General features: G+C 70.8%; 49 protein-coding genes (1 of these 49 running past the window's edge). 13 read left to right on the top strand and 36 right to left on the bottom strand.

Annotated features, from left to right (window positions below; translation table 11 throughout):
- From AB0395_RS28730 to AB0395_RS28685, 10 genes are all read right to left on the bottom strand, one after another.
- A protein-coding gene (locus tag AB0395_RS28730) for a PQQ-binding-like beta-propeller repeat protein (RefSeq protein WP_366286212.1) crosses the window boundary here: on the bottom strand, nt 1–1277 show its 5' portion. 754 nt of this gene lie to the left of the window's left edge; only the first 1277 of its 2031 coding nucleotides appear in the window; it begins with the start codon at nt 1275–1277; its stop codon lies off the left edge, out of view.
- A 285-nt stretch (nt 1278–1562) separates the two neighbouring features.
- Nucleotides 1563–2099, bottom strand: a complete 537-nt coding sequence (locus AB0395_RS28725; RefSeq protein ID WP_366286210.1) for a hypothetical protein — start codon at nt 2097–2099, stop codon at nt 1563–1565.
- Nucleotides 2100–2591: 492 nt separating this feature from the next.
- Entirely contained in the window at nt 2592–2816 is a 225-nt protein-coding gene (locus tag AB0395_RS28720; RefSeq protein WP_366286207.1) for a hypothetical protein, read from the bottom strand.
- A 632-nt stretch (nt 2817–3448) separates the two neighbouring features.
- Nucleotides 3449–4876 carry a rhamnulokinase family protein gene (locus AB0395_RS28715; protein WP_366286204.1) on the bottom strand — a complete coding sequence of 476 codons (1428 nt, stop codon included), beginning with the start codon at nt 4874–4876 and terminating at the stop codon, nt 3449–3451.
- Complete coding sequence (locus AB0395_RS28710) at nt 4873–6927, bottom strand: bifunctional aldolase/short-chain dehydrogenase (RefSeq protein ID WP_366286201.1); 2055 nt, start codon at nt 6925–6927, stop codon at nt 4873–4875. The genes AB0395_RS28715 and AB0395_RS28710 overlap by 4 nt, the downstream gene beginning before the upstream one ends.
- 186 nt (nt 6928–7113) lie before the next feature.
- The gene (gene rhaI / locus AB0395_RS28705) at nt 7114–8280 is read right to left on the bottom strand and encodes an L-rhamnose isomerase (RefSeq protein ID WP_366286198.1); all 1167 of its coding nucleotides are present in this window, start codon (nt 8278–8280) and stop codon (nt 7114–7116) included.
- Between the two features lie 204 nt (nt 8281–8484).
- Nucleotides 8485–10077, bottom strand: a complete 1593-nt coding sequence (locus AB0395_RS28700) for an AMP-binding protein (RefSeq protein WP_366286195.1) — start codon at nt 10075–10077, stop codon at nt 8485–8487.
- Between the two features lie 130 nt (nt 10078–10207).
- Complete coding sequence (locus AB0395_RS28695) at nt 10208–11065, bottom strand: alpha/beta hydrolase (protein WP_366286255.1); 858 nt, start codon at nt 11063–11065, stop codon at nt 10208–10210.
- Between the two features lie 165 nt (nt 11066–11230).
- The gene (locus AB0395_RS28690; protein WP_366286192.1) at nt 11231–12811 is read right to left on the bottom strand and encodes a hypothetical protein; all 1581 of its coding nucleotides are present in this window, start codon (nt 12809–12811) and stop codon (nt 11231–11233) included.
- Between the two features lie 69 nt (nt 12812–12880).
- Nucleotides 12881–13891: a LacI family DNA-binding transcriptional regulator gene (locus tag AB0395_RS28685; protein ID WP_366286189.1), complete on the bottom strand. Its 1011-nt coding sequence runs from the start codon at nt 13889–13891 to the stop codon at nt 12881–12883.
- A 167-nt stretch (nt 13892–14058) separates the two neighbouring features.
- Between AB0395_RS28685 and AB0395_RS28680 the strand changes: the two genes are divergently transcribed.
- Genes AB0395_RS28680 through AB0395_RS28660 form a run of 5 tightly spaced genes read left to right on the top strand, consistent with a single transcriptional unit; the run spans nt 14059 to nt 20618 of the window.
- Nucleotides 14059–15351, top strand: coding sequence for an ABC transporter substrate-binding protein (locus AB0395_RS28680; protein WP_366286186.1), 1293 nt, complete (start codon nt 14059–14061; stop codon nt 15349–15351).
- Nucleotides 15345–16199 carry a sugar ABC transporter permease gene (locus AB0395_RS28675; RefSeq protein ID WP_366286184.1) on the top strand — a complete coding sequence of 285 codons (855 nt, stop codon included), beginning with the start codon at nt 15345–15347 and terminating at the stop codon, nt 16197–16199. Before AB0395_RS28680 ends, AB0395_RS28675 begins: the two co-directional genes overlap by 7 nt.
- The gene (locus AB0395_RS28670) at nt 16196–17014 is read left to right on the top strand and encodes a carbohydrate ABC transporter permease (RefSeq protein ID WP_366286182.1); all 819 of its coding nucleotides are present in this window, start codon (nt 16196–16198) and stop codon (nt 17012–17014) included. The genes AB0395_RS28675 and AB0395_RS28670 overlap by 4 nt, the downstream gene beginning before the upstream one ends.
- Entirely contained in the window at nt 17011–18000 is a 990-nt protein-coding gene (locus tag AB0395_RS28665) for a serine hydrolase domain-containing protein (RefSeq protein ID WP_366286180.1), read from the top strand. Before AB0395_RS28670 ends, AB0395_RS28665 begins: the two co-directional genes overlap by 4 nt.
- Complete coding sequence (locus tag AB0395_RS28660) at nt 17997–20618, top strand: family 78 glycoside hydrolase catalytic domain (RefSeq protein WP_366286177.1); 2622 nt, start codon at nt 17997–17999, stop codon at nt 20616–20618. The genes AB0395_RS28665 and AB0395_RS28660 overlap by 4 nt, the downstream gene beginning before the upstream one ends.
- Nucleotides 20619–20858: 240 nt before the next feature.
- Here AB0395_RS28660 and AB0395_RS28655 read toward each other — a convergent pair whose 3' ends face one another.
- Complete coding sequence (locus AB0395_RS28655; RefSeq protein ID WP_366286174.1) at nt 20859–21179, bottom strand: GYD domain-containing protein; 321 nt, start codon at nt 21177–21179, stop codon at nt 20859–20861.
- Nucleotides 21180–21620: 441 nt separating this feature from the next.
- Here AB0395_RS28655 and AB0395_RS28650 point away from each other — a divergent pair, with 441 nt between their 5' ends.
- Nucleotides 21621–22283: a hypothetical protein gene (locus AB0395_RS28650; protein WP_366286172.1), complete on the top strand. Its 663-nt coding sequence runs from the start codon at nt 21621–21623 to the stop codon at nt 22281–22283.
- A 66-nt stretch (nt 22284–22349) separates the two neighbouring features.
- Here the strand turns inward: AB0395_RS28650 and AB0395_RS28645 are convergent, their stop codons facing one another.
- From AB0395_RS28645 to AB0395_RS28550, 20 genes are all read right to left on the bottom strand, one after another.
- Nucleotides 22350–23567, bottom strand: a complete 1218-nt coding sequence (locus AB0395_RS28645) for an MFS transporter (protein ID WP_366286170.1) — start codon at nt 23565–23567, stop codon at nt 22350–22352.
- On the bottom strand, nt 23567–24529 hold the full coding sequence (locus AB0395_RS28640; RefSeq protein ID WP_366286168.1) for an electron transfer flavoprotein subunit alpha/FixB family protein: 963 nt from the start codon (nt 24527–24529) through the stop codon (nt 23567–23569). The genes AB0395_RS28645 and AB0395_RS28640 overlap by 1 nt, the downstream gene beginning before the upstream one ends.
- A gap of 13 nt (nt 24530–24542) precedes the next feature.
- Entirely contained in the window at nt 24543–25328 is a 786-nt protein-coding gene (locus AB0395_RS28635; protein ID WP_366286166.1) for an electron transfer flavoprotein subunit beta/FixA family protein, read from the bottom strand.
- Between the two features lie 3 nt (nt 25329–25331).
- Nucleotides 25332–26135: an enoyl-CoA hydratase/isomerase family protein gene (locus tag AB0395_RS28630; RefSeq protein ID WP_366286164.1), complete on the bottom strand. Its 804-nt coding sequence runs from the start codon at nt 26133–26135 to the stop codon at nt 25332–25334.
- A complete protein-coding gene (locus AB0395_RS28625) occupies nt 26132–26911 on the bottom strand; it encodes an enoyl-CoA hydratase-related protein (protein ID WP_366286161.1) in 780 nt (259 codons plus the stop codon). Before AB0395_RS28625 ends, AB0395_RS28630 begins: the two co-directional genes overlap by 4 nt.
- A 256-nt stretch (nt 26912–27167) precedes the next feature.
- A complete protein-coding gene (locus tag AB0395_RS28620) occupies nt 27168–28334 on the bottom strand; it encodes an acetyl-CoA acetyltransferase (protein ID WP_366286158.1) in 1167 nt (388 codons plus the stop codon).
- Nucleotides 28334–28765, bottom strand: a complete 432-nt coding sequence (locus tag AB0395_RS28615; protein ID WP_366286156.1) for an OB-fold domain-containing protein — start codon at nt 28763–28765, stop codon at nt 28334–28336. The genes AB0395_RS28620 and AB0395_RS28615 overlap by 1 nt, the downstream gene beginning before the upstream one ends.
- Nucleotides 28762–29322, bottom strand: coding sequence for a MaoC/PaaZ C-terminal domain-containing protein (locus tag AB0395_RS28610; protein WP_366286153.1), 561 nt, complete (start codon nt 29320–29322; stop codon nt 28762–28764). Before AB0395_RS28610 ends, AB0395_RS28615 begins: the two co-directional genes overlap by 4 nt.
- Complete coding sequence (locus AB0395_RS28605) at nt 29319–29768, bottom strand: MaoC family dehydratase N-terminal domain-containing protein (protein ID WP_366286151.1); 450 nt, start codon at nt 29766–29768, stop codon at nt 29319–29321. Before AB0395_RS28605 ends, AB0395_RS28610 begins: the two co-directional genes overlap by 4 nt.
- On the bottom strand, nt 29761–31866 hold the full coding sequence (locus tag AB0395_RS28600) for an acetate--CoA ligase family protein (protein ID WP_366286149.1): 2106 nt from the start codon (nt 31864–31866) through the stop codon (nt 29761–29763). Before AB0395_RS28600 ends, AB0395_RS28605 begins: the two co-directional genes overlap by 8 nt.
- 162 nt (nt 31867–32028) lie before the next feature.
- On the bottom strand, nt 32029–33294 hold the full coding sequence (locus tag AB0395_RS28595) for a CaiB/BaiF CoA-transferase family protein (RefSeq protein ID WP_366286252.1): 1266 nt from the start codon (nt 33292–33294) through the stop codon (nt 32029–32031).
- A gap of 2 nt (nt 33295–33296) precedes the next feature.
- Nucleotides 33297–34043: a 3-oxoacyl-ACP reductase FabG gene (gene fabG / locus AB0395_RS28590; RefSeq protein WP_366286146.1), complete on the bottom strand. Its 747-nt coding sequence runs from the start codon at nt 34041–34043 to the stop codon at nt 33297–33299.
- Nucleotides 34044–34060: 17 nt separating this feature from the next.
- Entirely contained in the window at nt 34061–34810 is a 750-nt protein-coding gene (locus tag AB0395_RS28585; RefSeq protein ID WP_366286144.1) for an ABC transporter ATP-binding protein, read from the bottom strand.
- Nucleotides 34810–36693 (bottom strand): ATP-binding cassette domain-containing protein, encoded by a 1884-nt coding sequence (locus AB0395_RS28580; protein ID WP_366286141.1) that lies wholly within the window; start codon nt 36691–36693, stop codon nt 34810–34812. The genes AB0395_RS28585 and AB0395_RS28580 overlap by 1 nt, the downstream gene beginning before the upstream one ends.
- A 2-nt stretch (nt 36694–36695) precedes the next feature.
- Nucleotides 36696–37562, bottom strand: a complete 867-nt coding sequence (locus tag AB0395_RS28575; protein WP_366286139.1) for a branched-chain amino acid ABC transporter permease — start codon at nt 37560–37562, stop codon at nt 36696–36698.
- Between the two features lie 7 nt (nt 37563–37569).
- Nucleotides 37570–38805, bottom strand: a complete 1236-nt coding sequence (locus AB0395_RS28570) for an ABC transporter substrate-binding protein (protein WP_366286138.1) — start codon at nt 38803–38805, stop codon at nt 37570–37572.
- A gap of 184 nt (nt 38806–38989) precedes the next feature.
- A complete protein-coding gene (locus AB0395_RS28565) occupies nt 38990–40117 on the bottom strand; it encodes an acyl-CoA dehydrogenase family protein (protein ID WP_366286136.1) in 1128 nt (375 codons plus the stop codon).
- 2 nt (nt 40118–40119) lie between these two features.
- The gene (locus tag AB0395_RS28560; protein WP_366286134.1) at nt 40120–41169 is read right to left on the bottom strand and encodes an acyl-CoA dehydrogenase family protein; all 1050 of its coding nucleotides are present in this window, start codon (nt 41167–41169) and stop codon (nt 40120–40122) included.
- A 276-nt stretch (nt 41170–41445) separates the two neighbouring features.
- A complete protein-coding gene (locus AB0395_RS28555; protein WP_366286131.1) occupies nt 41446–42126 on the bottom strand; it encodes a helix-turn-helix domain-containing protein in 681 nt (226 codons plus the stop codon).
- Nucleotides 42127–42462: 336 nt separating this feature from the next.
- Nucleotides 42463–42885 carry a ribonuclease domain-containing protein gene (locus tag AB0395_RS28550; protein WP_366286129.1) on the bottom strand — a complete coding sequence of 141 codons (423 nt, stop codon included), beginning with the start codon at nt 42883–42885 and terminating at the stop codon, nt 42463–42465.
- Nucleotides 42886–43353: 468 nt separating this feature from the next.
- Here AB0395_RS28550 and AB0395_RS28545 point away from each other — a divergent pair, with 468 nt between their 5' ends.
- Nucleotides 43354–44439: a protein-glutamine glutaminase family protein gene (locus AB0395_RS28545; protein ID WP_366286128.1), complete on the top strand. Its 1086-nt coding sequence runs from the start codon at nt 43354–43356 to the stop codon at nt 44437–44439.
- 75 nt (nt 44440–44514) lie between these two features.
- Here the strand turns inward: AB0395_RS28545 and AB0395_RS28540 are convergent, their stop codons facing one another.
- From AB0395_RS28540 to AB0395_RS28525, 4 genes are all read right to left on the bottom strand, one after another.
- Complete coding sequence (locus AB0395_RS28540) at nt 44515–45558, bottom strand: polysaccharide deacetylase family protein (protein ID WP_366286127.1); 1044 nt, start codon at nt 45556–45558, stop codon at nt 44515–44517.
- A 49-nt stretch (nt 45559–45607) separates the two neighbouring features.
- Complete coding sequence (locus AB0395_RS28535; protein WP_366286124.1) at nt 45608–46318, bottom strand: hypothetical protein; 711 nt, start codon at nt 46316–46318, stop codon at nt 45608–45610.
- A complete protein-coding gene (locus AB0395_RS28530) occupies nt 46315–47415 on the bottom strand; it encodes a hypothetical protein (RefSeq protein WP_366286123.1) in 1101 nt (366 codons plus the stop codon). Before AB0395_RS28530 ends, AB0395_RS28535 begins: the two co-directional genes overlap by 4 nt.
- A gap of 157 nt (nt 47416–47572) precedes the next feature.
- The gene (locus tag AB0395_RS28525; RefSeq protein ID WP_366286121.1) at nt 47573–48664 is read right to left on the bottom strand and encodes a MupA/Atu3671 family FMN-dependent luciferase-like monooxygenase; all 1092 of its coding nucleotides are present in this window, start codon (nt 48662–48664) and stop codon (nt 47573–47575) included.
- A 246-nt stretch (nt 48665–48910) separates the two neighbouring features.
- Here AB0395_RS28525 and AB0395_RS28520 point away from each other — a divergent pair, with 246 nt between their 5' ends.
- Both AB0395_RS28520 and AB0395_RS28515 read left to right on the top strand, forming a co-directional pair.
- On the top strand, nt 48911–49219 hold the full coding sequence (locus tag AB0395_RS28520; RefSeq protein WP_366286119.1) for an acyl carrier protein: 309 nt from the start codon (nt 48911–48913) through the stop codon (nt 49217–49219).
- Nucleotides 49220–49259: 40 nt separating this feature from the next.
- Entirely contained in the window at nt 49260–50723 is a 1464-nt protein-coding gene (locus AB0395_RS28515; protein WP_366286118.1) for a class I adenylate-forming enzyme family protein, read from the top strand.
- A gap of 73 nt (nt 50724–50796) precedes the next feature.
- Here the strand turns inward: AB0395_RS28515 and AB0395_RS28510 are convergent, their stop codons facing one another.
- A complete protein-coding gene (locus AB0395_RS28510; RefSeq protein ID WP_366286116.1) occupies nt 50797–53166 on the bottom strand; it encodes a chorismate-binding protein in 2370 nt (789 codons plus the stop codon).
- Nucleotides 53167–53544: 378 nt separating this feature from the next.
- Here AB0395_RS28510 and AB0395_RS28505 point away from each other — a divergent pair, with 378 nt between their 5' ends.
- Genes AB0395_RS28505 through AB0395_RS28490 form a run of 4 tightly spaced genes read left to right on the top strand, consistent with a single transcriptional unit; the run spans nt 53545 to nt 57588 of the window.
- Nucleotides 53545–54906, top strand: a complete 1362-nt coding sequence (locus AB0395_RS28505; RefSeq protein WP_366286114.1) for an aspartate aminotransferase family protein — start codon at nt 53545–53547, stop codon at nt 54904–54906.
- On the top strand, nt 54903–55919 hold the full coding sequence (locus AB0395_RS28500; RefSeq protein ID WP_366286111.1) for a Gfo/Idh/MocA family oxidoreductase: 1017 nt from the start codon (nt 54903–54905) through the stop codon (nt 55917–55919). The genes AB0395_RS28505 and AB0395_RS28500 overlap by 4 nt, the downstream gene beginning before the upstream one ends.
- Nucleotides 55916–57055, top strand: a complete 1140-nt coding sequence (locus tag AB0395_RS28495; RefSeq protein WP_366286108.1) for a hypothetical protein — start codon at nt 55916–55918, stop codon at nt 57053–57055. Before AB0395_RS28500 ends, AB0395_RS28495 begins: the two co-directional genes overlap by 4 nt.
- On the top strand, nt 57052–57588 hold the full coding sequence (locus AB0395_RS28490) for a hypothetical protein (protein ID WP_366286106.1): 537 nt from the start codon (nt 57052–57054) through the stop codon (nt 57586–57588). Before AB0395_RS28495 ends, AB0395_RS28490 begins: the two co-directional genes overlap by 4 nt.
- Nucleotides 57589–57671: the final 83 nt, after the last annotated feature.

Here is a 57671-nt window from a genome sequence, read left to right as displayed (position 1 = left end):
TCGTAGCTTCCGATGTATACGACACCATCCGCCACCGCCAGACTCGAACCAACCCAGCCACCGGTTTTGTGGGTCCAGCGTTCAGCTCCGGTCTTCGCGTCTAGGGCGTACACCTTGCGGTCGTTGCTTCCGATGTATACGACACCATCCGCCACCGCCGGACTCGAACCAACCACACCGCCAACTTCGTGGGTCCAGGAGATTTTCCGAGACGGCTTCGGAGTAGAAGATGGAGATTGATAGGTGGTAATAGCCTGTGGAGGGGAATGCCTCTCAGAAGAAGTAAGAGGAGGCCTAGCCAGATAGACCGCTACGAGAGTAAAACCGGCGGCCAGCGAGCCTATACCGGCAAAAACCTTCCAGTTTCGCCGCTTCGGTAAACGGAGCGTCGAGTGCCGGTCGTTCGAGGCGTCAGCCCTGCCCGCTCCGTCAGGGTCGGTGAGTCGATGTGTGACGGTAGCGGTTACAGCGAGATCGTCTTGAACCTGGTCAAGAGTGGCGGCCTCCCGGTGGAAGACGTCGTCGACATAGCGGAAGATCTCTTCGACCACTCGTTGATCGTTGTCCCCCATCAGTTGTGTGTCGGCGATGACCGGTAGCGCCCGACTCACAGGGGAGGCGCTCTCCAACACGGGGCGGGCGTCGATGTCAGTGAGGTGACGCCGCGCCTCAGTTGCCTGGGCGTGAGCCTCACGCAGGAGTCGTTCACCTTGGGCACGTTGCCGTTCGGATTCCTCCAACCGCCGTTGAACCTCTCCGCGCAGTCGTTCCGCCACCGCCAACCGCTGCTGCGTGTCCTGAAGGTCCCGGCGAAGGCGGGCAACCTCGGCTTTCAGCCGTTCACGCTCCGCCTTGCCGACCTCGGCGGTGGCGCTTATGCCGGATTGGCTGGCCACGAGTCGGTCATGAAGTTTCTGCCGCTCGATCGTCAGTTGGGTCGCGGCCTGGGTCAGCCGATCCCGTGTCTTCAGCAGCCCTTCGCCGATGTTGTTCTGCTGGGCTATCGACTGTTCGATTCGATCGGTCTTTTCCTCGATCGTCCGTACCAGATCATCCAGGGCCTCCAGCGCGTCCGATGAGGTGCCGACCGCCTCGCCTCTGGTGCGTGCCCAGCCGATCATTCCGATCGCTATCGGAAGCAGCGACAGTAATTGCGCGATGTTGGCCGCTGCCCCCAGATCCCAGGCGCGCAGCGCGAATCCCAGGAGAACGACCGAGGCGCCGATCGCCAGTCCGGCGACCGCCCACCGCCATCCGCGCCAGCCCATGGCTTTCATTCTGGTATCGAACGTTCCGAATGTGATGCGCTGTGATCAGATCGCTACGAAACCGGAGCAGTGCATCCCATATAACGCCATAAGCTCTACAGTCATCCACTACTTCACGAACCTGCCCGTTGCATGTCCAGTATCCGATTGTCCCAGCAGCTACACCAAAGGGTTCCGAAACTGATCCGTCAAGCATCAAGTGAGATCGGACAGCTAGACACGTACGTAATCCGTACGACTGGATCCGTATAGTCGGTGATGTTGAGCGGGACTGTCATCCGCCGACAGCGCCGATCACGCACTATGGCCGTTGACCGAGGCGCAATGCACGTCCCCCAACGCATGGCCGCCGGGCGCCTTGCGGCGCACCTCCAAGCCGTCCGGGGAAAACCTGATGGATCCCTCGCCATCGCCCTGCCCGCGTACCCATCCAGTGGTCACACCACCGAATATGTGCACGCCGATGGATGGTTCGAACCTGATGTAGTTTCTGCCGCCAGCCGGTTCGTGCACTTCTTTGGTGATCACACTGTTCACGTCGGCCTTGTCGGCGTGCACGGTTCCCCATGCACCGGTTCCCTGGCTGACGTTCAGTCCATCCTTGGGGAAAGTGATCTTCCCGTCGCCAGCACCTCTCCCCTGCACCCATTCGGTGTTCACGCCAGTGACGTCGGCCCTGTCAGCCGTCAAGGTCCCCTTCGCGCCGGAGTCGTTGGAGATCTCCGCTCCTGTGCCAGTGAAGGTGACGCCCCAGTTGGTCGTGGTCCCCTGGACGCGGGGGGTGTTGATGCCGACGGTGGCGGTAAGCCTTTCCAGTTCGGGATAGCGCACGTGAACGGTCGTGGTGAGGAAGTGCCGGTTCTGAGGGTTGGCGGGGCCGGTGACGACAAGGGTGTAGGTGGTGGCCCGCTTCGGAGCGTCGGCGGCGGCCGGTGACCAGGTGCCCCAGACACGGGGGAAGGTGACGGCGCGCCCGGGTACAGGATCTCGTAGGTGAACTCGCCGGATCCATCCCAGAGCAGCTTGAGCTCCTCTCCGGCGTCCAGCATGGCCTTTTCCGGACGGAAGTTGCGCGGCGCCGGAAGATCCTTCGGGGTGGTCTTCACCAGCGGTACCGCCGTGAGGCTAATGCGACCCCCACTGCTGTCCTGGGTGATCTCGGTAACCGTCAGCACGGCCACCCCGGCGATGGCTGCGACAGTGAAGTCCTCCAGGGTCAGCACCATGTGTCCGGCGAGGTCGAACCGGGCCGTGAAACCGGCCTGGGGGTGATTCGGAAACTACCGCTGCCCTGCTGCTGGATATTCACCCCTTCGCGACCCGTCACCGGATCGATGTACTCGCCCCTGACATTGATCGTGCTGTCCGGGTGAGGTCGCCGACGTCGTTGCCCAAGGGCACATTCACCTCGATCTGGGACCAGTCCACCACCCTTCCAGGGTTGGTGACGACCAGATACACCGTCCCTTTGGACGTGGCACTCCGCCAGGCCGCTGACGCCTCCAGGGACACCGGATCAGTGAGGATGGTGTAGGTCAGCGCGGTCAAGGTCACGACTCCTTTTCTTGGACAACGATTTTCTTGGACAACGACGCAGGCCGAAGACCTGCCCGCTACGAGAGAACCAGGCCGGGCACGACAGGCGGCGGCACGGATGACACGCCCGAAAACCGCCACTTGTGAGGCACCAAAGAGGAGCACCTCTAGATCCAAACGCCAGGATGAGAGCGCAACAAGAGCATTAAAAAGGGCCATAACGGGGGCGCTTCGGCAATATCCTCGGCATCTTGACAAGCACCAGGAGCATGAGTCACTGGTCGGCTCCACGCATAAGGGCCTCAAGCAGCGCATCATGACGGCCCTGGCTACCCTGACGACTCAGGGTCGTACGGACGACAAGTCCGTCACTTCTCCGGCTGACGCTGGTGAGGTGGAGCGTTCATGTCCCCCCTACGACTCAGGCACTGTTCCGGATAGAGGGAACAGTGTCCAGCCGGAAGGCGATCTCGTGGCTGCCCCCATCGGGATGCGGCAGAGGATCTCGTCGAGGATCACCTCGCTGCGCGATTCGACCCCGAGGGCGCGGTGATGTCGAGTGCGAAATCCGTCACCCCCTCGTAGCGGATGACGAGGTCCTCTTCGTGCTTCCAGCAGTTGTGCCGGAACGCGAGTTCCATCGTTCAGCTGGCCGGATCATGGCGCATCGGGCTGAAGGCCCGGGCGACGAGCGAGCGGAGTGCCTCGAGGCCGCCCTCGGCGAAGCCCGCGGAGCGGGCCTGCACAAGCACGTTGCCGATGGCCGTCGCCTCCACGGGTCCCGCGAGCACCGGGAGGCCCGAGCGGTCGGCCGTGCGCCGGCAGAGCAGCGCGTTGAGCGCGCCGCCGCCCACGATGTGGATCGTCTCGACGCCGACGCCCGAGAGGGCCGACGCCGTACGAACGGCGCTCGCGAACGCCTCGGCCAGGCTCTCGACGATCGAGCGGGCGAACTCCGCGCGGCTCCGCGGCGCGGAGACCCCGTGCTCGGCGCACCACTCCGCGATGCGCCCCGGCAGGTCGCCCGGAGCGAGGAACCGCGGGTCGTTCGCGTCGAACACGGGCACCGCGGTCGTGACCGCGGCCGCCTGTGCGAGAAGCCCGGGCAGGTCGATCGACGACCCGTCGCGCTCCCACCAGCGCACCGACTCCGACAGCAGCCAGAGCCCCATGACGTTGTGCAGGAAGCGCACCCGACCGTCGACGCCGCCCTCATTCGTGAAGTTCGCCTCGCGCGCGGCGTCCGTGATCACCGGCCGCTCGAGCTCGACGCCGACGAGGCCCCAGGTGCCGCAAGAGATGTAGGCCGCGGACTCGGGGCGCATCGGCACGGCGACGACCGCCGAGGCCGTGTCGTGTGAGCCGACGGCCACGACCCGCGTCCCGGCGGGAGCGCCGAGTTCGGCGGCGACTCCGGGCCGCAGGCCGCCGAGCGAGGCGCCCGGCGAGACGAGGCGGGGCAGCAAGGACGCCTCGAGCCCGAGCCGTTCGACGAGCTCGCGGTCCCAACCGCCCGTCTCGACGTCCAGCAGCCCGGTCGTCGAGGCGTTGGTGCGCTCGGCGACCTTCGCGCCCGTGAGCTGGAAGCCGACGAGGTCGGGGATGAGCAGGAGCGAATCGGCGAGCCCGAGGCATCCGCCCGCCCGCTCGGCCGTGAGCTGGTACACGGTGTTGAACGGCAGGAACTGCAGGCCGTTGCGGCGGTAGAGCTCCTCGAACGGCACCCGCGCGTGCACTGCCTCGACCGCGGCCTCGTTGCGTTCGTCGCGGTAGTGGAACGGCTCGCCGAGGACGCGGTCGCCGCGCAGCAGCGCGTAGTCGACGGCCCAGGAGTCCACGCCGATCGACGCGACGCCGGGCTCGCGGCGGAACGCGTCCGCGAGCCCGCGCGTGAGGTCGCGGTACAGGCCCGTGAGATCCCAGTGCAGGCCCGACGCCAGGCGCACGGGCCTGTTCGGGAACCGCGCGACGTGGTCGAGCCCGAGCGTGCCGGCCGCCTGGTCGACGTGCCCGACGACGACCCGGCCGCTCGTGGCCCCGAGGTCGACCGCGGCGACCGCCCCGGCGGTCATCGCAGGAACGCGGTGGCGACCCCCGCGTCGACCGGGACGTGCAGGCCGGTGGTGTGGCTGAGCTCGGGGCCGGTGAGCACGAACACCGCGTTCGCGACGTGCTCGGGCAGCACCTCGCGCTTCAGGATCGTGCGCTGGGCGTAGAACCTGCCGAGGTCCTCCTCAGGGATGCCGTAGGTCTTCGCCCGGTTGGCGCCCCACCCCGAGGCGAAGATGCCCGAGCCGCGCACGACGCCGTCGGGGTTGACGCCGTTGACCCTGACGCCGTGCTCACCGAGCTCGACCGCGAGCAGGCGCACCTGGTGGGCCTGGTCGGCCTTCGCCGCCGAGTAGGCGATGTTGTTCGGGCCGGCGAACACCGAGTTCTTCGAGGAGATGTAGACGATGTCGCCGCCGAGGCCCTGCTCGATGAGCACCCGCGCGGCGGCCTTCGACACGAGGAACGAGCCCTTGGCCATGACGTCGTGCTGCAGGTCCCAGTCGGCCTCGGTGGTCTCGAGGAGCGGCTTCGAGAGCGAGAGGCCGGCGTTGTTCACCACGAGGTCGAGGCCGCCGAAGGCGAGCACCGCCTCGTCGATCGCGGCCTGCACCTGCGCGGCGTCCGTCACGTTCGCCTGCACGCCGATCGCGACATCCGTACCGCCGAGCTCGGACGCCACCGTCTGTGCCTTCTCGAGGTCGAGGTCGGCGACGACGACGCAGGCGCCCTCGGCCGCGAGCCGGGTGGCGACGGCCTTGCCGATGCCGGAGGCCGCGCCGGTGACGAGCGCGATGCGCGTCGCGTGCGTCTTGGGCTTGGGCATACGCCGCAGCTTGGCCTCCTCGAGCGCCCAGTACTCGATGCGGAACTTCTCCTCGTCGGAGATGGGGGCATAGGTCGACAGCGCCTCGGCGCCGCGCATCACGTTGATCGCGTTCACGTAGAACTCTCCGGCCACGCGCGCGGTCTGCTTGTCCTTGCCGAACGAGAACATGCCGACACCGGGCACGAGCACGATCGCCGGGTCGGCGCCGCGGATCGCGGGCGAGTCCTCGGTCGCGTAGGCGTCGTAGTACGCCCGATAGTCGGCGCGGTACCGCTCGTGCAGCTCCTTGAGGCGCGCGATGCTCTCCTCGACACTCGCCGACGTCGGCAGGTCGAGCACGAGCGGCTTCACCTTCGTGCGCAGGAAGTGGTCGGGGCAGCTCGTGCCGAGCGCCGCGAGCGGCTGCAGCTTCTCGCGGGAGAGGAACTCGAGCACCACCTCGCCGTCGGTGAAGTGGCCGAGCTGCGGCCTGTCGTACGACGCGAGCCCGCGGATCGTCGGCGCGAGCGCGGCGGCCCTCGCGCGCCGCTCGGCCTCGGGCAGCGGCTCGTAGCCCGGCACGACAGCGCCGAACGGCTCCGGCTTGCCGTGCTCGGCGAGGTACGCCGCGGCGGTTTCGATGATCCAGAGCGAGTTCCTCTCGCTCTCCTCGGAGGTGTCGCCCCATGCGGTGATGCCGTGGCCGCCGAGGACGCAGCCGACCGCCTGCGGGTTCTTCACCTTGATCTCCGCGATGTCGAGGCCGAGCTGGAAGCCCGGGCGGCGCCATGGCACCCACACGACACGGTCCCCGAAGATCCTTTTCGTGAACTCCTCCCCGGCGGCGGCGGTCGCGATGGCGATGCCCGAATCCGGGTGCAGGTGGTCGACGTGCGCGGCGTCGACGAGGCCGTGCATGGCCGTGTCGATCGACGGCGCGGCACCGCCTCTACCGTGCGGCCCACCCAGCCCGAACAGGCAATGGTCGAACGCGGCGACCATCTCGTCCTCGCGCTCGACGCCCGGGTACACCTTCACGAGGTCGCGGAGCCGGTCGAGGCGCAGCACCGCGAGCCCGGCCTCGGTGAGCGTGCCGAGGTCGCCGCCCGAGCCCTTCACCCAGAGCAGTTCGACGGGCTCGCCGGTAACCGGGTCGGTCTCGGTGCCCTTCGCCGACGTGTTGCCGCCGGCGTAGTTCGTGTTCCTCGGGTCGGCGCCGAGGCGGTTCGACCGCGCGATGAGGTCGGCGGCTGCCTGGTTCGTCATGAGCGGGATTCCTTCGGTGTGGCGGATGGTGGTCTGTTCCCCCGTCGGCTGGACAGGCCGCTTCGAGACCGTCGTGGTACCGGGGGTCTGAGAGTCCCTTGATCTCCCACGAGTCACCGGAGCACGAGTCACCGGAGATCGACGCTCTCCGTGCGGGAGCGGTCGATTCCCGGCGAGTCGATGGGCTCACGCGCCCCAGCCGGCCTGCGTGCCGCCGACGCGCTGCTCGGCGGTCCGGGCGAGGTAGCCCGACTCGGCGAAGGCCGTCATCGGATCGGCGGGCAGGCCCCGCGACTCGCGCCACTCCGCGAGGGCCGGGCGCACGTCGGTGTGGAACGCGTCCATGAAGACGCGGTTCGCCTCGAGCACGTCGCCGCCGCGCTGGGCGGCGGCGAGGGCCTGACGGTCGACGAGCAGGGCGCGCGCGGTCATCTCCTGCACGTTGAGCACCGAGCGGATCTGGCCGGGGATCTTGTCCTCGACGTTGTGGCACTGGTCGAGCATGAACGCGACGTCGGGATGGTTGAGGCCGCCGCCGCGGATGACCTCGAAGAGGATCCGGAACAGCTGGAACGGGTCGGCCGCGCCGACGATGAGGTCGTCGTCGGCGTAGAAGCGCGAGTTGAAGTCGAAGGAGCCGAGCTTGCCGAGGCGCAGCAGCTGCATGACGATGAACTCGATGTTGGTGCCGGGCGCGTGGTGGCCGGTGTCGAGGCAGACCATGGCCCTGTCGCCGAGCGCGGCGACCTGGACGTAGCTCGTGCCCCAGTCCGGCACGTCGGTGTGGTAGAACGCCGGCTCGAAGAACTTGTACTCGAGCACGAGGCGCTGCCCGTCGCCGAGCCGGTCGTAGATCGTCTTCAGCGACTCGTGCAGGCGATCTTGACGGCCGCGCAGGTCGGCCTGGCCCGGGTAGTTCGAGCCCTCGGCGAGCCAGATCTTCAGGTCGCGGCTGCCGGTGGCGTGCATGACGTCGATGCACTCGAAGTGGTGGTCGATCGCCTTCCGCCGAACCCTCGGATCCTCGTGGGTGAGGGCGCCGAACCTGTAGTCGTCGTCCTGGAAAGTGTTCGAGTTGATCGTGCCGAGGACGACGCCGAGGTCCTCGGCGTGCTCGCGCAGGTCGTCGTAGGAGTCGACCCTGTCCCACGGGATGTGCAGGGCCACGGTCGGTGCGAGGGCCGTGTAGGCGTGCACCTGCGCGGCATCCGCGATCTTCTCGTACGGGTCGCGCGGCGTGCCCGGCGTCGAGAAGACCCTGAAGCGGGTGCCCGAGTTGCCGAACGCCCAGCTCGGCAACTCGATGGCCTGCAGCTCGAGCTCGGCCAGGATGTCGGGGGAGAGCGTGGTCACGATCGCTTCTTTCTGTCGGTCGGACGCCGCGGTCGGGTTCGTCGTCGAGCGCGGCGAACTGGGCTTCGAGGTGGAAGATCTCGGTCAGCACCAACGGAGGCAGCCTGCTGTCATCCATCCCGCCGGCACACACCTGCCACACCCGAGGTCACCGCTCGGTGACGAAAAGCACCACGAGTGGTGACCGCAATCCTCACAACCAGCTCACTGGTCAAGCCCGAGCAGGCGCACGCCCTCCTCGCGCATCTCGACCTTGCGGATCTTGCCGGTGACCGTCATCGGGAACCCGTCGACGACGTGGACGTAGCGCGGGATCTTGTAGTGGGCGAGCTTGCCGGCGCAGAACTCCCTGACGGCCTCGGCGGTCAGGGGTGTGCCGCCCTGGCGGATGACGATCCAGGCCATGAGCTCCTCGCCGTACTTCTCGTCGGGCACGCCGATCACCTGCACGTCGGCGATGTCGGGGTGACGGTAGAGGAACTCCTCGATCTCGCGCGGGTAGACGTTCTCGCCGCCCCTGATGACCATGTCCTTGATCCGGCCGACCACGTTGACGTAACCGTCGGCGTCCATGGTGGCCAGGTCGCCGGTGTGCATCCAGCGGGCGGCGTCGACGGCCTCGGCCGTGCGCTCCGGCTCGTTCCAGTAGCCGAGCATCACCGAGTAGCCGCGCGTGCACAGTTCGCCGGGCTCGCCACGCGGCACGGTCAGCCCGGTCTCCGGGTGCGTGATCTTGACTTCGACGTGCGGCATCACCTGTCCGACGGTCTCGGTGCGGCGCTCCAAGCTGTCGTCGGACCTGGTCATGGTGGAGACGGGCGAGGTTTCGGTCATGCCATAGCAGATGGCGACCTCGGCCATGTTCATCTCGGTGACGACGCGCTTCATCACCTCGACAGGGCAGGGCGAGCCCGCCATGATGCCGGTGCGCAGGCTGGACAGGTCGTACCGCCCTGCGAGGGTGAGCTCGGCGATGAACATGGTCGGCACGCCGTACAGGGAGGTGCATCGTTCCTGCTGTACGGCCCGCAGCGTCGCCTCAGGGTCGAAGCCGGGCGCGGGGATGACCACGCACGCGCCGTGGGAGGTGGCGCCGAGGTTGCCCATCACCATGCCGAAGCAGTGGTAGAAGGGCACCGGCAGGCACACCCTGTCGTGCTCGTCGTAGTGGAGGAGCTCGCCGACGAAGAACCCGTTGTTGAGGATGTTGTGGTGCGAGAGCGTGGCGCCCTTGGGGAAGCCGGTCGTGCCGGAGGTGTACTGGATGTTGATCGCGTCGTCGGCGCTCAGCGACGCCATGCGCTCGCGCAGCCGCTCCTCGGGGGCGCTCAGCGCCAGCAGCCGGTCCCAGCCGGGGTCACCGAGGTAGACGACGTCGGCGAACCCGATCTCCTCGACCATCGCGCGGTAGTCGCTGCCCTTGTGCGAGAGCGCGCTGATGAGCAGACGCAGGCCCGACTGCCTGACGACGTAGTCGAGCTCGTGGCCGCGGTAGGCGGGGTTGACGTTGACCAGGATCGCGCCGACCTTCGCGGTGGCGTACTGGACGATCACCCATTCGGGGCAGTTAGGCGCCCAGATGCCGATCCGGTCGCCCTTGGCGATGCCGGAGGCGAGGAGCGCGAGGGCCAGCCGGTTCACGTCGGCGTCGAGCCCGGCGTAGGTCCAGCGACGACCGGAGGGCACGTCGACGAGTGCCTCGCGGTCGCCGAAGCGCCGTACGGTCCGCTCGAAGTTGTCACCGATGGTCTCGCCCAGTAGCGGGGTCGGCGCCACTGCGCTCGAGTAGGACTGCATGTCACGACCTCCGGTCGGTGGGTTCATTGAAGATCATGGTGTGCCCGAGTGGCCGGGATCGCCGGTGCGGGCGAAGCGCACCCGGGCGGCGTGCAGCCCACGCCGCGCCGGATCCGCCATGGTGGTTCTCCTAGGTGAGGTTCTTGAGGGCCTGGTTCTGCCAGGCGGTGTTGGTGGGGAGCTCGGCGGTGCTGCCGGCGAACGCCCCGCGGGCCTGGGTGTCGGCCTGGAGGCGGTACCTCAGCCAGGCGGTCACGTAGCCGAGGAAGGCCCCGCCGGTGTTCTGGATGTCGTTGTGCCCCGCGCCCTTGAGCAGCGCCCTGCCCGCTCCGGCGGTGGCCTGGTCGTAGTAGCCCTGCACGGTCGCGGCCGAGGAGATCAGCCAGTCGTTCGCGCCGCTGAGGAAGAGCACCGGGCAGGTCAGGTCGGCGACGGAGAACTCGTCTCCTGGGCTGGCCATCCACTGCGCGGGCACGGCGATCGGCACGACGGTCTTGATCAGCCCGGCGGAGTCGTTGGCCGCGTTGATGGATCCGCCTGCGCCCTGGGAGTGGCCGACGGCGGCGACCTGGGCGGTGTTCAGCTTGCCGTGGAAGACGCTGGCGGGGTCGGTGTCGAGGCCGATGAGGTGCTGGGCGGCGGCGAGGATCTCGGCGCCCGTGCCCGTGGTCGTGTCGGTGGAGGCGACCACCGCGAAGCCCCACGAGGCGAGGTGGTTGAGCAGTCCCGGATAGTTGTCGGGGGTGGCCCACGAGCCGTTGCCCCATGTGACGATCGGATGGGTGACGCCGCCCGAGCCCAGGGTCGAAGGGTAGTAGAGCCGGTGGCCGCCCGAGGTGCCGGTGGCGACCGGCCACGGACCCGCCGCCTTGTAGATCGTCTCGATGGTGGAGGCGGCGTTGGCCTCGGTGGTCCACGACAGGAATCCGGCCGACATGAGGCCGAGCGCCCCTGCCCGCAACGCCTGCCGACGGGTGAAGTTCTCCATGGTCACCTCGTAGATTATTCGGAGACGTGAACGTCTTCTAGGAGAGGGAAGTGCGAGGCGAACGCCCCGTTGCCGACGGTGAGCGGGCACCCGGCGTCGGCGATGGTGTGCCGACGCACGGGCGTCCTGCTGTCTGTGCTCACGCACGCCCCGGCCTGTCTACGCTCACGCACACCCCGGCGTGCCGGAGGCGCGCTGCTGGCGCATGGCGGTCACGTCGCCCGCGACGGCCGACTGGGCCATCGGGCCGAGGTCGAGCACGACGTCGGTGAAGGCGAGCGACGCCTTTCGCATCGCCGGCAGGTCGATCGCCTCGGTGCCGAACTGCGGCGAGAACAGCGTCTTGGGCGCGGCGATGGGCGAGATGACGGGCAGCAGGTGCTGGTTGTACGGCGTGCCCTCGCCACCGAAGCCGCAGTGGTGCGGCACCGTGGCGAGGTCGGCCGCCGACAGGCCCTTGAGGATCGCGGTGCGCCTCACGTCCCAGTACTGGATGTGGCCCTTGACCAGTTCGCGCAGCGGTGTGCTCTCGCTGACGGGGACCAGCAGCAGTTCGGTGAGGGTGGGGCTGGCGACGAGTTGCTTGCCCGGCAGGCCGTTCGGCCTGGCGACCGCGTCGTAGCGCTTGGCGCCGAGGTGCTCGAGCACGACGACGGAGGAGACCTTGCCCTGGTCGTACTCGGCGTCGAGCTGGGCGGCGAGCTGACCCGCGCCGCCCTCGCGAACGTCGGGGCCGGTCAGGTGCTGGTAGAGGTGGCCGGTCACGAACGCGAACTGCACGGTGCGCGGACGGCACTCCACCGGCAGCGACGACAGGTAGCGGGCCATCTCGATCATGGTCAGCGGGCCGTTGTCCCACACCGGGCTCATGCCGTCGGTGTGGCTCTCCACGACGATCTTCTGGGCGCTTCCGCCGGGAAGCGTCGCGAGCAGGGTGCGGGTCGTCGTCGGCGTCCAGGCGGCGTTCACGGTCAGCGAGGCCTGGACCGGCTGCCCGGCGGCCAGCGCGTCCTTGATCTGCTTGCCCTGGTCGGCGCCGACGTACGCGCCTGGCACGCCGTACGGCAGGCCCTCGTAGGGCGCGTACATGCCCTGGATCTGGGCATGCGGGAGCTGGCTGACCTCGATCACGCCCACCGCGCCCGCGGCGGCGGCCGCCTTGAGGTCGGCGTCGGCCGCGGCCGGGGCCTCCATCGAATCCGAGCCGAGCAGGTTGATCGTGAGGGCCGGGTCGTACATGGAGTAGCCGAGGGTTGGCGGATAGAACAGCAGGTTGGGCACGTTGGTCCACGGCAGGTCCCTGACGACGATCTTCCCGGCGGCGTTGGCCGCGGTGATGTTCGTCCCTGCGGCCAGGTGGACGAGCGGCGCCGAGACGCCGCCCGCGCCGGTGGAGGAGGAGAACGGCACGGGGGCCGCGACCTGCACGGCCGTACCGCCGACGGTCAGGCCGGTGCCGAGGCTGTCCCAGCGGTCGATGGCGTAGGGCAGGGAGGAGAACTGGAGGCCGGGGATGGCCGCCATCTCGTCCTCCAGCCAGTCGACGTAGTCGGCGTGCGCGGTGGAGCCGGTCGGCCTGGGGCCGAACGCCTCCTGCTGCTCGGCCAGGGTGCTCAGGCGGGCCTCGGAGGCGAACGCGGCGGGGTCGACCCTGACCGGGCAGGCCAGAGCGGTCGCCTGGGCGGAGGCCGGTTGCGCGGGCGCGACCAGCGGGAGGAGAAGGGCGAGGAGGGCGAGTCGTCTCACGTGGGGGGTCCTTCCATTGAATCGTTCTAATGCGTGGCCCGCGTCAGTCCCCCGAGGTGCGGCCGGTTCTCAGTGGCGAGGCGGTCCTGTGGTTCCGCGGACGATCAGCGTGGGCGACACCGACGACGTCACCGATCGTGAGCGTCCCTCGATGCGTTCGACGAGCAGTCGCGCGGCGGTCGCCCCGATCACGTGCCCGTCCTGGTCGACGCTGGTGAGCGAGATGCGCTTGAGCGAGGCGATGCCGATGTTGTCGTATCCGGCGACGGAGAGGTCCTCCGGCACCGACAGGCCCGCCTCGTCGGCGGCGCGCAGCACGCCGAGCGCCGCGATGTCGGCCCCGGCGAAGATCGCGGTGGGCCGGTCGTCGCGCGCGAGCAGTTCCCGCGCGCCCTCGAAGCCGCCCTCCTCGGTGAAGGAGGTGGCCAGCACGTCGTCGGCGAGTCCGTGGGCGCGCATCGCCTGGCGGTAGCCTTCGGCGCGCACCGTGTGCGGCAGTCCCTGGGCGCGGGCCCGCTCCAGGTGGGTGATGTGCGCGATCCGGGTGTGCCCGAGCCCGACCAGGTGGTCGACCACGAGCCTCGCCCCCATCACGTCGTCGTCGACGACCGCGTCGTAGGCCGCGGCGCCACCGTGCCTGCCCACCACGACGACCGGGACGGCCGTCGCGATGGCGGCGAGTTCGGCGTCCGTCATGACCGGCGAGATGAGGATGAGCCCGTCCATGCTCCGGTCGATCATGGCGTCGGTCATCCTGGCCTGCGTCTTGGGCTCGATGCCGCCAGGTCCGAGCAGCACCTGGTACTCGGTGTCGCCCAGCCGGCCGGTGACTCCCTCGATGATGTCGGGGAAGAACGGGTTGCGGGTGTCCGAGAGCATGACGCCGAGGGTGTAGGTGCGTCCGCGCAGGGCGCGGGCCGCGGCGTGCGGGCGGTAGCCCAGCTCGTCGATGGCCTGCGTCACCTTGGCCTGCATCTCCGCGCTCACGCCGTAGGCCCCGCGCACCACCTTGGACACGGCGGCCGTGGAAACCCCGGCTCGCCTGGCCACATCGGCGATCGTCACCCGTCCGCTCGTCACACGTCATCCTTCATAGAGTTTTCGTAGAACGAACTACACGCTTTTCTGAAAAGGGAGGCTAGCCCGTCACTGATCCTCAGGTCTACCTCTTGACGGGCGATTCTCTCGTGTCCTAACAATGGAGAACGTTCTACACAATACCCCCTAAGATGAACAGGAGCACGGGCGTGAGAGCACCATCCCGTACGCTCGGCGCGGCGATCGGCGCCGTCCTCGCCCTGTCCCTCTCCGCCTGCGGGTCGTCCGCCCCGGAGAGGACCACCGGTCAGGTGAAACTGACCCTCTGGCACAACAGCGCGGACCCGGCGCCGCTGCTGGAGATGTACAAGAAGTTCGAGAAGCAGTCCGGCCACAGGATCGAGCTCGTGTCGATCCCGTCCGACGGCTTCGAGGACACCACCCAGACCAAGTGGGCCACCGGCGACCGCCCGGACATCCTGGAGTACCACGCGACGGTGAGCGGCCTGCTCGCCCTCAATCCGGCCGAGAACCTGCGCGACCTGACAGGCGAGGCGTACATCGCCAGGTCCGGCGACCTCTACCAGAGCGCCGGGGCCGTCAACGGCAAGGTCTACGCCGCCATCACCGGCTTCCCCCAGGTCTTCGGCCTCTACTACAACAAGAAGGTCTTCACCGCGGCCGGGCTGACCCCGCCCACGAACTTCGCCGAGCTCGCCGCCGCCTGCCCCAAGCTCAAGGCCGCCGGGGTCACGCCGGTCTTCGAGTCGGGCGGGTCGATCTGGCCGGTGCAGATCCTGCCCATCCTCTACCTGGCAGGCGCCAACCAGTCCAACGCGTACGGCAAGGCCATCGCGGGCCACAGCAGCACGCTGGCCGACGCGGGCTCGCCCTTCGTCTCCGGCCTGACCGCCTACGCCAAGCTGCAGGCCGACGGCTGCTTCAACAAGGACATCGTCACCGCCAAGTTCGAGGACTCCATGAAGGCCCTCGTGACCGGCAAGGCCGCCATGGTCGCCCAGCACTCCGACATGCTCCCGGCCCTCCTCGCGGCCGCGGGCGGCGACCAGAAGACCGTCGACGAGTCCGTCGGCTTCGTCGGCCTGTCGAGCGACAAGCCGCTCGTGACCTACGCGCCCGGCCCGATCGGCACGTTCTACCTGCCCAAGACCGGTGACGCGGCGCGGGAGAAGGCGTCGCTCGACTTCGTGCGCTTCATGACCGGCCCGGCCTACGCCGAGTACATCACCGCGTCCAAGACCTTCCCCGTGTTCAAGGACGTGCCCGACCCGCAGGGCGTCTCGTCCGTGCTGCAGGACGTCAAGAAGGCGTACGACACCGGCGCGGTCATCGCCTTCAACTCCGACATCCCCGGCATGGGCGGGCTGGCCCAGCTCATGTCCGAGCTGATCGCCGGGCAGAAGGATCCGCAGAAGGCGGCGACGCAGCTACAGGGCCAGGTCGAGCAGGCGGCCAAGGCGGCAGGGCTGCCCGGATGGTGATGCGGAACAGGGCGGCCTGGCTGCCGTGGGCACTGCCCGCGATCGTGCTGGTCACGGTCTTCTTCGTCGCCCCGTTCCTGCTCAACGTCCGGTTCGCGTTCTCCTCCTGGACGAGTTTCCGGGCCGAGATCACCTGGAACGGGCTGGAGAACGTCCGCACGCTGATCGACCAGGACCTGCTGGCCAACGCGGTCACCGTGACCGTGCTGTACGCGATCCTGTGCATGGCGATCCAGAACACGGTCAGCCTCTCGCTGGCCCTGGCCCTCCAGCGGACCAGCGGGATCAACACCGTCTTCCGCTCGGCCTTCTTCCTGCCGACGCTCATCTCGCCGCTGGCCGCCGGATACATCTGGCGCGGGCTGCTCGCCCCCGACGGGGCGGTCAACTCCTTCCTCGGCATCGAGTGGGCGTGGCTGGGCGAACCGTCCACCGCGCTGGTGGTGGTCGCGTTCATCGACGCGTGGAAGTGGAGCGGGCTGATCACCCTCGTCTACATCGCGGGCCTCAACTCCATTCCGAAGTCGCTGCTGGAGTCGGCGACCGTCGACGGGGCCGGGCCGTGGACCCGGTTCCGGCGGGTGGTGTTCCCGATGCTCGCCCCGGCGCTGACCTTCAACGTGGCGGTCACGCTGGTGGGCGCGCTCAGCGCGTACGACGTGATCGCCGCCACCACCGGCGGCGGGCCCGGCGACCACACTCGGGCCCTGAACGTGGTGATGCGCCAGCAGTGGGGGCAGGGCTTCTTCGGCTCCGCCAGCGCACTGGGGTTCACCGTGACGCTGCTGGTGATCGCCACCGCCGTGCCCCTCGTGTGGTGGCTGCGGCGCAGGGAGGTGACGGGATGAGAGCGGTCCTCAAGTACACGGCGCTGACGCTCTTCGCGATCCCCTGGGTGCTCGTGCCCGTCTGGCTCGTGGTCGTCAACTCGTTCAAACCCGCGGGCGAGGCCGCCGAGCTGGGCCTCGGCCTGCCCAGGACGTGGGCGATCGCCGAGAACTACGGCATCGTGCTCGACCGGGGCGGCTACCTGACGGGGCTGGTCAACAGCCTCAGGGTGACCGTGCCGATCGTGGTGGCCGTGGTGCTCCTCGGCGCGGCGGCGGCGTGGGCGTTCGGGCGCAGCCGGTCGCGGTGGCTGCAGGCGGCCTACTTCGTGATGGGGCTGTCGATCCTGCTGCCGCCGTCGATCATCCCGACCGTCTACCTGCTGCGCGCCCTGTCGCTGGACGGCGGCTCGCTCGGCTACGTGCTGACCATGACCGGCTGCCGCCTGGGCGTCGTGATCTTCCTGGCGACCGGATTCGTCCGGGCGTTCCCCCGCGACCTGGAGGACGCCGCCGCCATCGACGGCGCCTCCCGCCCGCAGGTCTTCGTCCGCATCCTGCTGCCCCTGCTACGGCCGGTGCTGTTCGTCGGCGGCGTGATCCTGATCATCAACGTCTGGAACGACTTCTTCTTCGCCCTCTTCCTGCTCCAGGGCAGCGCGAACGCCACGCTGCCGCTGAGCCTGTTCCAGTTCGCCTCCGGCACCCTGCAGAGCCTGAACTGGAACCTCGTCTTCGCCCACGTCCTGCTCACCACGCTGCCCCTCGTGGCGGTGTACGTCGTCGCGCAGAAGCGCGTCCTGGCCGGTCTCACGGAAGGTGCACTGAAAGGATGACCACTCACGACATCGCGCTCGACTGGGTCAGGCGCGAGATCAAGGAGGGGCGGCTGCCGTGCGCGGTGTTCGGCGCCGCCACCTCCGACGGGATCCAGGTGCTGGAGGCGTTCGGCGAGCACGACGGCCGGGAGACCAGGACCGGGGACCACTTCGCGCTGTTCTCGGTGACCAAGCCGCTGATGGGGCTGGTCGCCCTGCGCCAGGTCGAGCGCGGGCTGCTGTCGCTGCGCCGCCCGCTGCGGGACGTGCTGCCGAACTTCGCGCGGCCCGACGTGACGCTCTGGCACCTGCTCACCCACACCGGCGGCATCGCCGAGCAGACGCTCACGCCCGACGACCTGCTGGAGCACCTCGTCACCGCGCCGTCGATGTTCGAGGCGGGCACGCTCAGCCATTACTCCAACCTGGCCTTCGCCGGGATCGCGGAGATGGTCCGCGACGTCACGGGCCGCGACGTGGCCGACGTGATCGACTCCGACCTGAACACGCTGGTGCCGGGCGGCGGGCGGATCACGTTCGACCCGGCGTGCGACGCGGCCGAGGTCCACGGCGTCGAGCTGCTCGGGCCCGGCTTCGACTTCGACAGGTTCGTACGGCTCCGCCACCCGGCGGGGGCGCTGTTCTCCCGCGCCGAGGACCTCCTGGCGCTGGGCGGGGCGCTGCTGCGCGGCGACCGCGAGCTGATCCACCCGACCACCCTGGCCGCCATGACGACCCCGCAGACGACGGGCCTGGTCAAGCTGCAGCCCGACCCGGTCAACGCCGGGCAGGACTGGGGCCTCACCTGGAACCTGCGCCACTCGGCTCCCGGGCTGCTCGAGCGGCGGCTGTACGGGCACGGCGGCGCCTCGGGGTGCCAGTGGTGGATGTACCCGGAGCAGGACGCGTGCTTCGTGCTGCTGATCAACGTGATGGCGCCGAGCCTGTCCGGCGTCGACGTCGACGGTCTGCACAACGCCTTCACCACCGGGCTCGATGCGTGAACCGGGATTCGGGGGTGCTCGGAGTGCAGGTCTCAGGCGCGCAGGCGCCGTTCATCCGTTCGGCCCCGCCCGGTTCACGGGCGGGCCTGACGTGCGGTCTGGCGGATCCGGTGGGCGTGGACGAGCCGTCGCCCCGGCTGTCATGGGACGCCCGGCTGCTCAGGGAGGCCACCGTGGTGGTGTCCTCGGACGGGAGCGAGGTGTGGCGGTCGTCCGTGCCCGCCGGATCACACGGCGTGGACGTGCCGGGTGAGCGGCTGGCGCCGCTGACGCCGTACACGTGGAGTGTGGAAGGATACGCGACCGGCGCGTTCACCACGGGTCTGCGGGCGCGCGGTGGGTGGGACGCCCCCTGGCTGGCGGGCGACCCCCGGGCGGCGGTGAGCCTGCACGGGTCGTTCACGTGGCGTCCCGCTCCCGGGCGCGCCTGGCTGGCCGCCACCGCGCTGGGCGTCTACCGGGCGCTGCTCAACGGGGTACGGCTGGGCGAGGAGGAACTGGCCCCCGGCTGGACCGACTACGGCCACCGGACGCGCTATCGGCTGCTGGAGCTCACGGAGCTGCTCGTACCCGGCGAGAACGAGCTGGAGCTGTGGCTCGCTCCCGGCTGGTACGCGGGTCACGTCGCCGGCGGAGGCCCGCGCCGCTACGGCGACCGGCCCGCCGCCAGCGCCCAGGTGCTCGTGCGGGACGACGACGGGGTCCGCCGCGTGTTCGCCACGGACGCGGCCTGGACCCGGCGGGATCTCGGCCGCCCGCGCGCCGACCTGGTGATGGGCGAGACCGTCCAGCCCCCTTCCCCGCAGGCCGGACCTGCCGAGACGACGGCCGCCCCGGAGATCCCGGTGGAGGCCGACCCCGCTCCCCCGGTGCGGGTGATCGGCACGGTGCCCGCCCTGTCCGTGACCGAACCCGCGCCGGGCGTCCAGGTGGCCGACTTCGGGCGGAACGTCGTCGGGCGCGTACGACTGCGCGTCGACGCGCCGGGCCCCGTACGGATCGTGGTGCGGCACGGGGAGGAGCTGACCGCGACCGGGCGGCTCTACACCGACAACCTGCGCACCGCGGACCAGCGGGACGAGTTCGTCCTCGGCCCCGGCTCGCACGTCGTGGAGCCCGCGTTCACCCTGCACGGGTTCCGCTACGCGGAGGTCACCGGCTGGCCGGGCGCGCTGACGCCGGACGACCTGGAGGCGGTGCTGCTGTCCTCCGCACTCGCCGTCACCGGCTCGCTGACCGTGAGCGATCCCGCCGTACGGCAACTCGTCGCCAACATCGGCGCGTCGGCGGACGGCAACCTGGTGAGCGTGCCGACCGACTGCCCGCAGCGCGACGAGCGGACCGGCTGGACGGCCGACATCTCGGTGTTCGGCTCGACGCTCAGCTTCCTGCGGCACACGCAGGCGTTCCTGTCCGGCTGGGTGACGACGCTGATCGACGGGCAGCGGGCCGACGGCGCGGTCCCGCATGTCGCGCCGGTCCTGCCCGAGTACGGATACGACTCCCCCGTGTGGTCCGACGCGCTGGTCGAGGTGCCGTGGCTGCTGTGGCGGCGCTACGGCGACGACCGCACGCTGCGCCGCGCGTACGACCCGATGCGGCGGTGGGCCGGCTACTGCCTGGCCCAGGCCGAGGGCGGCATCAGACCGGGCAGGGCCCTGGGCGACTGGCTGGCCCCCGGCACGGTCGAGACGCCCAAGAGCCTCATCGCCACCGCCGCCCTCGCCCGCAGCCTCCGCCTGGTCGCGCACGTGGCCGACGTGCTCGGCGAGCCGCACGCGCCGGAGTACGGCGAGGCGTTCACCCGCGTGTCGGGCGCCTTCCAGCGGGCCTTCCTCAGCGGGCCGAGGCTGCACACCGAGACGCAGACCGGCTACGCCGTCGCCCTCGCCTGGGACCTGGTCCCGCCCGAGGACCGGGCCGCGTCGGCGCAGGCGCTGGCTGAGCTGGTCCGCGCCGACGGGCACCGGCTCATGACGGGCTTCGTCGGCACCCCCCTGCTGCTGCCCGTGCTGTCGGAGACCGGCCACCACGACCTGGCGTGCCGGATCTTCAACCAAGAGGGCTATCCGTCCTGGCGCTACCAGCTCCGCGCCGGGGCGACGACCATGTGGGAGCGCTGGGACGCCTGGCACCACCGGCACGGCCTGCAGACGCCGACCATGAACTCCTTCAACCACTACGCCTACGGCTGCGTGGGCGACTGGCTGTTCCGGCACGTGGCGGGCCTGGGCGACGACCCGCGCGGGACGGGTGGCGGCTTCGGCGAGCTGCTGCTGCGTCCCGGCCCCGTCCCGCTGCTGCGCCAGGCGCACGCCCGCTACGAGAGCGCGTCGGGGACCGTCGAGTCGGGCTGGCGGGCCGGGCCCGACGGGGTCCAGTTCACATTCGCCGTCCCGGAGGGCGTGACCGCCCGCGCGGTGCTGCCCGTGCGCGGCGCGTGGGACGGGATGGCCGTCAACGGCACCTTCCTCATGGGCCTCAGCGAGCAGCTGCCGACCACCAGGCTGGCCGACGGGGGTTGTTCCCTGAACCTGCCGCCGGGTCGCTGGTCGTTCACGGCCCCTGCGGCGGCCACGGCCCACCTACTCCAGGAGTGGGACGACCTGGGCCGGTGAGCCGGTTGTGAGGCTTGCGGTCACCACTCGTGGTGCTTTTCGTCACCGAGTGGTGACCTCGGGTGTGGCAGGTGTGTGTCGGCGGGATGGGTGACGGCAGGCCGCCTCCGTTGGTGCTGACCGAGGATGAACGTGTGGTCAGGGGTGGGCGTCGCGGCGAAGTACCGCGCAGGGCTTGGCGTTGCGAGCGCGGATCGTGCTCGACGCCGAGCGGAGGCAACCAACGCCCCCACACAGCTGTCACGCGCCGGGAGCCCGGTACTCCACCTCCTGCCTCGAGGCCTCGTCGATCTCCTCCGGAGTCAGCAGCACCACCGTCCGCGTTCGCACCCCACCGGCCGCCGAAACGGTGAGACCCACAGCGGCCGAAGCCACGTTGCTCGGCAGATCAACGATGAGGTAGACATCGGGCTCACCGAACGCGAAATACATCTGCTCGACCCGGCCGCTCGCGCTTTCCACCATGCGCTCCACCGCCTGCCGCCGGGCGTTTCCTCCGTCTCGGAGCACCCCTTTGAGGCCGTCCACGGTGTAGCTCGCCTGAATGAGGTATTTGGGCATGATCGGGCCCCTTTCCCGTACCGCCGCCCCGGTGTGAGGCGGCCATTGCGGTTACGAGGCGGGCTGTTCTCAGCTTCGGGTGACGGTAATCCCACCCGTCGCACTGATTTCCCTCTCCTCCTCGACCAGAACGGAGACAACCATGACCGCTGATGTGATTGCCGCCGCCATCTACGCGGCCGGATTCTTGGTCGCTGTCCGCCGCCACCGTCCACAACCGCGGGTGTGGCCCGGGCGCATCCTTGCGGGGGATCACTTCGGCTGCTGGTTCATCCGTCGGCGAGGACACGCAGATGACCATCCTGTATGGCCGGCGCACGCATCAAGATCGACAACCCCAATGATCCTTTATAGGGATGTCCGAGATGCCCGGGCGCTCAGATGATCTTTGTGGCAGCGTGGCAGGCGCACCGGGCACCCCTGAGCCGAGGAGTCAGGACTATGGCACGCCGCCGCGAAATCGAGGTCCGCCACTACTACGAGCTGCGCACCGTCGACGGCCGGGAACTCACCGAGGAACAACTCGCCGACATGCGGCGGTTCAGCCGGCGGATAGAGCTCACCCCCACCTCGCTCATCGGCGATTTCACCCAGGAAACCGACCCCTTGTTCGACGCCGAAACCCTACTCAAGCAGTATTTCGATGTTTTCCTCTACTTCGATGGGTCGGGTCCGCGCCATCTGATGTTCCGGCTGCCCGGAGCCGCCGCCCGCATCGACGCGATGCGGAGATTTGTGATCAAGGATTCGTTTCAGGGCGTCGAGGTCAAGAACGGCTACGGCGACGATGTGATCGTCCGCCTGTCGCTGTGGGAAGAGGACGGCGAGCTCACCTACTCCGACGAGGTGCCGGAGGCCTGGCTTGACGACCTGGTGCCGTTGCACGCCAGTCTGCTCGCCGGCGACTACAGCCCTCTGTGGCTGGGGTGGGAGCTGGCCTCCCGATCCGGCACGCGCGACCGGTACCAATACCCGGGATCAGCGTCGCCGGACCCGGCCGATCTCGACGGTCTTGGAGAGCCGGAGAAGATGCCGCCGCCGCTCGCGGCGCTGGACGAGTTTTTATGGCCACCGGCCATCCACCCTCGTCCGGGAAGCGACTGACGGCATGCCCACGCGCACCGCGTGCCGACATGCCGTCCGTCGCCCCATGACACCTGCAGAGATGTCTCAGCCGCCCGCCGGTTCCGCGCCCGGGTTCGATGACAGCATCTTGGGGATCGCCACCGCCATGATCAACCCGATCAGCACCACGACCGCGGTGGCGGCGAAGGCGGTCTCGTACGAGTAGGACGAGGCGATCTGCCCGGCCAGCAGCGGGCCGACGACCATGCCGAGGTCGGCGGCCATCTGGTAGGTGGCTATCGCGGTGCCACCGCGCCCCTGGGTCACGTCGCCGACGGCGGCGGCTCCGCCGGTGGTGCAGAAGGCGGTGCCGAGACCCATCAGGGCGAAGGCCGTCAGGTATCCGGCCAGCGACTGCCAGGTGGTGACCATGATCAGGCTGCCGAAGATCAGGCCCTCTCCCGCGATCAGCGAGAGCCTGCGTCCCCACACGTCGGCTATGCGGCCCGCGACCGGCAGGGTGACCGCCTGGAGGACCGCGCCGACCGCGAGGCCGACCCCGATCCAGCCGGGACCGGCCTGCAGCACGTGCAGCAGGAAGAGCGGCAGCACCGAGACGCGTACCCCGAACACCGCCCAGCCGAGGCCGAAGTTCGTGGTCAGCGCTGCTCGGTACGACGGGTGTCCCAGTGCGCGGGCGACCGATATCCGCTGCCGGGGGGCACCGGCCTGCTCCTCCGGCTCGTCCTCTCGTGCGGCGCGCGCCAGCGCGACCGTCGCGATGGCCCCGGCGATCGCGACCGCCACGCCGTAGACGAAGAACGGCAGCCGGGGTGAGACGCCGAGCAGGCCGCCGCCCAGCGCGGGGCCGGTCACCGTGCCGAGGTAGTAGCCCCCCTGGAACAGACCGGTCGCGCGGCCCCGGGACGACGCCGGTGTCACCCGCAGCAGCAGGCTCATCGCCGAGACCGTGTACATCGCCGAACCGATCCCGCAGGCTCCCCGGAAGACGAGCAGCAGCGGGAAGTTCCAGGACAGCCCGGCCAGCACGCTGGTCACCGCGAGCAGCGCCATGCCGATGGTGAGTATCGTCCGTTCACCGAACCGGTTGACCAGCCGGCCGCCGGGCAGCCCGGTCGCCAGGCGCATGAACGCGAAGGCGGAGACCAGCGCGCCGACCGCCGTGCTGCCGACTCCGAACTCACCGGCGAAGACCGGGATGGCCGGTGACTGGATGCCGAAGCCGACCGCGACGGTGAACGCCACGACGGTCAGGATCCCGACCTCGCGAGGCAGTTCCCGGAACTCCCGGAAGACTCCCACTAATCTCGCCGCCGCGCGATCTCGTCCAGCAGCTGGGGCACCACCGCGAACAGGTCGCCGACCACACCGTGGTCGGCCAGCTCGAAGATGGGCGCCTCCGGATCCCTGTTCACCGCCACGATCGTCTTGCTGGTCTGCATCCCGGCGCGGTGCTGGATGGCGCCGGAGATCCCGATGGCCAGGTAGAGCTGCGGTGACACGGTGACGCCCGTCTGGCCGACCTGGTAGGCGTGGGGGTACCAGCCCGCGTCGACCGCCGCCCTGGATGCACCAACCGCGCCGCCCAGCGCGTCGGCGAGCCGCTCGACGAGCCCGAAGTGCTCGGCGCCGCCCAGGCCCCGGCCGCCGGACACCACGACCTCCGCCTCGGTCAGCTGCGGCCTGCCGGTGCTCTGCCGTACGGCACGCGACGCGACGCGGGTGCGCAGGGAGGCCTCGTCGAGTGCCAGGCCGCCCCGGCTGATCGACGGTTCGACCGGGGCGGGCGAGGGCGCGACGGCGTTCGGTTTGACGGCGATGACCGGGACACCGCGGGTCACCCGGGAGGTGACCGTGAATCCGGCCGCGAAGGCCCACTGGGTGACCACGGGACCGGACGGCCCCTGGCGTACGTCAACGGCGTCGGTGAGCACGCCGCTGCCCAGCCGTACGGCCAGGCGCGCCGCGATCTCCTTGCCCTCCGGGGTCGATTCGAGCAGGATCGCCTCCGGCGCCGTTTCCGCGGCCATGTCGGCCAGGATCTGCACCCAGCCGACCGGGTACTCCTCGAGCTCCTCCGTCTCGACCAGGTGGATCCGCCGCGCGCCGTACCGGCCGAGCGTCTCGAGCGCCTCCACGCCGGGGTCGGCCCCGGCGCAGACGGCGACCGGGGTGCCGAGCCCGCGGGCCAGGGTGAGCAGTTCCAGACTCGGCTTGCGGACCTGTCCCGCGACGTGCCCTACGAGCACCAGGATCTCTGCCATGGCGACGCCTCCCTCAGATGAACTTCTGGCCGGACAGGAAGTCGGCGAGCCGTAGCCCGCCCTCGCCCTCGTCGGGCAGTGCGGTACCGGCCGTCCTGGCCGGGCGGGCCGTGATCCCGTCGACCACCGTGCGGGCCGCGGCGGCGCCCACCTGCTCTGCGGGCACCTCCAGGTCGGCGAGGCTCCAGGTCTCCAGCGGCTTCTTCTTCGCCGCCATGATCCCCTTGAAGGACGGATACCGGGCCTCGCCGGTGCGGTCGGTCACCGAGACCACCGCGGGCAGCGGCGACTCCAGGTGCTCCGTCGCCTGCGAGCCGTCACGCCGGACGCGCACGGTCGTGGCGGCGGGCTCGACGGTCAGCTCGGCGGCAAAAGTGAGCTGCGGCAGCGCCAGGTGCTCGGCGAGCATCGCCGGCACCAGCGAGGTGCCGCCGTCGGTCGAGGCCATCGCGCAGAGCACGAGATCGGGCTCGAGGCGGCGCAGCGCGGCGGCGAGCACCAACGCGGTCGCCGGTGCGTCCGAACCCGCGATCGCGTCGTCGCTGACGTGCACCGCCGCATTGCCGCCCATCGCGAGCGCCCTGCGCAGCGCCTCGGCCGCCGCGGCCGGTCCGACGGTCAGATAGGTGAGGTGTGTGTCCGGCGCCGCGTCCACAACGCGCAGCGCCTGCTCGACGGCGTGCTCGTCCAGTTCGGACAGCCGCCCCTGGACACCGGCGCGGTCGACCCTGTGGTCGGTGGTGAAACCGGGTTCCGACGCCATGTCGGGCACGTGCTTGACACAGACAACGATCTTCATTGGTCACCGTCCCTGGAAGTTGGGTTTGCGCTTGGCGACGAACGCGGCGGCCGCCTCTTTGTGGTCCTCGCTGACGAAGGTGCCGCCCTCCAGGACGAGCCCCAGGTCGAGCAGCAGGTTCAGCCGCTCCCGTACGATCTTGTTGACCGTGGCCTTGGTGCCCTGTACCGCCAGCGGTGCGGCGTCCGCCAGCCGGCGCGCGACCGCGGTCGCCTCCTCCAGCAGCCGGTCGGCCGGTACGGCGCGCAGTGCCAGCCCCAGCCGGGCCGCCTCGGTCCCGTTGAGCCGGTCGCCGGTCATCAGGTAGTACCTGGCGGCTCCGAGCGGCATGGCCAACGGCCAGGCGACCGCTCCCCCGTCGCCCGCGACCAGCCCGACCGAGACGTGCGTGTCGGCGAACTGGGCGTCCTCGGCGGCGATCACCACGTCGCAGAACAGGGCTATCGTCGCGCCCAGTCCCATGGCGTAGCCGTGCACTGCGGCGACGATCGGCTGCGGCACCGACAGAATGGTCTCCAGGATGTCGCGGCCGTGCAGGAGCTGGTAGACCTGCTGGGCCGGGCTGGGCCCGACCTCGTCGGCCGCGCGGTCGGCCATGTCCTTGACGTCGCCTCCTGCGCAGAACGCCCGGCCCTCGCCGCGGAGCAGTACGGCCCGCACCGTCGGGTCGGCGGCGATCTCGGCCAGTGCCAGGCCCAGTTCCCGCTCCAGCCCGCCGCCGATCGCGTTGAGCCGCTCGGGGCGGTTCAGCGTGACGGTGACCAGGCCGTCCTTCCGGTCGACCAGCACTGTCGCGTACTCACTCATCGTTCCTCCCGGGTCGTGGACATGCGGTTGACCATCCGGGCACGGGCCTGGTCCCGTCCCGGCGCGGCGACGGCCAGCGCCTGCAGCCGCGCCTCCTCGTCGAGCAGTTCGGCCAGCCCGACGTTCAGGCCGTGGTTGAGCAGTCGTTTGGTGAGTCCCAGCGCGATGCCCGGCGCGTCGGCCATCTGGTGGGCGAGCTTGGTGGCGTGGGACAGCAGTTCGCCGGCGGGCACGACCTCGGAGACGAGTCCCCAGGTGAGCGCCTCGGCGGCGGTCAGCGGCCTGCCGGTCGCCAGCCACTCGTAGGCGCGGGCGTAGCCGAGCAGGCGCGGCAGGAAGTAGGCGCCGCCCGCGTCCGGCACCAGGCCGATCGCGGTGAACGCCGGGACGAACTTCGCCCCCTCCGCCGCGATCCGCAGGTCCGCGGCGGCGGCCAGGGAAAGCCCGGCCCCGGCGGCCGGTCCGTTCACCGCGGCGATCACGGGCTTGTCCAGCGCCGCCATCGCCAGCACGTGCGGGTGGTAGGTGTGGCGCAGCCCGGTGCTGCCGGGACGGGAGGTGTCCCGTGGGGCGCGCAGGTCGGCGCCCGCGCAGAACCCGCGGCCCGCGCCGGTGACGACGACCGCCCGGACGGCCGGGTCCGCCGCCTCGTGCCAGGCGTCGGCGAGGGCGTACAGGGTCGCCGCGTCCAGCGCGTTGAGCCGTTCGGGGCGGTTGAGCGTGACGGTGAGCACCGCACCCTCACGCCGGGTCAGGACGGGATCCGCCGGATTCACCACATTCCTCCAGCATGGATGCCCCGTCCTTCAGGGCGGGGAGGAAATGTGGAACGGTCTCTCATGGTGTTCTCCGGATCTGCTCGGCAGGGCTTGCTATGGTGTTCGAGCTGGCGATAACCAAGCTGGCATCGCACCACCGCCCCAGGGCATGGGGTGGCAGCGCGGGGAGCCCTCCAGCCGCTGGGCGGGGCTGTGAACCGCGAACCACCCGGTTTCGGCCGGGAATCCCGGTCCTTTCGGGGCCGGGAGGATGTCAAAGGCTCTGCTCCGTTCCGAGGATGGCGGTCACCTGGCTGGAGAACTGGCCGCCGTTGCCGTGCGCGAGCGCGATCGTGGCGCCGGGCCGCTGCCGGTCCCCCGCCTCCCCCCTGAGCTGGCGGGCCGCCTCGATGAGGGTGAAGATGCCGTACATCCCGGGATGGCAGTAGGACAGCCCGCCACCGTTGGTGTTGACCGGCAGTGCCCCGCCCGGCGCGATCCGGCCGCCGGAGACGAAGTCGCCTCCCTCCCCCTTGGCGCAGAAGCCCAGGTCCTCGAGGAACATGACGGTGTTGATGGTGAAGGCGTCGTAGAGCTGAACGACGTCGACGTCCGCGGGCCCGACCTTCGCCATGGCGTAGGCACGGGCGGATGAATCGGTCGCGGCGGTGACGGTGAGGTCGGGCATCTGGGAGATGCTCCGATGCCAGTGCGCCTCCCCCGCGCCCAGCAGGTACACCGGGGGGCGGGGCAGGTCCCTGGCGCGGTCGGCGCCGGTCACCACGACCGCCCCGCCGCCGTCGGTGACCAGGCAGCAGTCCAGGGTGGACAGCGGGCTTGAGACGATCCGCGCGGCGAGGACGTCCTCGACGGTCAGCGGGTCGCGGGCGAACGCCTTGGGGTTGAGCATCGCCCACCGCCGGGCGGCGACCGCGACCTCGGCGAGGTGGGCGCGGGTCGTGCCGTACTGGTGCATGTGGCGGGCGGCGGCCAGCGCATATCCGGTGATCGGCATGCGGGGCCGGTAGGCCGCCTCGTAGGAGGGCAGTTCCGGCGGCCCCATGGCGAGTCTGCCGCGGCCGCTGTCGGAGCGGGCGGTGCTGCCGTAGACGATCAGCGCGACCTCGCACGCCCCCGCCGCGATCGCCAACGCGGCGTGGTACAGGTGCGAGACGAACGAGCTGCCGCCGACCATCGTGCCGTCGGTGTAGCGGGGCCGGACGCCCAGGTACTCGGCCACGTCGAGCGGCGCCATGCCACGTCCTGCGATCGCGCAGAACAATCCGTCGACGTCCCTGGTGGACAACCCCGCCTCGGCGAGCGCGGCGGCGGCGGCCTGGGCGGCCAGGTCGACGGCGTACCGGTCCGGGCCGACCTCGCCGAGATCGGACTCGGCGACTCCCACGATCGCGGCGGCGCCGCGCAGGTCGGGTCCGTTCATCACGCCTCCTCCTCGTCGTCGCCCTCTGCGGCGAGCACGGTGAACACGACGCGCGGCCCGTCCGGCTCGACCCTGGCGCGTACCCGCGTGCCGATCCGCACCTCGTCGGCGGGGACGCCGACGACGGTGCTCATCATGCGGAACCCCTCGTCGAGGTCGACCAGCACGACCGGGTACGGCAGGCCATCACGCGGGGAGAGCACGCTGGCCGAGTAGACCGTGCCGAGACCGGCACTCCGGCTCCAGCTCAGCCTGGTCGAGCCGCACGCCGGGCAGAGCGTCCTGGGGTAGAACACCGCGGCCCGGCAGTCGTCGCACCGCTGGAACGGCACGGTTCCTTCAGCGCTTTCCGCGCCCGCCGCGCCCGCCGTACCCTCGATGCTCGCGGCGAGCCGGTCGGTGTAGCCGCGGTGCGGGGCGAGCTCGGTCATGTTTCCCTCCTCTGCCGCCCTGCCGGGTAGGTCGCGGTCGCGCCGCCGCTGAGCACGAGCCTCGGCCCGCGCCCCGCTGCCTCGCTGTGCACCGTCAGCGTCACCTCGACCTCGGTCGCGCCGTCCGGGGTGCCGCCGGAGCGGAGCACCTCGCCGGTGAGCACCAGGGTGTCGCCGGGCCAGACCTGGTCCACGTACCGCACGGTGAGACGGCGCAGGTTCCTGCGGCCGAGCCAGGCGGCGGCGTATCCGCCGAGGACACCGGCCGTGAGCAGCCCGTGCCCGAACACCGAGGGGTATCCGGCGGCGCGGGCGAAGGTCTCGTCGTGGTGGATCGGGTTGAAGTCCCCACCGGCTCCCGCGTACCGCACGAAGTCGGTGCGGGTCAGCGGGCCGATCCTGCGGGTCGGGGCGGCCGTCACCGGGTACCCCGGTGAGCCCTGGGACGGGTCCGGCGGCACCGGGGCCATCGGGGCCGTTGTGGCCTCCGCGGCCGTTGTGGCCTCCGGTGACGGGTTCCGCGGCGCCGTACTCACCGCGGCCTCCGATTCGGTCATCGTTCCCCCAGTTCGATCACCGTGCTGCGCAGCCGCAGCACGGTCTCCTCGCGTTGGTTGACGAAGGTGTACTCGGTGACCACCAGCGTCATCGGGCCGCGACTTCCGTTCTTGCTCAGCACGTCGGCGATCCGCGACCGCACGGTCAGCACGTCGCCCGCGACGATGTCGCCGAGGTACTCCCACTCGGCGCCCCCGGCCAGCACCCGCTTCAGGTCAAGGCCGAGCACGTCGAGGCCGCCTCGCGCGGCCCAGTGACTGGTCACCGCGGAGAAGGTCGGCGGGACGGGAAGGTGCGGGTACCCGGCCGCCCGCGCCGCCTCGACGTCGTGGTGCACCGGGTCGTCGTTCTTGACCGCGAGCGCGAACTCGCGCACCTTGCCGTGCTCGACCGGGAAGCTGTAGCTCGGGTACTCGTGGCCGACCAGGCCGCTGCGATCAGTCATGACGCACCACGATCAGGGCGTCGGCGGCGTACACCGCGTCGTCGGCGACGCGCAGCGGGTTCACGTCGACCTCGGTCACCTCGTCCAGTTCCAGCGCGAGCTCGCCGAGGCCGACCATGATCCTGGCCACCGCCTCCCGCTCCGGCTCGGACAACCCGCGCCGCCCGGTCACCAGGCGTCCGCCGAGCAGCTCCCGCAGCGCCGCTCCTGCGGCGTCGGCGTCGAACGGCGGGCGGAGCAGTACGGCCTCGCTGAGCACCTCGACGAGCACGCCGCCGAGCCCGAGCGCGACCATCGGGCCGAAGACCGGGTCGCGGTTCACCCCGCAGGTCAGCTCCATCCGCGCGGGCACCATCTGCTGGACCAGCACGCCCTCGATCCGCGCCTCCGGTTCCCTGGCGGTGACCTCGGCGAGCATCTCCAGATATCCGGCCCTGACCGCGTCCGCCCCGCGCAGGCCGAGCCGGATCGCCCCGACGTCGGACTTGTGCGGCAGCTGGTACGACATCACCTTGAGCGCGACCGGCCCGCCGATGCGCTCGGCCGCCTCCACGGCGGCGTCGGCGGTCGACACCTGCTCCTCGCGGGTCACCGGCACGCCGTACTCCGCCAGAATCCGTTTGCCGGTCGACTCCAGCAGCGTCGTCTCCGCACCGGCGTCGGCCAGCAGCTCGCGGACGTGGCGCGCCCGGTCACCGTCGGCGGTGAAGCCCGCGGGGCCGGACGCCGGGCGGTGGCACGACTGCCGGGCGAGCGCGGCGAGCGCGACCATGGCCCGGCGCGGGTCGGTGTAGGTCGGCACCCCCGCCGCCTGGAACTGCTCGCTCCAGGCGGTGGAGAGGATCGCGACCGGTTTGTCGGTGCTCCGGTACATCTCCACGATCGCGTCGTTGGCCGGGCCCGGCCGGGCCCAGGTGACCGCCGCGAGCATGTCCGTTGACGGGCTGTTCGCCACCGAGAAGAGCACCTTCCGGTACGCCTCGGGCATCGCGGTGGTCTGCGCGGTGGTGTCGACCGGGTTGGCGGTGCTGCCGTAGAACGGCACCGGCATCTTCTCGGCCAGCGCCTGCTGCTCCTCCTCGGGCAGCACCGGCACCGACAGCCCGGCCAGGCCCGCCTCGTCGGCGAGCAGCACCCCGGCGCCGCCGGAGGAGGTCATCACGACCACCCGGTCGCCCCGGGCGCGGCGGCCGTCCTGGAAGATGGTGCCCAGGTCGAGCAGTTCCTCCATCGTCGAGGCGACGAAGACGCCGTACTGCCGGCAGACCGCGTCGAGCACCCCCGCGGAACCGACGATCGAGGCGGTGTGGCTCATCGCCGCCCGCGCCGCCTCTTCGGAGCGCCCGGCCTTGAGCAGCACCAGCGGCTTGTCCAGCTCGGCGGCGCGCCGCGCGGTCTCGATGAAGACCTCCGGGTCGCGCAGCGTCTCGGCGAAGGACAGGAGCACCCCGACCTCGGGCCGCTCGACCAGGTGGCGCAGCACGTTCGCCACGTTCACGTCGGCCTCGTTGCCGGTGGAGACGAACCAGCCGAGCCTGAGCCCGGCGAGCACCGCCTTGTTGGTGATGTAGGAGCCGAAGCCGCCGCTCTGCGAGACGAGGGCCACCGGTCCCGGCGTAGGCAGCGGCTCGTCCACGGTGACCATGAAGTTCGCCATCACCCCGCCGTGGGTGTTCATGTAGCCGATGCAGTTGGGGCCGATGACCCGGATGCCGGTTTCGCGGGCCACCTCGGTGAGGCGGTCCTGTAGGGCCAGTCCCTCGGGGCCCGCCTCGGCGAAGCCCGAGGTGATGACGGTCGCGCCGCCGATGCCCCGCGCGGCGCACTCGGCGACCACGCCGACCACGGCCGGGGCGGGCACCGCGATCACCGCCATGTCCACGGGTTCCGGCAACTCGGCGACGGTACGGAAGGCCTGACGGCCCTGGACCACCTCGTCCTTGGGGTGAACCGGATGCACGTCGCCGGGGAAGGCGCGGAGCAGGTTGGCGAAGACGGTGCCGCCGATGCGGGTCGGGCTGTTGGAGGCGCCGACCATCGCGATCGAGCGGGGGGAAAGAAGCCGGTCGAGTGCGGAGCGGGATTCGGTGGCGGTCATGGCTCGGTCACCCCTCGAAGGTCGGTGGTGGTCATGGTCATGGCTCGGTCCCCTCTCTGAGGCGCGACGGCCCTCATGGCTCGGTCCCCTTCCGGGGGCGTGACGGGGCCCATGGCCCGGTCGCCTTCCGGCAGGTGGTCGTGGTCGTGGGGGTGTGGGGGGTCATGGCCGGTTCGCCTCCTCGGTGTGCGATCGAGGTGTCAGCTCACGCAGGATCGAAGCGGTGTGCTCGCCCAGGAGCGGGGCGGCGATGGGGTCGGGCGCGGCGTACCCGCTCAGGCGCAGCGGCTGGCGCACGTAGCGCCGGGGCCGTCCGGGCTGCGGCTGGCGTGCCGGGGACTGGCCCGGCGGGAACTGACCCGACGGCGACTGATCCGACGGCGACTGAACGGGCGAGGACTGGCCGGGCGAGAGCCGGCCTGGCGAGGACTGGCCGGACAGCGGCCGGATCGTACGGCGTGCCGCCACATGGGGGTCGCTGAGCGCCTCCCGCAGCCGGTGGACCGGGCAGGCCGGGACCCCGATCCGGTCGAACGTCTCCTGCCATTCGGCGCGGGTGCGGGTGGCCAGCGCCCCGGCCAGTTCACCGGCGAGCGCGTCACCCCTCGCCAGGCGTTCGGCCTGGCTCAGCCGCGCGTGAGCGGTCAGCCCGGTCGCCTGGCACAGCGCCGCCCAGAAATGGTCCTCGAAGCCGATGCCCAGCGCGATCAGCAGCCCGTCGGCGCACCGGTACATCCCGTAGCCGGGCTCGCGGCCCGGCGCGGCGGCGGAGCCGTCCGGCCCGTTGAGCACCGGCTCGAACCGGAGCGACAGGATCGACATCAGCGCCTCGTGGGTGGACAGGTCGACGTGCGTGCCCCGCCCGGTCGCGGCCCGGCCGACCAGGCCGACCATCGCGCCCAGGGCGGCGTAGAGCGCGCCGACGATGCCGCCCGTCTCCAGGTCCGGGGGCGGGAGCACCGCCTCCGGCCGGTCGCGGAGACCGCCCAGCAGCCCGGCCACCGCCTGGAACATCAGGTCGTGCCCCGGCCTGTCGCGGTACGGCCCGTCCTGGCCGAATCCGGAGACGGACACGTAGACCAGCCCGGGGTTGACGGCGCTCACCCGGGAGTAGCCGAGGCCGAAGCGCTCCATGGTTCCCGGCCGGTACGCCTCGAACAGGACGTCCGCGGTGCGGACCAGCCGCAGCGCCGTCTCCTGGTCGGCGGGCTGTTTGAGGTCCAGGGTCATCGAGCGCTTGCCCCGGTTCAGGGCGTCGAACATGACGCCCTGACCGCGGGCCGGGTCCCCGGTGCCCGGCCGTTCGACCACGATCACGTCGGCGCCGAGGTCGGCGAGCAGCATCGTCGCGTACGGCCCCTGGTACAGCTGGGCGAAGGTGACGACCCGTATCCCGTCCAGTGGCCCGCGCCCCGAGCTCACCGCCATCGTCAACGCACCATCATCCCGCCGCCGTCCACCGAGATCACCTGGCCGGTGACGTAGCTGGAGGCCTCCGAGGCGAGGTAGACGAAGGTGGGCGCGATCTCCTCTGGCTCGGCGTAGCGGCGCAGCGGCAGCCGTTTGATCCCGTCGGCGAAGCGCGGGTCGGTGCGCACCTTGAGCGTCATCTCGGTCGCCGCGGTGGGGGCGACCGCGTTCACGAGGATGTTGTAGCGGCCGAGTTCACGTGCCGCGGAGCGCATCATGCCGAGCATCCCGGACTTCGCGGAGGCGTAGTTGACCTGCCCGATGGAGCCGTTCTGCGCGGTGGAGGAGGAGGTGAAGACGATCCGCCCGCTCTCCCGCTCGATCATGTCGTGGACCACGGCCTGTAGCCAGTAGAACGAGCCGGACAGGTGCACCGCGATGACCTGGTCCCACTGCTCGTCGGTCATCTTGTGCAGCATCGCGGGGCGGGTGACGCCCGCGTTGCTCACGAGGACGTCGATCGGCCCGTAGGCCTCCTTGACGGTCGCCGCGGCCCGGTTCACCTCCGCCCGGCTCGACACGTCGCACGCCACGGCGAGCGCCTGTCCTCCCGCCTCGCGAATCCCGGCGGCCACCTTCTCCGCGGCGTCGCCCTGCACGTCGACCACCGCGACCCGCGCACCCTCGTCGGCGTACGCTTCCGCGACGGCGCGGCCGATCCCCTGGGCCGCGCCGGTCACGACGGCGACCCTGTCCTTCAGTTGCATTCCTGTGCTCCTGCTTCTCACCGGTTACCGGTGGTCAGTTGTTCGTCCGACCGGCCCAGGTACACCTCGCGGATCACCGCGCCGTCGTCGAAGTCGGTCTTGGGGCCCGCGGTGACGACGCGCCCGTTCTCCATCACCACCACGTCGTCGGCTATCGCCAGCGCGTTCTCAACCCGCTGCTCGACGAGCAGGATGGACAGTCCCTCGTCGCGCAGCGCGGCGACCATCGTGAGAACCTCGTCGACGATGGCGGGCGCCAGGCCCGCCGAGGGCTCGTCGAGCATCAGCAGCTTCGGCCCGGGCATCAGCGCCTGGCCGATGGCGAGCATCTGCTGCTGGCCGCCGGACATGCTGCCCGCCGGCACCTTGCGCCGCTGCGCGAGTACGGGGAAGCGCTGGTAGGCCTGTTCCAGTGCCTCGCGCCTGGCCGCGCTGCGCAGCCTGAGGCCGCCCAGCGCGTACCCGCCGAGGAGCAGGTTCTCCTCGACCGTGCGGGCGTGGAAGACCCGCTTGTTCTCCTGCACCAGCGCCAGCCCGGCGCGTACCCGCCGGTGCGCCGGGGTCCCGCTGATGTCCTGCCCGTTGAGCTCGACCGTGCCCTGGCTGACCGTCGGGAGCAGTCCCGCGATCGCGCAGAGCAGTGAGGTCTTGCCCGCGCCGTTGCGCCCGAGCACGACGGTTGTCCGTCCGGGGCGGACCGCCACGTCCACCCCCCAGAGCACGCGCAGGTCTCCGTACCCACCGGTGATTCCGACGGCCGACAGCATCACTGGCCTCCTTTCCGCGCGGCGGGTTCCGCGGTCGCGGCCGGTTCGGCGGCGACCCCCGCCGGTTCGGTCTCCGGCTCCTCGTCGGCCGCGCCGGTGTACTCGGCGAGCACGCGGCGGTCGGCCTGGATCTCCGCCGGGGTGCCGGAGGCGATCAGCTGTCCCTGGCTCAGCACGTGGATGCGATCGGCCAGTTTGAGCACCAGCGGGAAGTTGTGCTCGACGAGGATCACGGTGCCGCCCGCCCTGCGGATCATGTCGATCGCCCGTTCCAGGACCACTAGGTCGCTCTCGTCGAGGCCTGAGCCGACCTCGTCGAAGAGGAAGACCCGGGGACCGGAGGCGAGCGAGCGGGCCACCTCGACCAGCCTGCGGGTGCCCAGCGCGAGCGAGTCCACCGGCCGGTCGGCGACGTCCTCGATGCCCAGCAGCCGCAGCAGCGCGAGCGCCTCGGCGTTGTCGGCCGCGTACCCGCGCCGGAAGGCGGGCAGCCGCAGCACCGCCGCCAGGAGCCCGACACGGTGGGTCACGTACCTGCCGGTGGCGACGAAGGCGAGCGTGTCCATGTCCTTGGGAATCAGCGGGGTCTGGAAGGTCCTGGCCACCCCGAGCCGGGCGATCCGGTACGGCGGCCGCCCGCCGACCTGCTCGTCGTCCAGCAGCAGCCGCCCGTCGGACGGCTTGTAGAAGCCGCAGATCAGGTTGAGCAGGGTGGTCTTGCCGGACCCGTTGGGCCCGATCAGGGCGGTCACCTCGCCGGGGCGCGCCTCGATCGAGACGTCCTGGAGCGCCTTGTTGCCGCCGAAGGACTTGCTCAGCCCCTCGGTCCGCAGCACCGCGCCGCGCAACTGCCCGAGTTCCGGCTCCTCCTCCGCGGCGGCAGCGGCAGCGGCAGCAGCGGACGGGCTCGGCGGCAGCCAGCCGCGGCGGCGGGCCGCGGCCAGGCCGTCGTGGGCGAGCCCGGCGAGGCCGCGGTTGAACAGGACGCCGGCCAGCAGCAGGAAGGCACCGTAGATGACCAGCTGCCAGTCCTGGAACTGGGTGAAGGTCTGCTGGCCGAGCTGCATCACCGCCGCGCCGGCCAGGGCGCCGTAGACGGACGTCGCGCCGCCCACGACCGAGGCGGCCAGCACGCTCAGCGCCAGGGCGAAGGTGAAGGTCTCCGGCGCGATGAACCCGTCGAGCATCGAGAACAGCGCGCCCGCCAGGGCCGCCGGGATCGCGCCGACGACGTACACGAGCAGCTTCAGCCGATACACCGAGACGCCCAGGATCGAGGCGAGGATCGGGCTCTGCCTCAGCACCAGGAACATGTTCCCGTGCCGGGAGAGCAGCAGGTTGCGGGCAACGGCGAACCACAGCGCGGTGACCACGAGGATCAGCACGTACAGCCGGTTGCCGGTGATCTCCATGCCGAACAGCGTCGGCACCGCCGCGGCCAGGCCGAGCGTGCCGCCGGTGAAGTGCTCGAAGACGTCGATCAGGTTCGGCACCAGGATGACGAGGAAGAAGGTCACCATCGCCAGCGACCAGCCGCCGAGCCGTAGGCCGGGTATCCCGGTCACCAGCCCGACCAGGACCGCCGCGACGATCGCCGCGGCCAGCGCCAGCACCACGTTCGCCGTGCCGAGCTTGACACCCAGGTAACCGGCGACGTAGGCGCCGACGGCGTAGAGCGCGACCTGCCCCATGGCCAGCTCCCCGGCGTAGCCGAGGACGACGTTGAGGCCGCTGACGAGCAGGCTCAGGATCGCGATCAGCATCACCGTGCGCGACCAGTACGCGTTGATCAGGCCCGTTCCGGGTCCGGCCATCAGGAGTGCCAGCAGGAGCAGGGCGCCCAGCGGGCGGAACCGGTGGATGAATGCGGCCAATGCGGTCATGGCTACACCCGCCGTTCGAGCGCGGCGCCGAAGAGGCCGCGCGGTCGTAGGAAGAGGATCAGCAGGAACACCCCGAAGACCACGAGCTGCGGATACGCCGCGCCGATGTAGCGGACGGCGAACGCGTAGATGAGTCCGGTGGCGAAGCCGCCGATCAGTCCGCCCAGCTGGCTGCCCGAGCCGCCGATCGCGATCGCCACGAAACCGAAGAGGGCCAGTGCGTGCCCGAGGTCGAAGACCGCGTAGGTGCGCGCCCCGACCAGTAGCCCGAACGCTCCGGCGATGGCCCCGGCCAGCACGAAGGCGCCGACGCCGAGCAGCCGTACGTTGATGCCGCGGGCCGAGGCCGCCTGCCGGTCCTCCGCTGAGGCCAGCGAGGCGAGGCCGGTGAGGGTGTGCCGGGACCACAGGTGCAGCCCGACGCCGACCACCAGGGTGAGCACGATCAGCACCAGGTCGATCGGCCGGACCGCGCCGCCGAGCAGTTCCAGCGGCCGTTCCGGCAGGCCCGAAGGCACGGTCAGGGGCTGCCTGCCCCAGATCGCGGCGGCCAGGCCGTCCAGGATCGTCGCGGCGCCGACCGTGGTGATCAGCGCGCCGTGCGCGTCCGACCTGCCGAGGAGCGGCCGGATCGCGATCCGCTCCTCGATCAGGGCCACCGCCGCCGTGCCCGCCGCGGCGAGCAGAACGGTCGGGATGGCCGGCAGCCCGAGGCTGACCGCCCCCGTGTAGGCCAGGAAGGTGCCGACCATGAGCAGCTGGGCGTGCGCGAAGTTGAACGTGCCCGAGGCGAGCAGCACCACGTTGTAGCCGATCGCGACCAGTGAGTAGATCGCGCCCGTCGCCAGGCCCGCCCATACCGTCGTCATCGCCGCCTCACGCCTTGCCGGGCGAGTAGAAGCCGTCGCCGTCGTAGGTGCCGGGCGAGACGTACTGGAAGGTGTCGGCCCCGGCGGTCGGGAAGTGGTTCGTTCCCGAGTAGGCGTACTGCAGGTACTGGCCCGCCGGTCCGGCGTTGAACCACAGCGGCGCCTCGGTCGGCTTGGCCAGGCTCTCCATCGCCGCCTTGAGCTTGTCGGGGTCGGTGGACTTGGCCTGCCTGGCCGCGTGGACGACCACGGCGAGCGCGTCGTGACCGGTGGCGTACAGACCCCAGCCGGTGCTGGACATCCCGGTGGCCGCGGGACCGGACTTGATCTTCCCGATGAAGCCGGCCAGGCCCGGGTGGTGCTCACTGGTGGACAGGGTCGCCGCGGAGAACACCACGTTGACGCCCTTGAGCTGGTCCGCCCCGAGGTTCTTCAGGTAGGGGAAGCTCGAGCCGAGCTGGTCGCAGTAGGTGGGGACGTCCCAGCCGATCTGGGCCCGGCTGCGCATCGTGTAGAGCGCGGCGGTGCCGTAGCCGTTGAGCACCAGCGCGTCCGGGTTCTGCGAGCGCAGCTGGTTGAGCTGGGAGCTCATGTCCAGCGAGGTCGCCTCATAGCGGGCCTCGACGAACTCCATTCCGGCGCCCTGCACCGCCGCCTTGTAGATCGCCGCCGAGCTCTGGCCGGTGGCGTCGTTGGAGTACAGCATGGCGATCTTCTTGTAGCCCTTGGACTGCGCGACCGAGATCAGCGCGGGGGCGTAGTCCTTACCGGGCGAGGAGACGCCGAAGTGGTAGGGGTACTTGGCCGGGTCGTTGAGCAGCGTGCTCACCGTGCCGCCGACGGACAGGACCTTCTGCCGGGTCAGGATGGGCAGCAGCGACAGCGAGACCGCGCTCGATCCGCCGGGATACACCAGGTCCGGCTTGGTGCCGGAGGACAGCCGCTGCTGCAACAGGCTGACCGCCTTGGTGGGGTCGTTCTGGTCGTTGGCCGTCTCGACCACGATCTTCCGGCCCTCGATGCCGCCCGAGGCGTTGAACTCCTCCGCGGCGATCTTGATGCCCGCCTCCAGGCTGGCGTTGTTGGTCGAGACGGCACCGGAGTAGTCACCGGTGAAGTAGACGACGAAGGGTTTGTCACCGCCGGCGGATTCGGTGCCGCCGCCGTCGCCGCACGCGGCGAGGGGAAGCGTCACCACCAGGGTGGTCAGTAAGGTCGCGATACGGGTGCGCCGTGATGTCATTACGGCCTCCTCAGCCGAGTGGGGGGATCCTGCGACTGAATGACGTTCAGGGTTTTGCTGGGACCGCGGTGTGCGCGGGAGATGGGCGGGCTCTGGAAGGCCGCCGGGGATGCGCCGCTCAGGCCGGGCGCGTGGCACCGTCGCCCGGGTCACCTGTCCGGGCGGGAAAGGGGGTGAACCTGGCTCAGCGGGGTAGGCCGAGCATTCTCGCGATGATGTTCTTCTGGATCTGCGCCGACCCGCCGTACACACTGACCGGGCGGGAGGTGAAGTACGAGCTGAGCCATCCGCTCTCGGTGCCGGTCAGCTCGTCGGCACCGAGGATGTCCATGGCCAGGTGCTGGAGGGACTGCTCGGCGTCGGCCCAGAGCAGTTTGGCGACCGAGCCCTCCGGGCCCGGCTGCTGCCCGGAGACCCGCGCCGCCAGCTGCTCGACGCAGTTGAGGCGCAGCACCTCGCCGCGCACGTACGCGCGGGCCAGTTGCTTGCGCGTCTCGGGCTGGTCGAGCAGCCCGCGCTCTGCGGCGAGCCGCTCGACCCTGGCCAGGGTGCGGCGATAGGAGGCGATGAACCCGATGTCGGCCGGGCCACGCTCGTAGGCCACCGTGGTCATCGCGATCCGCCAGCCCTCGCCGGGCTCGCCGAGCCGCTGGCTCACCGGGATGCGCACCTCGTCCCAGAAGACCTCGCAGGTCTCCGCCTCCCCGCTGGCGATGATGATGGGCCGTACCGTGACGCCGGGCTCCTTCATCGACACCAGGAAGCACGAGATGCCCTTGTGCTTGGGGACGTCGGAGTCGGTGCGGGCCAGCAGCAGGCACCAGTCGGCGTACTGGCCGCCGCTGGTCCACATCTTCTGCCCGTTCACCACGTAGTGGTCGCCGTCCAGCCGGGCCGTCGTGCGCAGCGAGGCGAGGTCGGAGCCGGCCTCCGGCTCGCTGAACCCCTGGCACCACTGCGCCTCGCCGGAGAGCAGGGTCGGCAGGAAGTGCTTCTTCTGCTCCTCTGAGCCGTAGGTGTAGACGGCCCGCCCCATGTATCCCACCGAGGGCAGCGAGGGCGCGTTCAGGTTGCCGGCCTCCTCGTTGAGGATCGCGTCGTAGGCGGCGCTCAGCCCGCGCCCGCCGTACTCGACCGGCCAGCTCATCCCCACATATCCGGCCTGGTACAGGGTGCGGTGCCAGGCCCTGCGCATCTGCGCGGCCGCCTCCGGGTCCTCGATCTTGTCCCAGCCGACCGGGATGTTCTCGGTCAGCCACTGGCGCAGGGACGCGCGGAACTCCGCCTCTTGCGGGGTGTCTCGGTAATCCATGGTCACTCTCCCGTCAACCGGACGTCGGCGATGCGCAGCAGCTGGGTGCCCTCGTCCCCGAAGAGCTGGCGGTTCATCAGGGCGCGCCGGGTGTGCACGTGCGCGATGTGCTCGTAGGTCTGGCCGATGCCGCCGAAGACCTGCATGACCGTCTCGGTCACCTCGCGTGCGACGCTCGCGCAGTGGGCCTTGGCGGTCCGCGCGGCCAGCAGTGCCTCTTCCGGCTCCAGCTCGTCCACCGCCCACGCGGCGTAGTTGGTGGCGCTCGCCGCCGCCTCCGCGTTCACGTACGCCTCGGCGCACAGGTGCTGCACCGCCTGGAACGATCCGATGGGCACGCCGTACTGCACGCGTTCCTTGGCGTAGTCGACGGCCCGCGTCACCGCGGCGCGCATCACGCCGACCGTGTCGGCGCAGATCGCGGCCAGCGCGAGCGCCTCCCAACGGGCCAGGTCCCCGGCCTCAAGCGGGCGGCCGACCGTCCGCAGCCGGGCCGGGTCGAGCGGGGCGTCGCGGCGGGCCGTCGCGCGGGTGAGGTCGGCGCCGTCGACCTGGGCGAAACCGGTGTCCAGCGGGACTCGCGCCACCCGGGGGCCCTCGGGCGAGTCCACCAGGGCCAGCGCCTCCGCCGCGCCGTCGACGTCCCAGCCGTACCACGGGCCGCCGCCCGGCAGCCGGGCCAGGCCGGACAGCCGCCGGTCCAGCAGCACCCCGGCCCGTGAAACCCCGTCGGCCAGTTCCCCGGCCTCCTCATCGGCGCCCGCCAGTACCAGCAGTTCCGTGGCGAGAACCGCGGACCCGAGGTACGGCACGGGCACCAGCCCTGCGCCCAGCGCCTCGGCCACCACGGCGACCTCGACCCCGGAGCCTGCGGGCCGCCCGTCCTCGTCGCGCATCCGCAACGCCAGCAGGCCCGCCTGCGCCAGAGCCTGCCAGGCCGCGGCCCGGTCCCGGGTGGCCAGGTCGCCGGGATTCTCCAGGCCCGACGAGCCGGCGATCTGACCGGCCACCTCTTTGAGCATCCGTTGCTCATCACTGAGCAGAGCGTGCACGCCGCACCTCCTGTGCCTCCACCGAACCCTCCAGGGCCGGATGACCACTGAATGACGTTCAGATGAGGTCTAACACGTGGCCGCGAAGGGCGTCAATGGAAACATGGTCGTTACCTTGACGTAACAAACCGAAAACTCGGCGCCTCAGCCGAAAATCTGTCTCCTACCAGGGATTTTCCCTTCGAGGCAGCTCCGTGGCTCGACCGCAAAAGGGACAAAAAAATCACCGCCGGCACCCCGTGCCGACGGTGAATGACATTCAGCCGTAGATCCCCCCTAGGAGTGGCCCTCCAGCTGGACGTCGGCCAGCCGCGCGAAGACGTCGATGGCCCTGGCCACCAGTTCTTCAGCCTCCTCGCGGGTCGCACAGGCGGCCACCTCACGACAGATCCCGCTCATGGCGTCGGTGACGATCGCGACCAGCGCGCGGGCCCCCAGCGAGTCGTCGCTCGCGAACAGATTGGTGTTCCCGCTCAGCAGCGCACCGTTACGCCGCAACCACTCCTGGTTGATCCGGCGCATCCGCAGCCCGAACCCCGGAGGCGTGTCCCCGTCGGCGACCAGCAGCACCACGTCCCGGTGCTCCCAGGCGCCCAGCAGGTAGGCGCGGGTGCCGGAGAGGTACAGGCGCAGCCCGTCGGTGACTCCGGCGGCGCGCACCGCCGCGACCGCCTCCCGCGCCCGCACCTCCTGACTGCGCTGGTACTGCAGCCATATGGCCAGGTAGACATTGGTCTTGCTGCCGTAGTGGTAGTAGAGCGAGCCCACGCTCATCCCGGCGCGCTCGGTGATGTCGCTGACACTCGTCGCGGAGAAGCCCTGCCTGACGAAAAGATCGCGGGCCGCGCTCATCAGCCCCTGGGCGGCCGCGGTCTGCAACCGCGGGTCATCGAGATCGATGTTCGGCTCGGCCTCCCCGGTCAGCTGAGGCGGCTCCCCCTGCTTCCTCGACTTCACTCCGGCCTTTACCACGTAGTTCTCCGATCCGGATCGGCTGCGGCTGCGGTTTTCGACCGCTCAGCATACGCGGAATCTCTGAATATCATTCAGTCTACGACGTGACCCGGGTCTTCGCAGTGCCGTTCCCCACGCCGCGAGACCGTCGGCCACCCGCGCCTCCCCAGCCGCGGCATCGCCAGGCGCCCCCGACCACCGGAAACTTGATCCCGCGTCGTGAGGCGCGGAACCCGCGCCGCCTTTCCGGAGAAGGCGGCGCGGGTCTGGCACGCGCATCCGCCGGCGAACACCGTCAGCCGTCACGGCGACGCAGGCGCGACGGGCGTCGCGGAAGTCTTAGAGCCGGTAGAAATCGGTGTAGTGGTTCGGTGAGAACCAGGTCACCCCGGTGCTGCGGTTGACGACGATCCGGTACGCGTCACGCGCGGCCCCCTTCGCCCGCGAGTACACGTCGTACTCGTAATAGGTGGCGCCGCTGGGAAGCTGACCCTCACGATTCTGGAAGCGCCCGCCGGTGTAGTTGTACTTGCCGTCCGGCCAGGAGTACCAGCCGCTACTGGTCGGATAGCCCTTGGCGGCCCAGGTCGCGTTGGCCGAGCGCGCGTCGGAGCACCGCGCGATGGTGCAGGAGTTGAAGACCGACGCGTTGGCGGGGGTGACGCCAACCACGCCGACCAGGCCGACCAGGGACGTGAGGGTGGCGAGTATGACCGTGAGCCGTACCGACCAGGAAGATCGGGGACGTTCCTGAGTGTGCACGAAGCCTCCTTGCGGGGGATGCGGGGGGAAGGACCCCCATCAGAATCACCGCCCAAATCAGGTCGAATAAAGGCAAAGATCGCCAAAGGTACGGTGAACTCTTCGCGGCACCGGGTCGACGCCACGGCCACGTCCGGGCGCTTCACTCCGTGATTTTCGGACTCGAAGCACACAGTCACCGATCGGCCCCGCAACCCACACAAACGGACCGCCGACCCCAAGCCCCGCAGCCGCCCCAACGGAACTCGCATGGCACGCCCCCCGAACCCTCCCACCAAGCCAGCGCCATTTAAAGTGAACTTTCTTCATAATCAACTTTTCTGTCAATTCATGTCGCCATAATACAATTCATTGATCTCATACAGTTTTCGTGGCGATAATCAGTGCGCGTCCTGGGGTACGCGGGGATCGGTGGCTTCCTGTTCGGCTTCCCCTTTTCACCCCTAGGCATGAGAACGGAGCACGGGAATGGCCTACGAGATTCACGGCAAGCCGACGGCACCGGTGACGGTCCGTTCCGCCCAGGACCCCGGAGCGACCTCCGTGGCCACGGTCAACGCCGTGGCCAGGGTGTTCGTCTTCGAGGCGTCGCCGGGCTGGCGGCGGGTCCGCCTGCTGGAGGGCCGTGACACGGGCAAGCATGGCTGGGTCAGGGAGACCGAGGTCGTCGGCACGGTGAACGGCGTCCTGTCCACGGAGGCCGAGTTGCTCGCGCTGTTCGCGACGCTGCGCGAGGCGCGTTTCACCCCGTCCAGCGGCACGCCGACCCCCATCCCGTACCGCTATCCGGCCGACGGGTGCTTCGCCCGTGCCGAGGTCATGGCGAACATGCTCGCCTTCTCCGGCTACCAGGTGGACAAGGTGTTCGCCATCGCGGCGGGCGGGCTGCGTCTCAACACCCCGCACGGCGGCGACCAGCCTGGGTTCGGCGAGCGCCTCCAGGTGGGGTGGTGGTACCACGTCGCCCCGATCGTGTACGTCCCCTCGGGCGGCCCCAAGCCGGACCCCGTGCTGCTCGACCCCTCGGTCTCCGACGGCCCGACGAGCATCGGCGACTGGGTCGGGAAGATGACCACCGGCCCGGTCGAGCCGGAGATCAGCTACGACCAGCTACGTCAGCGTCTCCAGGCCTCGAAGGCGTATCCGGCCGACCGCACACTGGTGGTGCGGGCCGGGCCGATCGTCTACTCTCCGCCGCTCGCGGCCGACCCCGCCAGGACGATCGTCGCCAAGCCCGGCAGCGTCACGCAGGAACTGGCGAGCAGGGCACGGCTCGTCCCCGCCCATGACGTCGTCGCCGGCCTCGACCAGCTTTTTCGCCGCTGCCACGAGTTCTGGTCGGCCGACCAGAGGACACGGGACCTGCCCGTGCCCTACCCGGGGTACCCCGGGGAGCTGAACGCCCTGCGGGCCCTGATCGGCGCGCTGTCCCCCGAGCACCGGCTCTACATCAGGAGCACGTTCCCCAACTTCTTCGCCGACTGGCGCAACACCTTCGTCGGCAGCGGAACCGAGAACGACCTCAGGGCCCTGGAGATCCTACTGGCGTCCTGACCCCCTGTCCCCCACGGCCGCGGCTTCCGGCCGGGGCCGGGCCGCCCCGTCCGGGGCGTCCCGGCCGTGCTCCCCTCACTCCTCGGCCGGGGCCACCAGCAGGTCGTCGACCTGGACGAAGCGGTAGCCGCGCTCGAGGAGGCCCTCGATCATCGCCGGAAGCGCCGCCACGGTCTGGGAGCGGTCCCCGCCCCCGTCGTGCAGCAGGACGATGGACCCCGGACGTGTCCGCTCAAGCGTCTCCCGCACGATGACGTCCGCGCCCGGCAGCGCCCAGTCGAGCGGCTCGACGTCCCAGAGCACGGTCGTGACGCCCTGCTCGGTCAGCCAGCCGACCGCCTCGGGGGTTCGTGCCCCGTAGGGAGGGCGGAACAGCCTGGAGGGGGTGCCGCCCGCGTCGGTGACCGCTTCGTCGGTCCGCTCGATCTGCTCGACGAGCTGGGCTCGCGACAGGTCGAGGAGGAAGGGATGCGACCAGGTGTGGTTCCCCACGACGTGGCCGTTCTCCCTCATCCGGATGACCTCGTCCGTGCGCGCGCTCACGTTCAGCCCGACGCAGAAGAACGTCGCCGGGACGCCGTAGCGCTCCAGGATGTCGAGGATCTGGCCGGTGTACGGCGGGTGCGGGCCGTCGTCGAAGGTGAGCGTGACCTCCGCCCGGCTGAGGCCGCCCCGGCTGAGCCAGCGGCCCGCCCTGCGCGGGTCCACCTCGGCCGGTGCGCTCCGGAATATCCCGACCTCCAGATCGTCGTCACGGCCGGTGAGTGTGCCACCGTCGATCTGGAGCCTGGCCAGCGCGGACAGGTCGTTCCTGGCCGCGTCGGCCAGCACCCGCGCAGGCACCGAGCCGAACAACGGCCTCTCGGGAAGCTGCCAGGGGTCGGCGCGGTACACCTCGAGCCCCGCGACCATCATTCCCCCGTCCAGGAGCCCGTTGGTGCTCTCCACAACGGTCGCCAGATCCTGGCCGGGCCGCTCCGCCAGACGTCGCAGGCAAGCGATGATCTCGTCCCGGCCGTCCGGCCCGAACCGCGCGGGTGCGACCGCGTCACGCCCGTCACCGTCCGTCACGACGACTTCGTAGCCGGTGGAATTCCAGGCGACTCCGGCGTACAGCATCCATCTCCCTGTTCTTCAAGGCTCGGCAGGACTCGGCGCAGGCGGGGACTCAGCGCGAGAGGGTCCAGCGGGCGGACTGCTCCAGCGCCTCCCGTACAGCCTCGGAGCGCACGGACAGGTAGACGTCGTTCAACCGCTCGGCGAGGGCTCCCACGTGCGGGGTGAGGAAGTGCAGCCCCCCGCGAGAGGCCGCCACCTCGGTGGGCCCGTCGGCGGGCGTGATCCTGGTCGAGACGGGCAGCACGCGGCCGTGCTCGCCCGCGGGTCGCGCACCGTCGGTGGGAAACGCGTCCAGCCAGCTCTCCCTGTCGTCGAGTGCCGTCAGACCGCGCAGGACGTCGTCGGGGGACAGCGACGCCGCGCCGCTGAACTCCGCCCAGAACGCGGCACGGGTGCTGAGCGGAGGGTGGCCTCTCCCCGTGACCCAGATCAGGCCGATCGGCAGGAGCGCCCGCGCGGTGATCTCCTCACAGCGCAGGGTGGTGAGCACCAGCAGCGAGGGGTCGGCGGCGACCGCGTCGGCGACGGCGGCGGCGCTTTCGGCGACCGGCACGTCCCTGAGCGGGGGCCTGGCGCTCGGCGCTCCGTGGGGGCACCACGGGCACCGCCGGGCGTCGAACAGGAGGCGGGGCCGCGGGGCGTCGATTCTCAGGTCGAGGTCGGGTACGAGCATGAGTGCCAGGGCTTCACGCCTGGCCATCCGGGAGACCAGTTCGGACAGCGCCCTCGTCGCCCTCGTCGCCCTCGTCCTGCCGGTCATGCGACGCTCCTGGCTGAGACCGAGGCGGCGTGCCCGGCCTGGAAGCCGGCCAGGCAGACGTCAACGAGTTCTTCCCTGGAGGACTCATCCAGGCGCGCGTAGTCGTCCGGCGCCAGGCCGCAGGCGAGCCAGGACCCGACCGAGGCGCGGAGGACCGGCGAGGCGGCCCTCGCGCGCGAGGACGGCACGTCGAAGCCGAGAATGTATCCGGCCGCCCAGAGCTCCGAGGACACCTCGAAAGAGAAACGCGCCCCCGGTGAGCCGTCCGCCACGTGCTCGCGCCAGGTTTCCAGCACGTGGTCGGCCGTCACGCCGAGCAGATGACACCAGTCGTGCCAGTACCACCCGAAGAGGTCGTCGACCGGTTCTCCCGTCCCCGGCCTGGTCAGCCGGATGAGGCACCTCGAGTCGTAGATTTCCAGCACGAAGGGAATTTCCCCCGTTTCCTCCGAGACCTCCTCTGCCGCGTCCTCGTCCCAGTGGGCGGCGTCGATACCCACGTGACCGGCGAACGCCACCGCGCGCCTGACCCCGTGCTCGTGGTTTCCCGCGACGCTCGGCAGGTCACCGTGATCGAGCAGGCTCGGGACCACGGAGACCACCGGAATGTTCTGTTCCCGGCAGAACACCGTCACCGCGTCGTCGTCGTCGCGGAACTCGTCGGGGATGGTGCTCAGATATTCCGCCAGCCCTGCGGCGTGACCTGCGGGGAGCAGGAATCCCAGGGTCGGCGTGTACTCGAACCTGGACACCGGCGACCAGCGCGCGCCCCGCGCCGCGGCGCGGCGGAACAGGTAGGAGTTGTGCAGGCTGTTGCGGTTGACGTATAGCGCGATCCCGTGATCCGGCCGGCGCGCAACCGCCTTTCTCAGGTGCGCGACGAAGTCCCCGGCGAGAACGACGTCGTCCTGAAGCACCAGGTGGTGGGTGGCGTCGGGGTCGCGGGACGCCCAGGCGAGTTTCGCCGTTCGCAACGGGCTGGGAAACCCGTGCGGATCGGGATCGACGACCACTCTCGGCCGGAGTTCGGCGCATTCCCCGGCCAGTGCGCGCGCCTGTGAAATCCGGCTCGGATGACACATCACGACCATGCTCAACCTCAGATCTTCCGGCGCGAGCACTCTCTCCCCTTCTGTCGGACTTTCCCGGAGCATGTCGATGACGGGGTTCCGGCGTGGCCGCGTGCCGTTCCCGAAGGCGCCGTGAACCCCCGGCAGGCCCCGGCAGGCCCCGACGGGAAGCCCCGGACGGCTGTCAGGCGGTCGTCGCCAGGTCGGGCCGGGAGCCGGGGTCCGTCTCCGCCTCACTCGCCCGCCGCAGCGCGTCCAACCGCCGCAGACCCCGCACGACCTGGTCGGCCGGGAGGCCGAAGTCGATGAGGCAGGCGACCTCGTCGACGCCGATCTCTCGTAGTTTGCGAGCCCTGTCCAGGCACGTCTCCAGACTGCCCATCAGCCCGCCGCCCTCGACGTAGCGGTCGAACGCTCGCGCCACGACCATGTCCACGGCCCGGCTGTGGTCCTGGTCCCGCGCGAGCGGATGGGCGGAGTTCAGCTGGGACCTGGACAGGTCCAGTGAGCTGCGCAGGTAGGCGGACAGCGGTGCCCGGACCTGCTCCTTGACCGTCGCGTCGTCGTCTCCCACGAAGGTGTGCACCATGACGACCACATGCCCCGCCCAACCGTGCCCGCCCGACCGCTCCGCGGCGCGCCGGTAGATCGCTATCTTCTCGGCGAGCTGGTCGACGTCCTGGCCGAGCAGATGGGTCAGCAGGCCGAATCCGGCCTCTCCCGCGCCGCGGACGGTTTCCGGATCACCGCCGCTGGTGATCCAGACGGGCAGCTCCGGCTGGACGGGCGGCGGGTAGACGCGCACCCGGGTCTCGTCGCCGAGGCCGTCGGAGACGTCGAGGTGTTCGCCGCGCCAGAGCGCGCGTACGGTCCGGACCTGCTGGAGAAGGCCGGCCTTGCGATCCGGGTACGCCTCCGGGTTGAAACAGAAGTCGGCCGCGTTCCAGCCGGAGGCGAACGAGACGCCCACCCGGCCGCGCGAGAGGTTGTCGACGACGGACCACTCCTCGGCGATGCGCAGCGGATGGTGCAGCGGCGCGACCACGCTGCCCGCCCTGATGTCCACCCGATCGGTGATCACGGCGAGCGCGGCGCCGACCACGGACGGGTTGGGGTAGAGCCCGCCGAAGGGGTGGAAGTGCCGTTCAGGGGTCCAGACCGCCCGGAAGCCGTGCTGGTCGGCGAAACGCGCGCCTTCGAGCAGCAGCGCGTAGCGATCCTCCGTGGCATGCCCCGCTTCACCGTCGTCGGCGAAGTAGAAGAGGCTGAAGTCCATCCGGCCACCTGTTCGTGTGCGTTCCGGGCGCGACCCGTCTGACAGACCCGCGACATGTCATCAGTGAGTATCGGCTGATCCGCCGTTCTCCACGAAGGACGGAACGGGCGCTCGTCGGGCATACCCAATCCACCCTGCCCGAAAGGCCCAGTCTTCCTGGCCGGACTGTCACCGGTGTGTCTGCGATCATTCAGGGAAAGCGCTCGGGCGGAGGACGGGAACGGGCCCCTGACAGGGAGAAAACAGGTGGAAATCCATAACACGGACACCGCCGGGCACCGCGATCCGGAGGCGTTGGTACGGCGGCGCCTCGCCGAACGGGTCGGCGACGAGGTGGCGTACGGCATCGGGGTCGACGAGGCCTTTCTCATGGTCGGCATCGACTCCCTGGACCTGATGCACGTCGTCGCCCAGCTCGAACAGGACGCTCAGGTGCAGCAGATCGCCCAGGCCGACCTGTGGGCCGTGGCGAGGTCCATCGCCTCCCTCGTCGCCTACATCGGCGGCGGCACGGCGCGGCCGGTCGACCACGCGGCGGGCGAGGAGGCCCGATGACCGGCCTGCGGGTGACGCGCCGCGACGAGCGGGCCCGGGCATGAGCGCCCCGGCCGGTCCGAACGGGCGCGGGCTGCTGGACCGTGCGGCGTTCTTCGGCAGGCTGCGGCGCTGGGCCGCGGAACGCCCGGCCGTCGCCGCCGTCATCGCGGCGGACGGCACGGCGCTGTCGTACCGCGGGCTGGCCGCGGCGGTCGCGGCGACCGCCGCGCATCTGCGAGGCGAGGGGGTACGGCCCGGCGAGCGGGTCGCGATCCCCACGGACAACGGTGTCGCGTCGATCGTCACGATCCTGGCCACGGCCGCCGTCGGCGCCGTCCCCCTGCTGTTCGACGCCGGGGCGACCGAGCAGGAACGCGCCCAGCTCATGCGGCTGGCCGAGACACGCACGTGCGTCCAGCCGCTCGTCGCCCCCGAGCCCGCCGCGTGGCCGGAACCCGCCGCCCCTCCGGTGTCCGACGAGCTGGCCCTGGTCACCTCCGGCACCAACGGCCTGCCGAAGGTGGTGGGGAAGCACTGGGCGGCCGTGGTGGACAACTCCATCCGTTTCGCCCAGGTGGCCCGGTACACCGGCGACGACCGGGTGCTGTGCACCACCCCCCTCCACCACGCCTTCGCCTTCGGCGTTGTCCTGGTTCCCACGCTCTTCACCGGCGCGACGATCGTGCTGGCACCGCATCCGCCGCTGCCGTCCGCGCTGGGCTCACTGCTCGCGGAGACCCGGGCGACCGTCATGCAGTCGGTGCCGTTCCTGTACGCCGCGGCCCTCGAGGGCATGCCGTCGCACCGGCTGCCGGACCTGCGACTGTGCGTTTCCGCCGGTGAGCCGCTGCCCGCGGCGGTCAAGGCGGCGTGGCGGGAGGCGACCGGTGCGAGTCTGCACGACCAGTACGGAGCCACCGAGCTCGGCCAGATCGCCTTCGCCGCTCCCGGATCCCTGGACGACACCTGCCGGTTGGTGCCGGGCGTGCGGGCCAGAACCAGGCTCGACGGTGAGTGGTCCACGGCGGAGGGCGAGCTGTTCGTCCGGGTGCCGGGGCCGCCGAGCCGCTACCTCGGCCAGCCTGGCCTGACGGAGCAGTCCTACCTCGATGGGTGGTTCAGGACCGGCGACTGGGGGACGGTGGACGGCTCGGGCCGGGTCGTCGTCACCGGCCGGGTCAGCAGGCGCGTCGTGGTCGGCGGGCGCAAGGTGGACCCCGCCGAGGTTGAGAGCCTGGTACGCGCGATGGCGGGCGTTCGTGACTGCGTCGTGGCCGTCGGCGACGACGCGGGATACGTGGCGTTCGTCGTGGCCGAGGCGTCGGTAACGGAGCTCGGCCTGCGCCGGCATCTGGCCGCCCTGCTGTCGTCGTACAAGATCCCGAGACGCCTTCACCTGGTGGCGGAGCTGCCGAGGACGAGAACGGGAAAGATCCGCATGGGTCCGCTGTGGCAGACGCTGACCGACCGGGGCGCCGCGTCGTCGCCGCCCGCCTCCGCCTCGGAGGAGAGGGCGCGCTGACCGGCGCCCCCGCCCTGGCCAACACGGCCCGCCCTGGTCAGCGCCTCCGCCCCGGTCGGGTTGCCCGGCCCGTTCAGCGCGGCTGGGGCGCCGGTTCCTCGGCCAGCAGCGGCCGCAGCGGCGCCCGCGCCTTGAGGAGCATCTCCTCGTACTCGTCGGCCGGGTCGGAGTCCAGCACGATGGCTCCCCCGCTGCCCACGGTGAGATGGCCGTCGCCGATCACCGCGGTGCGGATCACGATGCTGAGGTCGCTTGCGCCGCTGAGCGCGAAGTAGCCCAGCGCCCCCGAGTAGATCCCGCGGGCGGCGCCCTCAAGCCTGTCGATGATCTCCATGGTCCTGACCTTCGGCGCGCCCGTCATCGAGCCGCCGGGGAAGCAGTGCCGGGTCGCGGTCAGCGCGTCGACGCCGTCGCGCAGCCGTCCCCGCACGGTGGACACGAGCTGGTGCATGGTCGTGTACGACTCGACCTCCATGAACCGCGGCACCTCGACCGTACCCACCTCGCAGATCTGCCCCAGATCGTTACGGAGCAGGTCCACGATCATCATGTTCTCCGCGCGCGTCTTGGGGTCCTTCGACAGGTCGTCGCGGACGACCCGGTCGAGATCCGGGTCGGGATGCCGGGGCGCCGTCCCCTTGATCGGTTTCGACTCGGCCATCCGGTCGCGGGTGATCCGCAGGAAACGCTCCGGTGAGGAACACGCGACCCGGTAGCCGTCCCACTGCAGGAAGGCGGCGTACGGCGCAGCGTTGAGCAGGCGCTGCCGCGAGTAGAACGCAAACGGGTCGGCGGTGTACGGCAGCCGCGTCGAGTTGGTCAGGCAGATCTCGTAGCTCTCGCCCGCCCGCAGCAGGCGATGACATTCGGCGATGTCGGCGAGGTACTGGTCGCGGGACCGCGCCAGCCACGGCTCGACATCGGTCAGCGGTTCACCCGCGATGTCCGTAATGCCCACAGCACCCAAAGCACCCGCAGCGCTCACAGCGGCCCCGACGCCTCCGAGGGGCCCGGTGACCGCGGTGCCCGCCGTGTCCGGCGGCTCGGACGCGGGACCGGGCCGCGCGTCCTGGGCGCGCAGCCCGGCCGCGACCCGGTCGGCCCACCGGTCCGCCGCCGCGACGTCCTCGGGGTCGGGCCCGGCCAGCGCGACCACGTACGTGCGCCTCTCCAGATGGTCGACTGCGACGAACCGGCTGGCCGAGATCCATACGGCGTCCGGCAGGGCGGAGCGGTGCGCGGCCGTACCGGTCGACTCCGCCTTCATCTCGTAGCCCAGATAGCCGACGTACCCGCCGTCGAGGTCGAACGGCAGGCCGCCGTCGTCGGCGAGTGCGCGCTCGCGCAGCCGCGTGGCGAGAACGTCGTAGATGGACCCCGGGAGCCAGGTCACCGTCCCATCGGCACGCGCCGATCGGACCTGCCCGCTGCCGACCCGGTACCGCAGCGTCTCACCGTGACGCCCGCCTCCGTCTCCGACGAAGGAGAACCTGGACAAGCCGCGTTCGACCCGGCTGCTGTCCAGCCAGAAGGCCGACGGGCTCGCGGAGAACCACCGCTGGAAGAGCCGTTCCGGGTCCGCCTCGAAGTCGGCGGTGCGCACTCTGAGCCGCCACCGGCCGGTCGGCCGGGGGATCTCCGCGTCGGGAGCGGCGACCGGCGGCGTCACCGGCTGGGCGCCCGGCGAGGTGCCGGGTGAGACATCAGACGAGGTGCCGGGCGCGCTGTCCGACGGCGTGTCCAGCGGGGTGCCCGGTGAGATGTCAGACGGGCTGTCCAGCGGGAGGCCCGGTGAAGTGCCCGGTGAGGTGTCAGGCAACCTGTCCCGTCCCCGCTCCGGTCCCGCCGTGGCGAGAACGGCCCGGCTCCGCCGTACCAGCCCGGCGAAGTTCTCGACCAGCCGGGCACCGTGCTGGGTACCGACCGACTCGGGATGAAACTGCACCCCCCACCACGGCCGGGTGCGGCGCCGCAACGCCATCACCACTCCGTCCTCGGTCCACGCGGTGGCGGCGAGCTCCGGCACCCCCTCGGGCCTGACGCACAGCGAGTGGTAGCGCACCGCCGCGAAATCCTGCGGGATTCCGGCGAACAGGTCCGTCCCCTCGTGCCGTACCCGGTCCACGTACCCGTGACGTGGCTGCGGAGCGGGCCCGACCCAACCACCGGCGAGCCAGCCGATGGCCTGGTGTCCGAGGCAGACGCCCAGTACGGGCAGGGTGGTCGTGCGCAGCAGGTCGGCGGCGAGTCCCAGGTCCCGTGGTGACTGCGGCCTGCCGGGACCGGGCGAGACCACGATCGCGTCGTAGTCCCCGAGGTCGGCGGCCCGCAGCTCGGCGGAATCGTTGCGCATCACGGTTGGCACCCGCCCGTACACCTGTGCCATGAGCTGGGCCAGGTTGAACGTGTACGAGTCGTAGTTGTCGATCAGCAGCACACGCACGACGCCTCCATGCTCGGTTGGCACGCCGGAACGGACCAACGCCACCGTCGGCCGGGGATTGATCGTTGCCATGTCGTCGGCCCACGCGGCCCGCCCGGGAGCCGGGCCAGGTCAGGCGGCGGCAGCGGGGGGTCGTGTGGAACGGATCGGCGTCGTGCCCTCATCGATCCGTGGAGCGACCGGCGTGACGCCGGCATTGCGGACGTCTTCGCTCCGGCGCTGCGGCCAAGTTTACGGCTCCACCGCGTGACGGTGATCGCGATCGGGCGGGGCAGTTCGGCTATGCCTTTCGGGCGGACATCGGTACTTGGCCGCCGAGCCGGAGCGCCTGAATACTCCTTGCGGCGGATAGTGACGAGTACCGAATGGAGCGTGTAAATGGCGCACACGGCGCGGAGTCCTCGGTGGGGTCTAGCCGATCAGCCGCTGGAGACGCATCGTCACTGGGCCGAGGAGCAGGAGGTGATCGGCCCTGGCCTGCAGGCGGTGATGCTCTGGTCGCGGTTCGTCGTGTCCGAGGCGCAGGGGGCGGTCCTCACCGACCTGGACGGCAACGAGGTGCTGGATCTACAGGGGGCCGGTGGGGTCAACTCGATCGGGCACGCCGACCCGACCCTCGTCGCCGCGATGACCGACCAGCTGAAGCTCTGGACCGCGGGCGCGTTCGGCTCGCAGGCCCGGCTCGACATGACCCGGGTGCTGCGCGACTTCCTGCCCGAGGGGCTGGACCGGGTCCAGCTCTACAGCGGCGGGACGGAGGCGGTCGAGGCCGCGCTGCGCCTGGCGAAGTCCGCGACCGGCAAGTACGAGGTGCTGTCGTTCTGGGGCGGCTTCCACGGCAAGACCCTGGGCAGCCTGGCGCTGACCGCGGGAGCGCGCAAGGATCTGGGGCCGCTGCCCGGCGGATACTTCAGCACCCCGTACGCCAACTGCTATCGGTGCCCGTTCAAACTGCGTCATCCCGGCTGTGGTTTCGCCTGCGTCGACCACGCCAGGGAGGTCGTCAAGCAGCAGTCGACGGGAGCGCTCGCCGCGATCGTCGTCGAGCCGGTGCAGGGGCGCTCCGGCAACGTCGTGCCACCGCCCGGATACCTGACCGCGCTGGCCTCGCTCGCCGCCGAGTTCGACGCGCTGCTCATCGTGGACGAGATGATGACGGGATTCGGCCGGACCGGCGCGCCGTTCGCGTTCCAGCACGACGACGTCCAGCCGGACATCATCACGGTCGGCAAGGGAATGGGCGCCGGATATCCGGTGACCGGGGTGATCGCCTCCGCCGACACCATGTCCTCAGGGCCGTTCAGCGAACCGAGCGCCAGTTCCTCCAGCTTCGGCGCCTTCCCGATGGCCTGCCGTGCCGTCGCGACCACGGTCTCGGTGATCGAGCGTGACGGGCTGGTCGAGCGGGCCGAGCGGCTCGGCAAGGACCTGCTCGCCGCACTCGCGCCGCTGGTCGAGGAGGCTCCCCTGGTTGGGGACGTGCGAGGCGCGGGTCTCGCGATCGGCATCGAGCTGGTCGTGGACAAGGAGACCCGGCAGCCCGCCTCGACGGCCGTGGTCCGGCAGGCGTTCATGGCGCTGCTCGACGCCGGTGTGCTGGTGATGACCGGCGGCAACACGCTGCGTCTCTACCCACCGCTGAACATCGAGGAGGGCCAGGCGCACGAGGCCGCCGACATCGTCAGGCGCACCCTCACCGGGCTGACCGTCTCCGAGCAGAGCGCCGGTGGCCGATCATGAGAGTCGCCATCGTCGGTTTCGGAGTCGCGGGTACGGCCCGCATGGCCGCCTACCGGCAGGTGCCGGGGGCCGAGGTGGTCGCCGTCGTCGACCCGTCGGCCGAGCGCCGCGCCCAGGCCTCCGCGCTGGACGCCCGGCTGCGCGTCGCGCCCGCCCTCGCGGACGTGCTCGGCACGAGTGGGACCGGCGGGGTCGACGTCGTCGACATCTGCGCGCCCCCGGCCTCCCACGCGCCGCTGGCGGAGGAGGCGATGTCGGCCGGGTGCCACGTGCTGTGCGAGAAGCCGGTCGGCCTGGACGTCCGGGAGACCGAACGCATGATCGACCGCTCGCGCCGTACCGGACGGCTGCTCTACCCCATATACAACTACGTCTACTCGCCGATGATGAAGGTGCTGACGGAGGCCGTCGACACCTGGCTGGACCAGCCCGTCAAGGCACGCCTGGAGATCCGGCGCACCGCCCACGCCGTCGGAACGCCCGGCTGGCAGCCTGACTGGCGACGGGACCGCGGCGTGGCCGGTGGCGGCATCCTGCTCGACCACGGCACCCACTGCGTCTACATGGCGACCCGGCTCCTCGGCGGCCCGCCGGACCAGGTGGCCTGCACCACCCTGCAGGGCCCGGCAGGCCACGACGGCCTGAGCGTCGAGGAGTCCGTCTCCGCCCGGCTCGACTTCCCCGCGGGCACCTGCGAGATCGAGCTGAGCTGGGCCTGTGACGAGCGCAGGAACCGATACTCGCTGGTCGGCGGCAACGGCTCCGTGCTCGTCGACGACGACACCGTCGTCATCGAGACCGCCACGGGCACCGAGACCGGGACGCTGCGCTCGCCCACGGCCAGTGGCACGCACGAGGAGTGGTTCCCCGAACTCTTCTCCGACTTCGCCCGGCACGTGGAGCAGCCAGCCCTGTGGCCGGATCCGCTGGGCCAGATCCTGTCGACCGCCCGGATCATCGAGGCCGCCTACGTCTCGGCGGCCGACGCGGGCCGCCCCGTGGACGTGCGGTGACCACGACGCCGGTACGGCTGAGCACGGTGGTCATGCATCATCCGGCCCGGTCCTGGCTGCTCGACGGCCTGCTGTCGTCCTGTGCGCGGCTCGACCCGCGGGTCGTGCTCGATCCCCGGCCCGACGACTTCGCCAGTCCGCTGCGCACGGCCAAGGTCGCCTGGGCGGCGGTCAGCGAGGACGCGACCCACCACATGGTGCTCCAGGACGACATCCGGCTGGCCGACGGGTTCAGCGCACAGCTGCTGGCGCTGCTGGCCCGGCACCCTGACCGGGCGCTGACGCTCTACACCAGCTGGCACACCCCGCAGAACTCCTATCTGGTCCGCCTCGCGGCCGTCCTCGGAGCGCCCCTGGCCCCGCTCTCCGCGCGGGAGTGGACGCCCACGCTCGGCCTGGTGCTCCCCGCCGCGCGGGCCCGCCAGCTCGCCGCGTTCCTCGCGGAGTTCCCTGACGAGGCCCGCGACGACGACTGGCTGGTGCTGACCTTCCTGCGGCGCCTCGGCAGCCCGGTGCTCGCCACCGTCCCGCACCTGGTCGACCACACCGAGAGCGGGACGCTGGCCGGGCACCCCGGCCGGTTCCACGCCACGCTCTTCCAGGCGGAACAGCCGGTGCCGCAGACGCACTGGGCGTCGGCGCCCGAGCTGGAAGACGCGCTCACCGAGCGGGCATCGCTGCGCGGGCCACGGGCCTTCACGGTCGAGCTGTCCGGTTCCCGATGTCTCCTGCGGCTGCTCAGCGCCGACCGAGGCGAACCCGCCGAGCACACGTTCGGCTGGTACTGGCACGACTGGTGCCATCTGGTCGGCGCCGCCCCTGACCGGATCGCCGAAGGCTTCGACCGGTATCTCCGTACGGCCGCCTGCCCTCCCTGGCCCGCGGTCGAGGTGTGGGCCGCGAGCTACCTGCTCGGCGCCGACGCAGCCGCCGTCGCCCGTGGGCTGCCGCCGTACGACCCGCCGGACGCGAGCCGGCCGGACTTCGTCCACCGGGCCGTGGCCACCTGGATCCGGAGCGGCCTGCGCGAGAGCGACCTGACCAGGCTCGGCGACGCGGGCCTGCGCGCGCTGACCGAGGTCGGCGTCGCGGCGGTCGCGGCCGGGAGCCAGGACCCGCTGGAGCGAGGCCGATGAGCAGCAGGGGCGACGTTTCCGCCACCCGCGCCGCGTCCCTCGTCCGGCGCATGGTCGAACTGCTCGCGTGGCGGGAGGCTTCGGCAGCGTTCCTGCCGACGCCATCGGTACCGGCACCGACGACGTTCGGCGGCCCCGACCCGGGCATCGCGGTCCGGATGCTCGCCTGCCCCTGGTGTCCCGGCGGCGGCGCGGAGGCGGCGACACCCCCCGCGGGCGCCCTCAGGCTGGTCCCCGCCGGGGAGGCCGATCCCACGTTCCCCGTGCTCACACTGCTCAGCTGCGAGTCCCTTGAGCCCAGGGCGCTGCTGCCGATCGCGCTGGCGGCCCGCGCCTGCGCGGGCCCGGTCGCGGCCACGTTCGTCACCCGGGGTGCCTGGCGCGCGGCCCGGTCCGGCCACGACGGTGACCTCAACGGCGACCTCGGCGACCTCGGCAGGCTCGCGCGGCTGCTGTGGCACCTCAACGCGGCGGAGAGCTGGCTCGACCCCCTGATCAGGTCGGCCACACCGGACGATCCGCCGCGTTCTTGACGACGTTGTCGGTGAACAGGTTGCCCCCGGACAGCTCGTTTATCGAGATGGGGAAGCCGTCGAAGACGTTGCCGCTGTGGGTG

The sequence above is a fragment of the Streptosporangium sp. NPDC051023 genome (genome assembly GCF_040689595.1).
Classification (GTDB): Bacteria; Actinomycetota; Actinomycetes; order Streptosporangiales; family Streptosporangiaceae; genus Streptosporangium.
This window is presented reverse-complemented; position numbering and strand designations above follow the sequence as displayed.

What these genes read in the sequence shown, in the direction of transcription:
- AB0395_RS28575 (WP_366286139.1), bottom strand. Translation starts at nt 37,562, where the DNA reads ATGACGACGGTATGGGCGGGCCTGGCGACGGGCGCGATCTACTCACTG.
- AB0395_RS28605 (WP_366286151.1), bottom strand. Translation starts at nt 29,768, where the DNA reads ATGACTGATCGCAGCGGCCTGGTCGGCCACGAGTACCCGAGCTACAGC.
- AB0395_RS28665 (WP_366286180.1), top strand. Translation starts at nt 17,011, where the DNA reads ATGACCACTCACGACATCGCGCTCGACTGGGTCAGGCGCGAGATCAAG.
- AB0395_RS28710 (WP_366286201.1), bottom strand. Translation starts at nt 6,927, where the DNA reads ATGACGAACCAGGCAGCCGCCGACCTCATCGCGCGGTCGAACCGCCTC.
- AB0395_RS28700 (WP_366286195.1), bottom strand. Translation starts at nt 10,077, where the DNA reads ATGCAGTCCTACTCGAGCGCAGTGGCGCCGACCCCGCTACTGGGCGAG.
- AB0395_RS28540 (WP_366286127.1), bottom strand. Translation starts at nt 45,558, where the DNA reads ATGCTGTACGCCGGAGTCGCCTGGAATTCCACCGGCTACGAAGTCGTC.
- AB0395_RS28610 (WP_366286153.1), bottom strand. Translation starts at nt 29,322, where the DNA reads ATGACCGAATCGGAGGCCGCGGTGAGTACGGCGCCGCGGAACCCGTCA.
- AB0395_RS28580 (WP_366286141.1), bottom strand. Translation starts at nt 36,693, where the DNA reads ATGACCGCATTGGCCGCATTCATCCACCGGTTCCGCCCGCTGGGCGCC.
- AB0395_RS28715 (WP_366286204.1), bottom strand. Translation starts at nt 4,876, where the DNA reads ATGACCGCCGGGGCGGTCGCCGCGGTCGACCTCGGGGCCACGAGCGGC.
- AB0395_RS28635 (WP_366286166.1), bottom strand. Translation starts at nt 25,328, where the DNA reads ATGAAGATCGTTGTCTGTGTCAAGCACGTGCCCGACATGGCGTCGGAA.
- AB0395_RS28500 (WP_366286111.1), top strand. Translation starts at nt 54,903, where the DNA reads ATGAGAGTCGCCATCGTCGGTTTCGGAGTCGCGGGTACGGCCCGCATG.
- AB0395_RS28670 (WP_366286182.1), top strand. Translation starts at nt 16,196, where the DNA reads ATGAGAGCGGTCCTCAAGTACACGGCGCTGACGCTCTTCGCGATCCCC.
- AB0395_RS28640 (WP_366286168.1), bottom strand. Translation starts at nt 24,529, where the DNA reads ATGGCAGAGATCCTGGTGCTCGTAGGGCACGTCGCGGGACAGGTCCGC.
- AB0395_RS28695 (WP_366286255.1), bottom strand. Translation starts at nt 11,065, where the DNA reads ATGGAGAACTTCACCCGTCGGCAGGCGTTGCGGGCAGGGGCGCTCGGC.
- AB0395_RS28650 (WP_366286172.1), top strand. Translation starts at nt 21,621, where the DNA reads ATGGCACGCCGCCGCGAAATCGAGGTCCGCCACTACTACGAGCTGCGC.
- AB0395_RS28595 (WP_366286252.1), bottom strand. Translation starts at nt 33,294, where the DNA reads ATGGCGGTGAGCTCGGGGCGCGGGCCACTGGACGGGATACGGGTCGTC.
- AB0395_RS28490 (WP_366286106.1), top strand. Translation starts at nt 57,052, where the DNA reads ATGAGCAGCAGGGGCGACGTTTCCGCCACCCGCGCCGCGTCCCTCGTC.
- AB0395_RS28655 (WP_366286174.1), bottom strand. Translation starts at nt 21,179, where the DNA reads ATGCCCAAATACCTCATTCAGGCGAGCTACACCGTGGACGGCCTCAAA.
- AB0395_RS28505 (WP_366286114.1), top strand. Translation starts at nt 53,545, where the DNA reads ATGGCGCACACGGCGCGGAGTCCTCGGTGGGGTCTAGCCGATCAGCCG.
- AB0395_RS28545 (WP_366286128.1), top strand. Translation starts at nt 43,354, where the DNA reads ATGGCCTACGAGATTCACGGCAAGCCGACGGCACCGGTGACGGTCCGT.
- AB0395_RS28620 (WP_366286158.1), bottom strand. Translation starts at nt 28,334, where the DNA reads ATGAACGGACCCGACCTGCGCGGCGCCGCCGCGATCGTGGGAGTCGCC.
- AB0395_RS28525 (WP_366286121.1), bottom strand. Translation starts at nt 48,664, where the DNA reads ATGGACTTCAGCCTCTTCTACTTCGCCGACGACGGTGAAGCGGGGCAT.
- AB0395_RS28515 (WP_366286118.1), top strand. Translation starts at nt 49,260, where the DNA reads ATGAGCGCCCCGGCCGGTCCGAACGGGCGCGGGCTGCTGGACCGTGCG.
- AB0395_RS28535 (WP_366286124.1), bottom strand. Translation starts at nt 46,318, where the DNA reads ATGACCGGCAGGACGAGGGCGACGAGGGCGACGAGGGCGCTGTCCGAA.
- AB0395_RS28600 (WP_366286149.1), bottom strand. Translation starts at nt 31,866, where the DNA reads ATGACCGCCACCGAATCCCGCTCCGCACTCGACCGGCTTCTTTCCCCC.
- AB0395_RS28675 (WP_366286184.1), top strand. Translation starts at nt 15,345, where the DNA reads ATGGTGATGCGGAACAGGGCGGCCTGGCTGCCGTGGGCACTGCCCGCG.
- AB0395_RS28585 (WP_366286144.1), bottom strand. Translation starts at nt 34,810, where the DNA reads ATGCTGTCGGCCGTCGGAATCACCGGTGGGTACGGAGACCTGCGCGTG.
- AB0395_RS28615 (WP_366286156.1), bottom strand. Translation starts at nt 28,765, where the DNA reads ATGACCGAGCTCGCCCCGCACCGCGGCTACACCGACCGGCTCGCCGCG.
- fabG (WP_366286146.1), bottom strand. Translation starts at nt 34,043, where the DNA reads ATGCAACTGAAGGACAGGGTCGCCGTCGTGACCGGCGCGGCCCAGGGG.
- AB0395_RS28630 (WP_366286164.1), bottom strand. Translation starts at nt 26,135, where the DNA reads ATGAGTGAGTACGCGACAGTGCTGGTCGACCGGAAGGACGGCCTGGTC.
- AB0395_RS28570 (WP_366286138.1), bottom strand. Translation starts at nt 38,805, where the DNA reads ATGACATCACGGCGCACCCGTATCGCGACCTTACTGACCACCCTGGTG.
- AB0395_RS28565 (WP_366286136.1), bottom strand. Translation starts at nt 40,117, where the DNA reads ATGGATTACCGAGACACCCCGCAAGAGGCGGAGTTCCGCGCGTCCCTG.